At 68.6% G+C, this 56,726-nt stretch carries 51 protein-coding genes (1 of these 51 running past the window's edge); 14 read left to right on the top strand and 37 right to left on the bottom strand.

The annotated features are described in order from the left end of the window. The 6 genes from BEP68_RS12685 to BEP68_RS12660 form a co-directional block, all read right to left on the bottom strand. Window positions 1-321 carry the beginning of an FAD-dependent monooxygenase gene (locus BEP68_RS12685; protein ID WP_187250200.1) on the bottom strand. Its footprint begins 816 nt before the window's first position, so only the first 321 of its 1,137 coding nucleotides appear in the window; it begins with the start codon at window positions 319-321; the stop codon falls past the left edge of the window. A 45-nt stretch (window positions 322-366) separates the two neighbouring features. Then, a complete protein-coding gene (locus BEP68_RS12680; RefSeq protein WP_222839405.1) occupies window positions 367-1,365 on the bottom strand; it encodes a cyclase family protein in 999 nt (332 codons plus the stop codon). After that, the gene (locus tag BEP68_RS12675) at window positions 1,365-2,342 is read right to left on the bottom strand and encodes a fumarylacetoacetate hydrolase family protein (protein ID WP_187250198.1); all 978 of its coding nucleotides are present in this window, start codon (window positions 2,340-2,342) and stop codon (window positions 1,365-1,367) included. Before BEP68_RS12675 ends, BEP68_RS12680 begins: the two co-directional genes overlap by 1 nt. A 79-nt stretch (window positions 2,343-2,421) precedes the next feature. Then, window positions 2,422-3,438, bottom strand: coding sequence for a VOC family protein (locus BEP68_RS12670; RefSeq protein WP_187250197.1), 1,017 nt, complete (start codon window positions 3,436-3,438; stop codon window positions 2,422-2,424). A 95-nt stretch (window positions 3,439-3,533) separates the two neighbouring features. Then, entirely contained in the window at window positions 3,534-4,307 is a 774-nt protein-coding gene (locus BEP68_RS12665) for a hypothetical protein (protein WP_187250196.1), read from the bottom strand. Further along, entirely contained in the window at window positions 4,304-5,344 is a 1,041-nt protein-coding gene (locus tag BEP68_RS12660; protein WP_187250195.1) for a Gfo/Idh/MocA family protein, read from the bottom strand. Before BEP68_RS12660 ends, BEP68_RS12665 begins: the two co-directional genes overlap by 4 nt. A 130-nt stretch (window positions 5,345-5,474) precedes the next feature. On the opposite strand from BEP68_RS12660, the gene BEP68_RS12655 reads away from it, so the two are divergent. The 3 genes from BEP68_RS12655 to BEP68_RS12645 all read left to right on the top strand — a co-directional run bounded on the left by BEP68_RS12655 (window position 5,475) and on the right by BEP68_RS12645 (window position 8,315). Then, a complete protein-coding gene (locus BEP68_RS12655; RefSeq protein WP_187250194.1) occupies window positions 5,475-6,746 on the top strand; it encodes an ROK family protein in 1,272 nt (423 codons plus the stop codon). 139 nt (window positions 6,747-6,885) lie between these two features. Next, entirely contained in the window at window positions 6,886-7,296 is a 411-nt protein-coding gene (locus tag BEP68_RS12650) for a hypothetical protein (RefSeq protein ID WP_315985309.1), read from the top strand. Between the two features lie 14 nt (window positions 7,297-7,310). After that, window positions 7,311-8,315 carry a restriction endonuclease subunit R gene (locus BEP68_RS12645; protein ID WP_187250193.1) on the top strand — a complete coding sequence of 335 codons (1,005 nt, stop codon included), beginning with the start codon at window positions 7,311-7,313 and terminating at the stop codon, window positions 8,313-8,315. 96 nt (window positions 8,316-8,411) lie between these two features. On the opposite strand, the gene BEP68_RS12640 is transcribed toward BEP68_RS12645, so the two are convergent. The 12 genes from BEP68_RS12640 to BEP68_RS12585 form a co-directional block, all read right to left on the bottom strand. Beyond that, window positions 8,412-9,281: a ThuA domain-containing protein gene (locus BEP68_RS12640; protein WP_187250192.1), complete on the bottom strand. Its 870-nt coding sequence runs from the start codon at window positions 9,279-9,281 to the stop codon at window positions 8,412-8,414. Then, window positions 9,281-10,297 carry a sugar phosphate isomerase/epimerase family protein gene (locus BEP68_RS12635; protein ID WP_187250191.1) on the bottom strand — a complete coding sequence of 339 codons (1,017 nt, stop codon included), beginning with the start codon at window positions 10,295-10,297 and terminating at the stop codon, window positions 9,281-9,283. Before BEP68_RS12635 ends, BEP68_RS12640 begins: the two co-directional genes overlap by 1 nt. Before the next feature lie 54 nt (window positions 10,298-10,351). Then, on the bottom strand, window positions 10,352-11,560 hold the full coding sequence (locus BEP68_RS12630) for a Gfo/Idh/MocA family protein (protein WP_261987844.1): 1,209 nt from the start codon (window positions 11,558-11,560) through the stop codon (window positions 10,352-10,354). Further along, entirely contained in the window at window positions 11,557-11,973 is a 417-nt protein-coding gene (locus BEP68_RS12625) for a DUF6379 domain-containing protein (RefSeq protein WP_187250190.1), read from the bottom strand. Before BEP68_RS12625 ends, BEP68_RS12630 begins: the two co-directional genes overlap by 4 nt. A gap of 13 nt (window positions 11,974-11,986) precedes the next feature. Then, a complete protein-coding gene (locus tag BEP68_RS12620) occupies window positions 11,987-13,012 on the bottom strand; it encodes a sugar phosphate isomerase/epimerase family protein (RefSeq protein ID WP_120493742.1) in 1,026 nt (341 codons plus the stop codon). Continuing rightward, the gene (locus BEP68_RS12615) at window positions 13,009-14,121 is read right to left on the bottom strand and encodes a sugar phosphate isomerase/epimerase family protein (RefSeq protein ID WP_187250189.1); all 1,113 of its coding nucleotides are present in this window, start codon (window positions 14,119-14,121) and stop codon (window positions 13,009-13,011) included. Before BEP68_RS12615 ends, BEP68_RS12620 begins: the two co-directional genes overlap by 4 nt. Further along, entirely contained in the window at window positions 14,118-14,528 is a 411-nt protein-coding gene (locus tag BEP68_RS12610; RefSeq protein ID WP_187250188.1) for a DUF6379 domain-containing protein, read from the bottom strand. The genes BEP68_RS12615 and BEP68_RS12610 overlap by 4 nt, the downstream gene beginning before the upstream one ends. Window positions 14,529-14,595: 67 nt before the next feature. Continuing rightward, entirely contained in the window at window positions 14,596-16,116 is a 1,521-nt protein-coding gene (locus BEP68_RS12605) for a GMC oxidoreductase (RefSeq protein WP_187250187.1), read from the bottom strand. Beyond that, the gene (locus tag BEP68_RS12600) at window positions 16,113-16,907 is read right to left on the bottom strand and encodes a TIM barrel protein (protein WP_187250186.1); all 795 of its coding nucleotides are present in this window, start codon (window positions 16,905-16,907) and stop codon (window positions 16,113-16,115) included. Before BEP68_RS12600 ends, BEP68_RS12605 begins: the two co-directional genes overlap by 4 nt. 89 nt (window positions 16,908-16,996) lie before the next feature. Continuing rightward, entirely contained in the window at window positions 16,997-17,833 is an 837-nt protein-coding gene (locus BEP68_RS12595) for a carbohydrate ABC transporter permease (protein WP_187250185.1), read from the bottom strand. Between the two features lies 1 nt (window position 17,834). Then, entirely contained in the window at window positions 17,835-18,794 is a 960-nt protein-coding gene (locus BEP68_RS12590) for a carbohydrate ABC transporter permease (RefSeq protein ID WP_187250184.1), read from the bottom strand. A gap of 84 nt (window positions 18,795-18,878) precedes the next feature. Continuing rightward, window positions 18,879-20,180 carry an ABC transporter substrate-binding protein gene (locus tag BEP68_RS12585; protein WP_187250183.1) on the bottom strand — a complete coding sequence of 434 codons (1,302 nt, stop codon included), beginning with the start codon at window positions 20,178-20,180 and terminating at the stop codon, window positions 18,879-18,881. A 230-nt stretch (window positions 20,181-20,410) separates the two neighbouring features. Between BEP68_RS12585 and BEP68_RS12580 the strand changes: the two genes are divergently transcribed. Then, entirely contained in the window at window positions 20,411-21,352 is a 942-nt protein-coding gene (locus BEP68_RS12580) for a LysR family transcriptional regulator (protein WP_187250182.1), read from the top strand. A 16-nt stretch (window positions 21,353-21,368) separates the two neighbouring features. Here BEP68_RS12580 and BEP68_RS12575 read toward each other — a convergent pair whose 3' ends face one another. The 10 genes from BEP68_RS12575 to pcaH form a co-directional block, all read right to left on the bottom strand. Continuing rightward, on the bottom strand, window positions 21,369-22,847 hold the full coding sequence (locus tag BEP68_RS12575; protein ID WP_187250181.1) for a DUF6379 domain-containing protein: 1,479 nt from the start codon (window positions 22,845-22,847) through the stop codon (window positions 21,369-21,371). Window positions 22,848-22,867: 20 nt separating this feature from the next. Continuing rightward, the gene (locus tag BEP68_RS12570) at window positions 22,868-24,175 is read right to left on the bottom strand and encodes a DUF6379 domain-containing protein (RefSeq protein WP_187250180.1); all 1,308 of its coding nucleotides are present in this window, start codon (window positions 24,173-24,175) and stop codon (window positions 22,868-22,870) included. Between the two features lie 117 nt (window positions 24,176-24,292). Then, entirely contained in the window at window positions 24,293-25,462 is a 1,170-nt protein-coding gene (locus tag BEP68_RS12565; protein WP_187250179.1) for a thiolase family protein, read from the bottom strand. Beyond that, window positions 25,459-26,094 (bottom strand): 3-oxoacid CoA-transferase subunit B, encoded by a 636-nt coding sequence (locus BEP68_RS12560; protein WP_187250178.1) that lies wholly within the window; start codon window positions 26,092-26,094, stop codon window positions 25,459-25,461. The genes BEP68_RS12565 and BEP68_RS12560 overlap by 4 nt, the downstream gene beginning before the upstream one ends. Continuing rightward, entirely contained in the window at window positions 26,091-26,858 is a 768-nt protein-coding gene (locus BEP68_RS12555; protein WP_187250177.1) for a 3-oxoacid CoA-transferase subunit A, read from the bottom strand. Before BEP68_RS12555 ends, BEP68_RS12560 begins: the two co-directional genes overlap by 4 nt. Next, window positions 26,855-27,247, bottom strand: coding sequence for a 4-carboxymuconolactone decarboxylase (pcaC, locus tag BEP68_RS12550; RefSeq protein WP_187250176.1), 393 nt, complete (start codon window positions 27,245-27,247; stop codon window positions 26,855-26,857). Before pcaC ends, BEP68_RS12555 begins: the two co-directional genes overlap by 4 nt. Then, window positions 27,244-28,020 (bottom strand): alpha/beta fold hydrolase, encoded by a 777-nt coding sequence (locus BEP68_RS12545; protein ID WP_187250175.1) that lies wholly within the window; start codon window positions 28,018-28,020, stop codon window positions 27,244-27,246. Before BEP68_RS12545 ends, pcaC begins: the two co-directional genes overlap by 4 nt. Then, window positions 28,017-29,324, bottom strand: a complete 1,308-nt coding sequence (locus BEP68_RS12540) for a lyase family protein (protein WP_187250174.1) — start codon at window positions 29,322-29,324, stop codon at window positions 28,017-28,019. Before BEP68_RS12540 ends, BEP68_RS12545 begins: the two co-directional genes overlap by 4 nt. Before the next feature lie 44 nt (window positions 29,325-29,368). After that, entirely contained in the window at window positions 29,369-29,929 is a 561-nt protein-coding gene (pcaG, locus tag BEP68_RS12535; protein ID WP_187250173.1) for a protocatechuate 3,4-dioxygenase subunit alpha, read from the bottom strand. Between the two features lie 2 nt (window positions 29,930-29,931). Further along, entirely contained in the window at window positions 29,932-30,750 is an 819-nt protein-coding gene (pcaH, locus tag BEP68_RS12530) for a protocatechuate 3,4-dioxygenase subunit beta (protein WP_187250172.1), read from the bottom strand. A 118-nt stretch (window positions 30,751-30,868) separates the two neighbouring features. Between pcaH and BEP68_RS12525 the strand changes: the two genes are divergently transcribed. Next, window positions 30,869-31,621, top strand: a complete 753-nt coding sequence (locus BEP68_RS12525; RefSeq protein WP_187250171.1) for an IclR family transcriptional regulator — start codon at window positions 30,869-30,871, stop codon at window positions 31,619-31,621. 88 nt (window positions 31,622-31,709) lie between these two features. Beyond that, a complete protein-coding gene (locus BEP68_RS12520) occupies window positions 31,710-32,891 on the top strand; it encodes a 4-hydroxybenzoate 3-monooxygenase (RefSeq protein WP_187250170.1) in 1,182 nt (393 codons plus the stop codon). 29 nt (window positions 32,892-32,920) lie between these two features. Here the strand turns inward: BEP68_RS12520 and BEP68_RS12515 are convergent, their stop codons facing one another. From BEP68_RS12515 to BEP68_RS12495, 5 genes are all read right to left on the bottom strand, one after another. Next, window positions 32,921-33,931 carry an alpha/beta fold hydrolase gene (locus tag BEP68_RS12515; protein ID WP_187250169.1) on the bottom strand — a complete coding sequence of 337 codons (1,011 nt, stop codon included), beginning with the start codon at window positions 33,929-33,931 and terminating at the stop codon, window positions 32,921-32,923. 72 nt (window positions 33,932-34,003) lie between these two features. Further along, window positions 34,004-35,878: an alkyl/aryl-sulfatase gene (locus BEP68_RS12510; protein WP_187250168.1), complete on the bottom strand. Its 1,875-nt coding sequence runs from the start codon at window positions 35,876-35,878 to the stop codon at window positions 34,004-34,006. 86 nt (window positions 35,879-35,964) lie between these two features. After that, window positions 35,965-44,967 (bottom strand): DUF5979 domain-containing protein, encoded by a 9,003-nt coding sequence (locus BEP68_RS12505; RefSeq protein ID WP_187250167.1) that lies wholly within the window; start codon window positions 44,965-44,967, stop codon window positions 35,965-35,967. 136 nt (window positions 44,968-45,103) lie between these two features. After that, complete coding sequence (locus BEP68_RS12500; RefSeq protein WP_187250166.1) at window positions 45,104-45,577, bottom strand: BLUF domain-containing protein; 474 nt, start codon at window positions 45,575-45,577, stop codon at window positions 45,104-45,106. Continuing rightward, window positions 45,570-45,830, bottom strand: coding sequence for a hypothetical protein (locus BEP68_RS12495; protein WP_053097671.1), 261 nt, complete (start codon window positions 45,828-45,830; stop codon window positions 45,570-45,572). Before BEP68_RS12495 ends, BEP68_RS12500 begins: the two co-directional genes overlap by 8 nt. A 99-nt stretch (window positions 45,831-45,929) precedes the next feature. Between BEP68_RS12495 and BEP68_RS12490 the strand changes: the two genes are divergently transcribed. Both BEP68_RS12490 and BEP68_RS12485 read left to right on the top strand, forming a co-directional pair. After that, window positions 45,930-46,247: an NIPSNAP family protein gene (locus tag BEP68_RS12490; RefSeq protein ID WP_187250165.1), complete on the top strand. Its 318-nt coding sequence runs from the start codon at window positions 45,930-45,932 to the stop codon at window positions 46,245-46,247. A gap of 67 nt (window positions 46,248-46,314) precedes the next feature. Continuing rightward, window positions 46,315-46,668 (top strand): hypothetical protein, encoded by a 354-nt coding sequence (locus BEP68_RS12485; protein ID WP_187250164.1) that lies wholly within the window; start codon window positions 46,315-46,317, stop codon window positions 46,666-46,668. Between the two features lie 17 nt (window positions 46,669-46,685). Here the strand turns inward: BEP68_RS12485 and BEP68_RS12480 are convergent, their stop codons facing one another. The 3 genes from BEP68_RS12480 to BEP68_RS12470 form a co-directional block, all read right to left on the bottom strand. Beyond that, a complete protein-coding gene (locus BEP68_RS12480; RefSeq protein ID WP_187250163.1) occupies window positions 46,686-47,198 on the bottom strand; it encodes a GNAT family N-acetyltransferase in 513 nt (170 codons plus the stop codon). Window positions 47,199-47,246: 48 nt separating this feature from the next. Then, complete coding sequence (locus tag BEP68_RS12475) at window positions 47,247-48,089, bottom strand: CPBP family intramembrane glutamic endopeptidase (RefSeq protein ID WP_072591810.1); 843 nt, start codon at window positions 48,087-48,089, stop codon at window positions 47,247-47,249. Between the two features lie 130 nt (window positions 48,090-48,219). After that, window positions 48,220-48,870, bottom strand: a complete 651-nt coding sequence (locus BEP68_RS12470) for a hypothetical protein (protein ID WP_053097678.1) — start codon at window positions 48,868-48,870, stop codon at window positions 48,220-48,222. 141 nt (window positions 48,871-49,011) lie between these two features. Here BEP68_RS12470 and BEP68_RS12465 point away from each other — a divergent pair, with 141 nt between their 5' ends. The 3 genes from BEP68_RS12465 to BEP68_RS12455 all read left to right on the top strand — a co-directional run bounded on the left by BEP68_RS12465 (window position 49,012) and on the right by BEP68_RS12455 (window position 52,935). Next, a complete protein-coding gene (locus BEP68_RS12465) occupies window positions 49,012-50,379 on the top strand; it encodes a D-alanyl-D-alanine carboxypeptidase family protein (protein ID WP_187250162.1) in 1,368 nt (455 codons plus the stop codon). A 163-nt stretch (window positions 50,380-50,542) separates the two neighbouring features. Continuing rightward, on the top strand, window positions 50,543-52,171 hold the full coding sequence (locus BEP68_RS12460; RefSeq protein WP_187250161.1) for an MFS transporter: 1,629 nt from the start codon (window positions 50,543-50,545) through the stop codon (window positions 52,169-52,171). 107 nt (window positions 52,172-52,278) lie between these two features. Then, window positions 52,279-52,935 carry a hypothetical protein gene (locus BEP68_RS12455; RefSeq protein WP_187250160.1) on the top strand — a complete coding sequence of 219 codons (657 nt, stop codon included), beginning with the start codon at window positions 52,279-52,281 and terminating at the stop codon, window positions 52,933-52,935. A 95-nt stretch (window positions 52,936-53,030) separates the two neighbouring features. Here BEP68_RS12455 and BEP68_RS12450 read toward each other — a convergent pair whose 3' ends face one another. Beyond that, window positions 53,031-53,558 (bottom strand): GNAT family N-acetyltransferase, encoded by a 528-nt coding sequence (locus tag BEP68_RS12450; RefSeq protein ID WP_187250159.1) that lies wholly within the window; start codon window positions 53,556-53,558, stop codon window positions 53,031-53,033. Between the two features lie 648 nt (window positions 53,559-54,206). On the opposite strand from BEP68_RS12450, the gene BEP68_RS12445 reads away from it, so the two are divergent. The 3 genes from BEP68_RS12445 to BEP68_RS12435 form a co-directional block, all read left to right on the top strand. After that, window positions 54,207-55,448, top strand: coding sequence for a Fic family protein (locus BEP68_RS12445; protein ID WP_187250158.1), 1,242 nt, complete (start codon window positions 54,207-54,209; stop codon window positions 55,446-55,448). A gap of 176 nt (window positions 55,449-55,624) precedes the next feature. After that, on the top strand, window positions 55,625-56,200 hold the full coding sequence (locus BEP68_RS12440) for a helix-turn-helix domain-containing protein (RefSeq protein WP_222839403.1): 576 nt from the start codon (window positions 55,625-55,627) through the stop codon (window positions 56,198-56,200). After that, a partial coding sequence (locus BEP68_RS12435) for a DUF6036 family nucleotidyltransferase (protein ID WP_187250156.1) occupies window positions 56,200-56,726 on the top strand: 527 nt, incomplete at its 3' end. The genes BEP68_RS12440 and BEP68_RS12435, both read left to right, overlap by 1 nt.

The raw sequence follows: 56,726 nt of genomic DNA, 5'->3' as shown, positions 1-56,726 counted from the left end.
GGGCATGCCCATAGCGGCCGGGTAGTCGGGGCCTCCGGTCTTGACGTCCGGCAGCGCCGCCACGATCGGGGCGCCGGGACCGGGTGCGCGCAGATTCAGTCCCTCGAACGGGAATCCCGCCGCGCGGATGTCGTCCCACGCGCCGAGCGCATCGAACACGCGCAGGGCGTTGCCCTGCAGTGAGATGCCGGACCCGAGGGTGGACGGCGCGTCCTTCGCCTCGAAGACGTCGACCTCGACGCCGGCTTTGGCGAGCTGGATGGCGGCGGCGAGTCCGGCGACGCCGGTGCCGGCGATCGCGACCTTGCGAACTGCGGTCATGAGCAGAACCTCTCTGTTCTGGGTGATCGTGCGGGTGTGAGTGGGCTAGAGGATGGCGACGGGGTTGACCGGCGAGCCGACGGCCCCCGTGATCGGGAGCGGCGGCGCCGACAGGAGGAAGTCCCACCGGCCGCGCTCGGCACAGGCCTCGGCGAGCTCGTCGAGGTTCCACATCTCGCCGATCGTCAGGCCGAGGTTCGGGATGACGACCTGGTGCAGCGGCTGGAAGGCCGGCACGTCGAACTCGTTCGGACGCACCTCGAACCCCCAGGTGTCGGTCGCGATGGCCGCGATCTCCGTGCGATGCAGCCACCCCGCGGTGGTCAGCGACAGTCCGGGCGCCGGTCCCCCGGCATAGTCACCCCAGCCCTCGCGGCGGGTGCGTGCGTACTGTCCGGTGCGGACCACGACGATGTCGCCGCGCCCCACGACGCTGGAAGCGCCCTGCGCGGCGATCGTCGCCTCGATATCCGCGACCGTGATGGCGTGACCGTCCGGCAGCTCACCGGTCTCGGGGAACAGGTGTCGGCCGACGTCCAGCAGCACCCCGCGCGAGACGATGACGGATGCCGCGTGCTCGATGCCCGTGACGAGGTCGCCCTCGCTGGTCACGACGTCGCCCGCCCGTCGCCCGTTCCAGGCGTTGCCGTGGTCGAAGATGTGGCCGAGGCCGTCCCACTGCGTCGAGCACTGCAGGGGCATCGCGATCACGTCGTCCGCCCCGCCGATGCCGTGCGGGAAACCCTGGTTGCCGCGCTCGGCGTCGACACCGGTGTCGGTCATGGTGTGCACCGGGTTGGTACGCCTGCGCCACCCCTTTTGCGGGCCGTCGGTGTCGAAGCGCTGCGAGAGCGAGACCACCCGGCCGGAGGACACGAGCGACGCGGCCTTCACCCGAACGGCGTCGTCGATGAAGTTGAGGGTGCCGAGCACGTCGTCGCTCCCCCAGCGCCCCCAGTTGCGATACGCCGTCGCCCGGGCCGCGATCTCGGACTCGGGGTCGGCGCGGTCGAGATCGGCCGGAGTCTCGGAGGGCATCCCCATCACGAGGCCCCGTCCGTCTTCTGGGCCACGCAGCGCACGACCTGGGTGCCGAGGTTGGCGATCGTGCCGGTCATGACGTCTCCGTCGCGGAGGAACCGCCGCCAGTGCTGGCCGTTGCCGGCAGGGCTGCCCGTCAGCAGCAGGTCACCGGGGTACAGCGGGTGGGTCTGCGACGCGGCCGAGAGCAGCGCCGGGATGTCGAACAGCAGATCGCTGGTCGATGCGTCCTGCATCGTCTGCCCGTTGAGGTCGAGGCGCACCGCCGCGTCACTCGCCGAGACGAACGGTGCCGGTACGAGGAACGGACCGGTCGGCAGGAATCCGGGTGCGTTCTTGGCCCGATACCAGTCGGTGCCGATCTCCTTCATGTCCTTGCGGAAGACCAGATCGCGGGTCGTCACGTCGTTCACGATCGTGTAGCCGGCGATGTGCTCCCAGGCGTCCTCGCGCGAGACCTGGAAGGCCTCCTTGCCGATCACGAGGGCGAGCTCGAGCTCCCAGTCGTGCACCTCGCTGTACGCGGGCAGCACGAGGGGGACGTCGTCCCCGACGACCGCGGCGGGCAGGCCGATGAAGAAGTAGGGCTCGCCGTTCGCCTTGCGGTCGTCCATCATGGTGGCGGCGAACTCCCGCGCCTCATCGGGCGTGCGATCGGAGTTCTGGGTCAGGCCGGCTGCGACGAGCTCGATGACGTGCTCGCGGTAGTTCGCGCCGGTCTGCAGCACCTGACGCGGCTCGACGGGAGCGGTGAGGGTGACCTCCGCGAGCGGGATCCACGGCCCGTCGCTCCGGGCGATCGCGTGCAGTCTGTCCCAGTCGGGGGCCGCGAGGAACTGGTTGAGCCCGTCGGCTCCGAGCTCCTCGGATGAGAGCGGGCGGATGCGCTCGCCGACCGCGAGGCCGAGACGCACGCGCCCGTCGTCGCGATAGCGCGCCAGTGCGAAGGGTGCGTCGGGTGCTGTTGTCGTCGTCGTCATCGTCGGTCGATCCTCTGTCGTTCAGTATGGCGTCACGGAGGTTCCGGGGCGGACGTCGACGTCCGCCCCGGACGGGCGCTCAGCCCTGGCCGTGCTTGGCGTACGGGTTGAAGAGCGCTTCCTTGATCTCGTCGGGCACGCCCTCCTCGGTGGCGGAGGGGCCGTCCGCCGGCGGGAACGACTCCGTCATCGACATCGGCATCGCGCCGTTGCGGTAGAAGTTGTTCGAGCCGAGCGAGGGCTTCCAGGTGTTCGCCTCCCAGTCCGGGACGTAGTTGCGGTAGCCGCCCGTGTTCAGCTCGATGCGCAGCGTCGACGGCTCGCGGTAGTAGAGGAACGTCTGCTCCCCGATGCCGTGGATGTTGGGGCCGTATTCGATCGGGATGCCGTTCTCCATCAGGGTGTCGGCGGCGATCAGCAGCTCTTCGCGGGTGTCGACCCAGAACGCGTAGTGGTTGACCCGACCGGCGCGCGTGGATCCGTCGAGCACGACGCCGAGGTCGTGCGACTTCTCGTTGGTCGTGAGCACCGAGAACACCGAGATCGGCGCCTCGTCGAGCACGGTGCGCGCCATGAAGCGGAAGCCGAGCACGTCGACGTACCAGGCGACGAAGGCGTCGACATCGCTCGTCGCCACCGTGACGTGGTCGAGCTGACGCGGTGCGCCGGCGATCTTGCTGCGCTTCTCGGGACGGTCGGGGTAGATCGAGGCGGCGTCCGTCGTCGACTGGTGGCGCTCGACGTCCCAGTGGAGGGTCATGTCGTGGCCGAAGGGACCGGTGAAGCGGTAGGCACGGCCGATCTTGAATCCGTCGATCCACTCGCCCTGGATCCCCGCGGCCTCGATGCGCTTCGCGGCTTCTTCGAGCGCCTCGGCGCTGGACGTGCGCCAGGCCATGGTCTCGAGAGACGGCTCGTCTCCGGGGACGACGACCACCGAGTAGGCGTAGTAGTCACCCCAGCAGCGCAGGTAGACGCGACCGTCGTCGCGGGCCACCTCGGTGAGACCGACCTGGGTCTTGTAGAACTCCACCGATGCCTCGACGTCCGGCGACGTGATCGCCACGTAGGACAGGTGGGAAAGCAGCTTGATCATCTTCGATCCTTTCGTGGGGGCTCTGGGACCTGCCCCGCGATCTACTTTTGTCGGATATCGGCTATTCAGGAATCCCGATGTGGCTATGCGCGGAATCAGCCTCGTTTATCCGTTCCCCACATCCCCTCAGCGAGCTGCACGTCGTGCCGGAACTCCCGGACATCCGCCGGAAGCGTGCCCTGCAGCGCTGCGTGGATCGCTCGACGGAGTGCGAGCCGCTCACCCGACTCATGCCGCCGAGGCAGGCGCAGCACGCCGTCGGCGCTGCTCGACTCCACGCTTCTCACATCGGTCGCCGCGTCGAGATCGACCTCGATGCGCGTCTCTCCGACGGCGAGTGCCCGGAGCCGCGGTCGCCCTCGGCCGACCAGCGCCGAGACCGTCAGCGCGGCCGCCGTTCCCGACGTCGGTTCCTCGAGCAGGGCGATCAGCCCGTGCGGCAGCGCCGCTGCCGTCCGCAGCACGAGATCGCCTCCGCCGAGCACCCGCAGCCAGCCGACCGCATCCCTCGTCAGTTCGCCCATCGCTGGCGCCGCTCCGGCTGCATCGACGGTCAGCTGACGCGCCGGGACGGCGACCGCCGCGTCGGCGACGACGTCGGCCCGCAGCCACGGACGGTCCAGCACCACCGGTGCGCCCTCGGCGACAGCCTCGAGATCGCCGATCTCCGCCGGATCCGTCGAGACCGGATTCCCGACGAGCACCGCGGCCGCGCCCCGGCGCACGGCCTCGACCGCCCGCCCCGGCCACCCCGAGGCGCCGTCGACCACGACGACCGCGCCGGAGGCCGTGGAGGTCGCACGCACTCGCAGCGGCAGCTCGGCGAGTGCCGCCGCATATCCGGCCGTCGCTCCGGTGACCCCGATCATCGCGTCATCCCCTCGCGCACGGCGGTGGCTGCGGCATCCGCCAGGTCGATCGCGTAGTGCGCATCGGCGAGCATCTCGTCGTACTCGACCGCGTCGGCGCCCGCGGCGAGCGACGCCATCGCCCGCCACTCGGCCAGATAGCCGTCATCGGGCAGCGGCGGGTACTCCGACACCCGGCCGTCGACATGGCGCACTCGTGCTCGCGCGCTGCCGTCGTGCACGAAAGCCGGAGGGAACTCGATGTCGATCAGATCGCGTCCGGTCGCGACCGAGAAGCGCCAGAGCGCCTCCGCCCCCTCGCGCAGCATCACCGCGGTGAGGCGGACGAGCACGTCGCCGGCGATGACTCCCACGCAGTACCCGATGGGGGCGACGGGACGCGCGAACACCACCCGATCGACACGCGGCGCGAGGTCTCGCAGCAGGGGGAGATCGTGGATGCCGAGGCCGAGGATCAGCTGCCGGACCACGGCCGAGGAGAACCCCGGATCCTTCCAGTCCGGCGCGGGTCGGGCAGGTGCGGCACCCGGCAGTGACTCCGTGACGACGTCGTGGTATCGGCCGTTCGGCGGCAGCGCGACGGTGATCGAGACCGCGCGCACCGGAGCCTGCTCGGCGGCGATGTGATGCCGAGCCCTGCCCCATGCCGGATCGAAGAGGTGATTCGTCCCGACGACGAGCGCCGTGCCGGCTCGACGGCATGCGTCCATCACGGCATCCGCGTCGTCTCTGGTGAGCGCGATGGGTTTCTCGCACAGGATCGCGCGCACGCCGGCGGCCACCGCATCGAGTATCTGAGCCGCATGCTGCTCAGGGGGCGAGCAGATCGCGACCACCTCGACCTCGGGATCGGCGAGAAGCGCCGCCGTGCCCGCTGAGTACCGCGCTCCTGTGCGCTCGGCGAGGGCCTCGGCTCGTCCGCTGCCGCCGTCGGCGATGTGCACGACGCGGAACAGCTCCGGGAGGCGATCGAGGGTGGGCAGATGCAGGGCCGACACCCCCGGGCCCGCTCCGATGACTCCGACGCCTCTCGTCATGGGATCGTTCCTCTCGGGAAGCATCAGGCCTCCATCGGCTTATGTTGAAACTGTACCTAAGTCTGTCCGCGCACGACAATAGATGACGCGATGAACGCGGAATCCGGCAGACCCTGTGTGAAAATCGGGTATGGCTAGTGAGTCCACCCTCCGATTCGGCGCGCAGACCGATGAGATGACGAGTCTCCTGCGCATCGTCAACCTCGTTCGCACGGGCGAGGCGGTGACCAGACCCGAGATCGGTCGCCTGACCGGACTGGGGCGAGGCGTCGTCGCCCAGCGGGTCGACCACGCGATCGAAGTCGGGTTCCTGCAGGACGGGGAGTTCGCGCCGTCGTCCGGCGGCAGAGCGCCACGCACGCTGCGCTTCCGGGCCGAACGCGGGCGAGTGATCGTCTGCGCGCTCGGAGCCCTGCACATCCACGTGGGTCTCGCCGACCTCGACGGCGCGATCCTCGCCGACTCGCATCGCGCCTGGGACATCGCCCGGGGACCCGAGGAGACCCTCGACGAGGCGATGTCGATGATCGACCGCCTGGTCGCGGAGGACGCCGCGCCCGGCACGCCCGTCTGGGCCATCACCGTCGGCGTTCCGGGCCCCGTGGACTTCACCTCCGGCCGCCCGGTCGCGCCGCCCATCATGCCCGGCTGGAACGGCTTCGACATCCGCACCCGGTTCGAGGAGCGCTTCGACGCCCCGACATGGGTCGACAACGACGTGAACATCCTCGCCTTCAGTGAGCGCGAGCGTCGCGAGAACGACAGCATCGACCTCATCTACTGCAAGATCGGCTCGGGAATCGGCGCCGGGCTCCTCTCTCGTGGGCGCGTGCATCGCGGCGCGAACGGCGCGGCCGGTGACATCGGTCACGTGCGCGTCCTCGACTCCGAAGAGCTGTGCCGGTGTGGCAAGGTCGGCTGCCTCGAGGCCGTGGCCGGGGGCTGGGCGCTCGTGCGCGACGCTCAGCGGGCGCTCGACGAGGGCGGCGGTGGAGCTCTGGCGAAGCGGGTCGCCGACGGAGAGGCAATCACGCCGGAGTCGATCTCCCGCGCCGCCGAGGGCGGCGACGCCCTCGCGATCTCCCTGATCCGCAAGTCCGCGCGGGTGGCGGGCGAATCGATCGCGACCCTGGTCAACGTGTTCAACCCGAGCATCATCGTGATCGGCGGCGCCGTGGCCGCCGCGGGCGAGCTCTTCCTGGCGGAGGTGCGGCAGCGGGTCTACGAGCTCTCCCTGCCTCTCGCGACGCGCGACCTGTCGATCGTGAACTCGCTCAACGACCAGCGCGAGCCCCTGCGCGGTGGCGCCGCGCTCGCTCGGGAAGAGCTGTTCGACGAGACCTTCCCCCGGTGGTTCGCCGACGGGGCGCCGACGGTCGCGCGCATCCACTCGGTGGACTGAGTCCCTCACTCTCGCACTTCTTCCTATTTCAGACATAAGCAGGTATGTTCTGAACTGAAGTCGAACGAGAGGCGTCGAAGATGATGCATGCCATGCCGGGCGAGTGCTCGGACGCCGCCGCAGACCACAGAGGCGCACCGTGCTCGACGCGCTGACGGCGAGTTCACTCGTCGAGGATGCGACCGGCGCTGTCCTCAGGCTCGCACTGCCGTGGATCCGGGCGCTGCCCCTCGCCGCCGTGCGAGACGTCGAGGTGCACATCGACGGCGTGCCGGTTCCGCACCTCCGTGTCGTTCTCGGTCAGCGCGACATCGCACCCGCCGACCTCGCGCACGAGGACGGCTGGTGGTTCGTGCAGGACCGGCTCGCGCTGCGGCTCGGACGGCGTCTCTCCGCGGGCACGCACTCGGTGCGGGTCTCCTTCCGTCTGGCCGTCCCCTACCTGCAGACGGGCCCGGACGGTCCTCTGATCCTTCCCTTCCACTTCGCCCGCGACCTCGACACCGTGACCCCGGGCGCCAGCGCCGATGCGGCACGCGACGTCGCCTGACCCGGAGACCGCACATGACGACCGCACTCCCCTCCGACTGGACGCTCTCTGCGAGCGCCTTCAACTGGTCCTCCGAGATCGTGCGTGCAGAGCGCACCGCTCCGGACATCGCGATCGGAATCGTGGCGGAGGGCATCGCCTCGGTCATCGAGGTCGAGCTGGGCCAGCTGTGGCGCTCCTATCCGGTGCCGACCGACGCCGAGGCCGAAGCGCTGCGCGAGTCGCTCGCCGCAGTGGGCGGTCGGGTGAGCATCGTCGGCGCGAGCATCGACGACTGGGACCTGCCTGCCCGACGGCGCAGCGACGCCGAGAGACTCGCGTTCCTGCTGCCTCAGCTGCGGGCCGCGCATCGACTGGGCGCCTCGGGACTCCGTCTGCCGATCGGACAGGCGGGTCCCGCGCTGCTGGCCGACCTGCTGCCGCACCTCCATGAGCTCGACCTCGTGCTGTTCGAAGAAGCGCAGGGCCGCCAGACCCCGTCGGCCCACACTGCGGACTACGACACCGTCGCGGCGATCGACGACTCTCGCGTTCGGCTGCTGATCGACATCAGCATGCTCATGCCGGCGCTGCCCACGACCTACCTCGAGCGCCTGAGCTCGGGCGGGATCCCGCTCGAGCTGATCTCCCGGCTCACCCACGACTGGCGCGAGGCCGAGACGCATGACGCCGTGATGGATCTGCTGCGGTCGGGCGGCGTGCCCGGTCCGGTGCACACGCTCTACATGGACATGCTCGTGCGCTTCGGGCGTTCGGATGCCGCGGAGCTGCGCGGCATCCTTCCCCTCGTCGGCGCCTTCCATCTGAAGTTCTGGGATCTGGACGACGCGGATCACCGCATCTCCGCGCCGATCCAGGCTCTGGGCGCCGAGCTGGCGGGGCGCGACTTCCGCGGCACCTTCACGAGCGAGTGGGGCGGGCTCGAATGGCTCGACGACGACGCGGCCGGGATGACCCGCGCACACCTGGCACTGGCCCGCACGGCGCTCGGGATCGGCGTCTCGTCGGCACGCGTCTGACCGGCGCACGAACACGGGCGCACGAACACGGCGCACGAACACGGCCTCGAGCCTCCTGATCGGAGGCTCGAGGCCGTCGCCTGTTCGAGGTCGCGGTCAGCCCTCGCGGTTGTAGTACGGCCAAGGCAGGAATCGACGGTCGCCGCGCCGATCCGGCCCCTCGAGGCTCACCTCGCCCGTGGCCGCCCACTCGACGCCGCGCGGGAACATCCTGATGAACTCGATGCGCCGGAACGTGTCGATGTCGTGACCGATGGTGATCGTGAAGCTGCGGCCCGAGCCGTAGTCGTTGATCCAGGCGATCGGCTGATCGGTGTTCATCCCGGGCAGCGCTGCGATGCCCTCCGCGGGAATCGCGACGGGATAGTGCGACATCGGCCAGACGGGCGCCTTCTCGTACGACTCGAGATCGTCGAAGGTCGTCAGCAGAACCTGCGCACCCTCATACAGCTCGACCCCGACGAGGATGTCGTCGCCCGTCACGGTCCACGTCTCAGTGATGCCGTCGGTGATCGCGTGACGTGGCTCCGTCGTGCGCAGCAGCGCCTCACCCCACGGACGGGGACGGATGCCGGTCGGCACGCTGAGCTTCGCACCGCGCATGACGTTGTACTCCTCCGGGTAGCCCCAGTCATCCTCCTGCACCGCCGAGCCGTGGAACCACACGATGCCCTTGCCCCGGTCGTGCACGAATCGCAGCAGCGCGGCATCCGTCTCCGGCCCGAAGCCGACGGCCCTGTCGTGGTAGCCGTCCCGCCCCTCGAAGACGACGATGATCACGTCGTATTTGTCGATGATCTCGGCGCCGAGGCCGCGCGGATCTTCGATCACGCGCACGCGGAAGCGCCCGGTGTCTTCGAGCAGCGTCGTCAGCCACTGATTGTGGGTGCGGAAGCTGCGGTGCTCGTTGTCGTGCTCGATCGTCATGTGCCCCGAGAGGATGAGCACGTTCAGAACGTCGGCCATCAGGCGGTCTCGTCGACCTTCGAGGAGAACGCCGAGTCGAAGGCGGCATCCGGAGGCGTGATCGCGGCGAGCCCGCGAACGAACGCGAGCGCCTCCGGTGCGCCGTGCAGGCGGTCCATGCCGGCGTCCTCCCACTCCACGCTCGTCGGGCCGGTGTAGCCGATCGCGTTGAGCGCACGGAACAGCGGCTCCCACTTCACGGCCCCGTGGCCGGTCGACACGAACGTCCAGCCGCGGCGCGGGTTGGCCCACGCGAGGTGCGAGCCCAGCACGCCGTTACGGCCGTCGAGGTTGGTGATCGACTCCTTCACGTGGACGTGGAAGATGTGCTCGGCGAAGTCGAGCACGAACGCGACGGAGTCCAGCTGCTGCCAGACGAAGTGCGAAGGATCGAAGTTGAACCCGAAGCTCTTGCGATGCCCGATCGCGTCGAGGGTCGCCTTCGCGGTCCAGTAGTCGTAGGCGATCTCCGAGGGGTGCACCTCGAGAGCGAAGCGCACCCCGACCTCCTCGAACACATCGAGGATCGGATTCCAGCGGTCGGCGAAGTCGCGGTATCCGGCGGCGATGAACTCGTCGGATGCCGGGGGGAACATCGCCACGGCCTTCCAGATGCTCGATCCCGTGAAGCCGTTCACCGTGGCGACGCCGAGCTTCGCCGCGAACCGGGCGGTGTCCTTCAGATCCTCCGCGGCCCGCTGACGCACGCCCTCGGGGTCTCCGTCACCCCAGACCCGGTCCGACAGGATGTCGCGGTGGCGCACGTCGATCGGATCGTCGCACACCGCCTGCCCGGTGAGATGGTTCGAGATCGCCCATACCCCGAGGCCGTTGCGCTCGAGGATGTCGCGACGACTCTGCACATAGGCGTCGTCGTCCCAGCGGGAGACATCGATGTGATCACCCCAGCAGGCGATCTCGAGTCCGTCGTACCCCCACTCCCCCGCCAGGCGCGCGACCTCCTCGAACGGGAGGTCGGCCCACTGACCGGTGAACAGCGTGATCGGACGTGCCATGAACGACTCCTTCGTAGAACGGATGGCGATGTGTGACTGCGGTGGGTGGAGGACTCAGCGGATGCCGACCGGCGCCTCGGTGCGCACGCGCACCCAGGCCGCATCGTCTGCCGCGCTGCGCTCGACCGCATCGAGCACCCGCTGGACTCCGAGGCCCTCCTCGAAGCTCGGATGCGGCGCGGTGCCGTCGTGGATCCCGCGCACCAGATCGACCACCTGATGCGTGAAGCCGTGCTCGTAGCCGAGCATGTGGCCCGCGGGCCACCACGCGGCGACGTAGGGGTGCGCCGCCTCGGTGACGATGATCTTCGTGAAGCCCTGTCGGTCGTCGGGAAGGGTGCGGTCGTAGAACTGCAGACTGTTGAGGTCCTCCAGGTCGAACGCCAGTGCGCCCCGGTCTCCCGACACCTCGATCGTCAGCGCGTTCTTGCGGCCGGTCGCGAAGCGCGTGGCCTCGAAAGAGGCCAGCGCCCCTCCCGAGAGCCGGCCGGTGAACAGCGCGAGATCGTCGACGGTGACGTCGCCGTAGCCCGCCCCGGCAGTGCCGGACAGCCCGGATCCCCCCGCGCTCAGCGGACGTCGAGACACGATCGTCTCGGTGACGCCGGTCACGGCCTCCACCGTCTGCCCCGTGACGAACTGCGTGAGGTCGATGATGTGGGCGCCGATGTCTCCCAGCGCCCCGGAACCCGCGTGCTCCTTCTGCAGACGCCAGGCGAGCGGCATCTCGGGGTCGACGAGCCAGTCCTGCCGGTAGGCGGCCCGCACCTGCTGCACGCGCCCGATCACCCCCTCCGCGATCAGATCGCGCAGGAAGGTGGCAGCGGGGACGCGCCGATAGGTGAAGCCGACCATCGAGACCACGCCGTGCTCGGCCGCGCGTGCGGCGGCATCCGTCATCGCCTCAGCCTCCTCGACCGTGTTGGCGAGGGGCTTCTCGCAGAGCACGTGCTTGCCCGCATCGAGCGCGGCGATCGCGATCTCGGCGTGCGAGTCACCGGGCGTGACGATGTCGACGATGTCGATGTCGGGCCGGGCGATGACCTCGCGCCAGTCCGTCGACGTCTCGGCCCACCCCCACTGCTCGGCGGCTCGCTGCACGGAGTCGGCCGTGCGACCGACGAGAACCGCCATCTCCACGTCATCAGGCAGGTCGAACATCCGCGGCGCCTGACGCCAACCCACCGAGTGGGCCGCGCCCATGAAGCCGTGGCCGATCATCGCGACACGCAGCGCGCGGCCGGTCGCCGGCTCTCGGGTCATGCGAGCACGACCTCGCGCTGCACCGGGACGCGGTTGGTGACGTAGCGCCCGGGGCCGCCGTCGACGCCCGGCACGATCTGCATGTAGAGCAGACGCATGGTCAGCACGACCTCGACGGTGAGGGCGTCGCCCGCCTGCGGCACCGGGTCGAGGTCGATGAGGACCTCAGGGCGCTCGGCGACGAACCACAGCGTCTCGTGCTGCTCGGGCAGCTCATCGACGCGGTAGGTGCGCCCCTCGAGCTCGAACCGCAGCGACTCGGTCGGGATATCGACGCCGTTCACACGGGCGGCGACGCCGTCGACGGCCGACAGCCAGAGGCTGCGGTACCAGGGCAGCTGCACCGCGACGGCGATGCCGGTGTCGGTGCGGCGGACGTCCTTCTCGGAGAACAGGGAGTTGTGAGTGGCCATGAGTGTCTCCGATTCAGACCGCGACTGCGGTCTCTTCGATCGCACGACGCATGAGGTCGTGCTGCTTCTTGACGAGGTCGATGGGGTCGCTCTCGCCGAGGTCCGAGAACGCGTGACCCTCCCACTCGCTCGAGAGGTACCCCTGGTATCCGCCCTCGACGAACTGGCGCACGATGCGGGGGATGTCCATCGCGGGCTCCTCCCCGTCGGGGCCGATGTCGTAGAACTTGGCGTGCACGTGGAAGATCTGCGGCATGATGTCGAGCCATTCCTCCGGCGGCACAAGGCCGTGCATGTTGAACGCCAGGCGCGTGAAGGGTCCGAGGCGCGCGAAGTCGAAGTTCTCCGACGTCAGGAAGTCCTCGAACTTCTGATTGCGCACGTGCATGGGCGTCGGCTCATGCCAGATCTCGTCCATGACGGCGAAGTACTCCTCGGGCATGCCCATCTGCCGCATGGTGCGCAGAAGGGTGGGCGAGAGCGAGTGCATGGTCGACGAGAAGTCGGCGGTGAAGCCCAGTCGATCGGACTGCAGCTCGTCGTACATCTCGCGCATCTGCAGCACCTGCGGGTTGTTCGGACCCGACGGCGCATGGATCTCGTAGCCGAGCTTCTGGTCGTACTTCTCCGCCAACGGCAGCAGACTGCGCAGCAGCTCCTTGCCGTGCGAGCGGATGACGACCTTCTTGAAGCCGAGCGTGTGCGCGGTCTTGAGCTGTCGGGCCAGGAAGTCGTGCTCCTCGTCGGGGGTCATGTCGCGATCCTTGCGGCGGCCCATGTCGAGGTTCGTGCCGATCGCACTCGGCTCGAACCCGTAGCGGTCCATGCTGTCGCGCCAGAGCCGCACGAAGTCGTCGTCGACATCGGGGTAGGTGCGCAGCATCTGCGCGATGTTGAACTCGATCCCGGGGCCCAGGCCGTGGTCTGCGGCGGCCTTGATGAGCGTCTCGGGGGTGTAGAGCCCCGCGGCGAACTCGGAGGTGAGCGAGTAGAGCGTGATGCCCAGCTTGATGCCGGTGCCGGCGATTCCGTCGGTCATGCGCGGAGTCCCTTCGTGAGAGCGTGCGGGAGGTGGGCGGCGAGCGCGCGGTGCGCCTCGGCCGCGTCGGTGATCATGCGGCTGCCGGCGTTCTCGGCCGCGGAGCGCTGAACGGCCTGCTCGCCGGCGATGATCTCGAACGGGCTCTGCCAGTGGTTCCAGTGCCAGCCCTCGTATTCGCTCGACACGGCACCGGAGTAGCCGTTCTCTAAGAGCAGCGTGATGAGGTCGCGCACCGGCACCGACGGCTCTTCGCCGTTCTCGTCGATTCCGAAGAACTTGCCGTGCACGTGCTTCACCCACGGCATGATCTCGAGCCAGTCGTCGACGCGCGCGGGTCCGAACAGGCCGGTGCCGTTGATGCCGAAGTCGATGCCGAGGTCGGGTCGACCGTTCTGGGCGGCGAGTCCGATGAAGGATCCGAAGCGCTGCCCGTGCACCGCCTGATCCGCCGGCGGGCCCTGCTCGTAGTAGGTGTTCCACAGGTCGACGACCTTGCCCAGCAGCTCCTCCGACGCACCACGCCGGCGGTAGGCCTCGATGAGCGAGGGCGCGAAGCCCGAGACCGTGGCGCCCCAGTCCATGGTGAATCCGAGGAAGGGCGATCCGACCTTCTCGTAGCGGTCGCGGAGCGCCAGGATGCGCGGATGCGAGGCGTACTGATCGGCATGCACCTCGAGGGCGAGCGTCACCCCGTGCTCCTCGGCGATCGGCGCGAGCGCCTCCATCGAGTCCGGGGTGATCGAGATCTGCACGCGGGCGATCGGGAAGCCGAGCTTCGCCGCCGCCTTGATCTGCAGGGTCATGTAGTCGATGAGCTCGTCCTGCGTCAGCAGACGATCGCGATGGATGCCGATGTCGGCGTTCACGGCGAGCGAGGTGGTGACCAGGCCGACCTCGTCGATCAGGTCGCGGAACCACCCGGCGAAGGAGTCCTCGATGTGCGGGAAGCCGCGGAAGCTTGAGAAGCCGATGATCTCGAGACCGGGCCCGTAGCCCTCGTCCGCCACCTTGCGGATCAGCTGCTCGAGGTCGTATTCGCGACCGTGGAAGGCGCGGGTGAAGCTGTACAGTGTGACGCCCTGGATGGGTGTGCCCTGAGCGGTCATGCCGCCACCTCCTGTGCCTGACGCGCGGTCATGGTCTTGGTGTCGTGCTCTTCGATGTGCAGCGTCTCGGTGTCCGAGATGATGATGTAGGGGATGTACAGCGTCAGGTCGACCCGCACCTCGTGCTCGTCGTCCGCCGTGATCGGCAGGTCGCCCGAGAGCACCGCCGAGTCGACGGGGAACCACCACTCCCCCGTCTCATCGAGGAGCTCGTCGAAGCGGAACTCCCGACCGTTCATGCGCCAGCGCAGCGAGTCGGACGGCGCCTCGACGCCGTCGATGGTGAGCGTCGCTCCGGCGATGCAGCTGCCGGGCAGAGCGCGGTACCAGGGGAGGCGCACCTCCACCGACGCGCGTGTGCCGTCGACGGCGAGCGTGCCTTGTTCGATGATGCGATCGGGGATCACGTGCTTCTCCTTGACTACTTTGTCTTGATTTAAACAGACTAATGTCGTTTTCCTGCATAAGCAAGAGTCAGCGCAGAGATCCGGCGATCTTCCTCGCTCCGCGCACGGCGAGAGCGACCGAGGTCAGCGTCGGATTGCAGGCCGTCGACGTGGGGATCACGTTGTTCCCCGCGACGAAGAGGCCGGGGATGCCCCACACCTCGCTGTCCGGCGAGCAGACGCTGCGACCATCGTCGGTCTGGCCCATGCGCGTGCTGCCCTGATAGTGCAGCGAGGCCCCGGCCGGCATCGTGAACGGACGCTCGTCGAGAGGGTCCCCCACAGCGCGACCCAGGCGCACGATCTCCTCACGGGCACGATCCATCACCGCGTGATCGTGCGGCGTGAGCGTGTAGTGGATGGTCATGGCCGGCATCCCGTAGCCGTCGACGACATCGTCCGAGAACTCGACGCGGTCGTCCCACTGCAGGTCCTTGGCACAGAACAGGCCAAGACCGACGATCGAGCCGGGGACGATCGGATCGTCCTCTGCGAGCGGCACCGGCGAGGCGTCGAGCTGCATGATCTGGCCGTGGAACGGCATCGCATCGGTGAACGGCACCCAGGTGACGCCGCTCTGCTCGCTCAACGCGCCCGACGCTGCGACAGCATCCTCGGACCCGGCGTGCACGTCACGCAGACGCGCGGCGAACACGACCTGCGTCTGGTCGTTCAGCATGCGCCCGAGTGCTTCCGGACGGATTCCCGACGCCCACAGCACCTGCGGGGTGCGCAGTCCGTCGGCGGCGACGACCACGCACCGGGCGGCGACCGACTGCAGCGTTCCGCTGCGCAGATCACGGACCTCGACCCCCGACGCGGCGCCGCCCTCGGTCAGCACGCGTGTGACAAGCGACTCGTCGTAGAGGGTGAAGCGCGGATTCGTCCGCGTCGCGTCACCGAACACGACGTCCGACCCCGACCACACCAGGCGACCGTCGTCGCGGCGATGCACGGCCAGCGGCATCCGCTGCGCCCGATGGGCGTGGTCGCGGTCCGCGTCGACCGCGGCGGAGAGCCGTTCCCGCACGATGGTCGCGAAGGGCGACGAGTCGAACGCGTCGGTCGTCACCCCCAGCAGTCTCTCCGCCTCGGCGAGCAGCTCGTCGAGATCGGGCAGGAAGTCGATGCGCTCGCTGTCGTTGGGCCGAGGGCACGCGGCGGTCCAGTGCGCGCCCATGCCGCCGACGTTGCTCGAGAAGGCGGCGACGGGCATGCCGTCCTCGCCCTCGACGCGATAGCCGTCGGGCAGCAGGTAGGTTCCGGCACGTCCGCGGCGCTGCCCCGACTTGGCCGCACCGGGATCGGAGATCGTCGCCGCGCGCTCGCCCGGCCCCTCAGACCGCGCCTGGGCGAGAGCCCGCTGCTCGGCATCCTCGATGTTCTTCACGTGGGATCCAGGGGGATCCGACACGGTCGGCCCGACCTCGAACATCGCTATCGAGACGTCCGGTGCCAGCTCGCTCAGGATGCGCGCGTAGGCGGCGCCGTTGGGCCCGCTGCCGACGATGACGACGTCGACCGATGCGGGGTAGTCACGCGGGTTCATGCTGCCGCCGCGACCTCTCGGATGAGTCGGACCGACTCCTCGGAGGCGGTCTGCGGGTAGTACTCCAGGCCGATCGGCCCGTCGTATCCGGAGGCCCGGAGGATGCCGAAGCGCTCCGCCCAGTCGAGCGACCCGGTGCCGGGCTCCCCCCGACCGGGCGCGTCGGCGAGCTGCACGTACTTGATGACGTCGCCCGCGTTCTCCAGCTCGGCGGCCATGTCCTCCCCCTCGACCGCCGAGTGGTAGATGTCGTAGAGCACCCCGAAATCGGGCGAGTCGACGCCTCGGGCGACGTAGACGGCCTCGGCCGTCCGATCGAGCAGCGAGCCCGGGTGGTCGACGCGCACGTTCACCGGCTCCAGCACGAGGGTGACCCCCGACCCGTCGATCTGCGCGATCGCCTTCTGATAGATCTCGATCAGCTTGTCGAGCTGCACCTGGCGCTTCCAGCCGCCGAAACCGGTGCCGCTGCCCACCACGAGGCGCGGCGTGCCCAGCTCCCTGGCGATGTCGACGCCCTCGTCGAGCTTGCGGAAGAACTCGGTGTGGTCCCACGGCGGGATCATGAACTGCGTGCGGGGCTCGGCCAGCTGAGCGGTCAGCTGCACGCCGGTCTCTTCGAGCGCTGCCTTGAGTGCGGGGATGTCCTTCGGGGTGGCGGGGGCGTCGACTCCGGTCGGCCCCCACATCTCGACGGCGGTGAATCCCGCGGCTGCGGCGGCCCTCACCCGGTCGTGGTAGTCGCCGGCCTCGGTGAAGAGGAGCTCGATATTGGGCGCAAGAAGGTACATGATGCTCGTTTCTCGACGGGACGTCGGTGCACAGGAGGCGGTGAGAGGGGTCGGTGGAGGACGGCGAGTGCCGGAGCACCGCCGAGCGGTCAGCCTTTGAGTCCGCCCGCGAAGCCCTGGATGAAGCGCTTCTGGGCGAAGAGGTAGAACACGAGGATCGGGATCATCGACACGATGACGATCGCGAAGATCTTGTTCCACGACGAGACGAGCGAGCCGATGTAGTAGTACATCGCGACCGGGAGGGTCTGGTTCGCGGAGCCGCCGAGGAAGATCAGCGAGGTGAAGAAGTCGTTCCAGACGATCAGCCCCGCGAGGATCGCGACCGTTCCCGTGGCCGGCGACATCAGCGGCAGCACGATGCGGAAGAAGATCTGCGTGCGCGACGCTCCGTCGATCGTCGCGGCCTCCTCGTACTCGGTGCCGAGACTGCGGAAGAAGCCGGCGTAGAGGAAGATCGACAGCGGCAGCAGCATCCCGGTGTAGAGGATGACCATCCCCCAGAGCGATCCGGTGAGGCCGAGCGTGCGGGCGCCGATGTACAGGGGCACGGTGCCGAGCTGGGTCGGCAGCACGATCGCGATGAGGAACAGCATGTAGGCGGTGCGGCTCCATCGGCGGGTGCTGCGGGAGATCACGTAGCCGGTGATCGCTCCGAGCAGCACGAGGCACAGGATGCTCCCCGCGGTGATGATGATGCTGTTCACCAGCCCGAGCACGACGTTCGAGTTTCCCTGAGCGGTCAGCACCTCGACGAAGTTGCCGAGGTCGGGGCTGGTCGGAGGCGCGAGGTTCGACGAGGTGATGACCTCCTGGTCGGACTTCAGCGCCGTGGTGATCAGGAAGTAGAAGGGGGCCAGGAAGACGATCGCGATGATCCAGATGAGGACCTCGCGCAGCGCGGTGAATTTCGTGTAGCGGAACATGTCAGTCCTCCTCGGGGCGACCGTTGGTCAGACGCTGCTGGATGATGGCGAACACCAGGATGATCACGGTGAGCAGCAGCGCGAGCGCGGCACCGTATCCGAAGTTGCCGAGGGCGAACGACTCCTTGTAGACCTGCGTCGCGAGCGTCTCGGTCGCGCCCGCGGGTCCCCCGCCGGTCATCGCCATGATCTGGTCGAAGATGCGGAGCCCGTTGACGAGACCGAGTGTCGTCGCGATCGCGACGGCGGGGCGGATCGACGGCAGCGTGACGTGCCAGAAGCGCTGCCACAGGTTGGCGCCGTCGATCGCGGCGGCCTCTTCGATCTCGACGGGCACCGCGGCGAGGCCCGCCATGTAGATGACCATCGCGAAGCCGATGTTCTGCCAGACGACCACCACGAGGATCGTCCAGATCGCCCACATCGGGTCGGCGACCCAGGCACGGGCGAACTCGTCGAGTCCCAGTGCCCGGAGGAACGCGTTGATCGGCCCGTTGTAGTCGAAGATGAACTTCCACACATAGGCGACCGCGAGCGGGCTGAGCACGACCGGCATGAAGAAGAGCACGCGGAGCGCGTAGCGGGTCTTCAGGCCTCGGTTCAGCCCCAGAGCCAGCGCGAGGCCGGCGATGTTGCTGAGGATCACCGACACGAACGCGAGGAAGAGCGTGTTGCCGAGGGAGCCGATCTGCGTCGGATCGCCGAAGATCTTCACGAAGTTGTCGAACCCGATCCAGGCGAACGTGCCGATTCCCGACCAGTCCGTGAAGGCGAAGAAGCCGCCGATCGTCGTGGCCACGTAGTGCACCGCGAGCACGAGGATGATCCCGGGAAGCGCCCACCACCAGTGGCCGAACTTCAGCAGACCGGGCCTGCGCGGAGCGGGCGGGCGGCGGCGTCCGTTCTGCGAGCTCTTCGGCACGATCACCAGCTCGGTCTCGGACTCTGTCCTCAGGCTCATGATTCCCTCATGTTCGTACGTCGTCGTGCGAGTTATGGGAGCGGCCGTCCGGGTGCGCGTGCGCGACCCGGACGGCCCTCGTCGTCAGTCGCCCCAGGCGTTGTCCATGTCCTGGAGCACCTGGTCGATCGTCTTCTGCCCGGTGAGCAGTCCCTGGACGCCGACCTGCAGCGCCTCGTAGACCGACGGGTTGGGCCAGATGTTGTTCGGCAGCGTGGCGTACGAGCCGTCTGCGATGAGGTCGACCACCGGCGAGTAGATGGTGTCCGAGAGGTCGAGGTTCTCGTAGCCCGAGATGGGCAGCAGGCCGGACTTCTCGTAGTACAGCTCCTGAGCCTCGTCTGTGGCGAGCCACTCGACGAACTCCTCCGCCGCGGGCTTCATCTTCGACGCCGCGTTGATCGAGATCGTGTAGTTCGAGCTGGCGAGGATGTACGGGTCTCCGCCATCCGCGGCCGGGAAGGGCTGCACCTTGAAGTCGGCCTCCGCCGGAGCGGCCGTCGCGATCTCGACCGCCGACCCCGAGGGGATGAAGCTGCCGACCGAGGTGCCCTGGGCGAGACCGTTGGTGATGGCGTCGAAGCCGCCGCCCTCGGCGCCGGGCTGGAAGCAGCCGCCGTCCTTCAGATCGATGAGGGTCTGGAGGGTGTCCTTCCACCCGTCGGACTCGGCGAACGTCGTGTCGCCGTCGGCGCGCTTGGTGTTCCAGTCGGGGTCTTCGGCGTAGACGCGCGTGGCCGCGATGCCCTGGGCGGTGAGTCCCGCGTTCGGTCCGGCGGCACCCGCGAGGGCCAGCAGCGACTTGCCGTCGGCCGAGAGGGCGTCGCAGGCCGCGTAGAGCGACTCCTCGTCGGTCGGGAACTCGTCCAGTCCGTTCATCGCGGCCGTGCCCATGCTGGCGACGACCGCCGCGATGGTGAAGTCCATCGGCTGGCCGTAGGTCTCGCCGTCGATCTCGAAGATCGGCTCGCTTCCCGCCGGCACGAGGCCCGTTGCGGTGTCGCCCAGCGGCTCGAGGAATCCTGCCTCGGCCAGCGGGATGAGACCGCGCGCATCGCCCGAGCCGGGAGTCGTCTGGATGACGTCCGAGGCGTTGCCGGCCTGCAGCTGGGTGCGGATGGTCTCGCCGTACTTGTCGTTCGGCGTCGGGTTGAGCGTGATCTTCACGTCGGGGTTCGCGTCCATGTACGCCTTGGCGAGGGACTCGTACGGGCTCTCGAGGTTGTTCGAGGTCGCGAAGGTGAAGCTGAATGCCTGGTCTCCGTCGGAGTCGCCGGTGCCGCCTGCGGGGGCGGATCCGGAGCATCCGGCGAGGATGACGATGCCCGCTGTCGCCGCGGCGAGAACGCCTGTGCGGAGGACGCGAGATCGAGAGTGCTGTGACATGTCCAGCCTTTCTGACTACGTTGTCGGGGACTCAGGGGCCTGAGTCCTGTGCTGTTCTGCCAGTATCGACCCGATTGGTCAGAAACACACATAAGTACTTTGGATGCATCGCATAAGTCCGCCTGAACGGGGCCGGGAACCCATCCAGCGCACCGATGGTCGCCCCCGGCCGGATAGATTCGGTCGATAGGATGGGGCAACGCAACCCGATGCCGAAGGATCACACTGTGGTGACCGACCATGCCCTGCTGTCCCGACTCGACCTCAATCTGCTCGTGTCGCTCGACGCTCTGCTCACCGAGCGCAGCGTCACTAGGGCGGCGGAACGGCTGCACCTCAGCCAGCCCGCTCTGAGCGCCTCGCTGTCACGCCTGCGGACCCACTTCAACGACCAGATCCTCGCTCGACGCGGCAACACGTACGAGCTGACGCCGTTCGCCCTGCGTCTGGCCGAGCACACCACGACCGCCCTCGAAGCCGCCAGACGCGTGTTCGAGAGCCAGGCGACCTGGACCCCCGCCGAGTCGACGCGTGAGTTCTCGATCTACGGGTCCGACTACGGCTTCGCCACCATCGGCGCCGTGGTCTCGCGTTTGGCCGCCGAGCGCGGGCTCGGGGTGCGCTTCCGGTTCATGCTGCACAATCCCACCGTGGTCGAGGACGCACCGAATCGGCTGCGTTCCGTGGACGGGATGATCATCCCCCACGGGTTCCTCTCGGACCTGGCCTACGCCGACCTCTGGCGCGACGAATGGGTGGCCCTCGTCGCCGACGGCGAGCACGGCATCGACGGCGACTTGACGATGGAGCACCTCGCCGAACGCCCCTACGTGATGACCTACCAGTCGCGCACCGCGTTCACCTCGGCGAGCCGGCAGATCCAGCAGCTCGGCGTCGAACCGCGCGTCGACGCCGTCGTCGAGAGCTTCCTCGCCCTCCCCCTCTACGTGGCGGGCACGCGTCGCATCGGCCTGATCCAGCGGGCGCTCGCGCCCCTCGCCGCACGGCTCGGCGGCGTGCGGATCGTCGAGCTCCCCTTCGAGCCCACTCCGCTCGTGCACGCGCTGTGGTGGCATCCGGTGCATGCTCGCGACCCCGAGCACGCATGGATGGTGGAGCTCTTCCAGGAGGCGGGACGCATCGTGGAGTCCGGCGCTCACGCCGACGACTGACCGCGCCCGCAGCGCGTCAGACGACGGCCGTGACGCTGCGCATGCTCTCCCGGATCAGGTCGTGCTGGCGACGCACGAGGATGAGCGGATCCACCTCACCGAGCTCGGCGAAGGCATGGCCCTCCCACTCGCTCGACCAGTAGCCCCGGTAGCCGCCCTCGACGAACACCCGCACGAGCTCGGGATAGTCGATCGCCGGCTCCTGTCCCTGCTCGTCGATGTCATAGAACTTCGCATGCACATGGGTGATCTGCGGCATGATGTCGGCCCATTCGGACGGCGCGACGTGTCCGTGCATGTTGAAGGCGAGGTGCGCGAAGGATCCCAGCCGACCCGGGTCGAAGTCGCGTCCGCGGAGGTAGCCGATGAACTCCTCCTGGCGCTCGCGCATCGTGGCGTCGGTCGCCCAGATCTCCTGCAGTCGTCCGACCGCCTCGTCATCGAGACCCGCTCGTCGCACCGCTCGGAGCAGGGTCGGAGACATCGAGTGCATGGTCGACGAGAAGTCGGCCACGAACCCGAGCAGCGGGGAGTCGAGCTCGGCATACGTCTCGCGCACGCGGAGGATCGATTCGGAGTTCGGACCCATCGGCGCATGGATCTCGTACGCGAGCTGGAGCTCGAGCCGCTCGGCCACCGGAAGCAGCCGCCGCAGCAGCTCGGGCTTCGCGCTCTGGATGCGCACGAGCGGGAAGCCGAGCTTCTTGGCCCCCTCGAACAGGAGCTCGCTGAACTCGAACTCCTCGTCGGGCGTCATGTCGCGATCGCGCCGGCGGCCCATGTCGAGGTTGGCGCCGAACGAGCTCGCGTCGAACCCGTGGCGATCGAACGCCGCACGCCAGGTGCGCAGGAAGTCGTCGGAGACCACGGGATACGTGGGCACCATCTGCGACGCGACGATCTCGATGCCGGGGCCGATGCCCAGCTCTGCGACGCGATCGAGAAGGCCGTCGAAGTCGAACCAGCCGGCGCGGAACTCCGCACTGGCGGAGTACAGCGTCAGCCCGAGGCGGAAGGGGTCGGACTCGGTGGCCGGCGGTGGTGGCGCGGCCTCGGAGACGAGCGCGGGCGCGGCATCCGGCCCCTGCCTGACGGTCAGGTCGAGCGACTGCCGCACGACGTTGGGCACGTACATCCCCGGGCCGCCGTCCGCGCCGGGCGCGATCTGCATGTACGGCAGCCGCAGGTCGCCGGCGATGCCGATGCGATGCGCCTCGCCGAGGGCGAGCGGCCGGTCACGACGCACCACGAGCAGCGGATGCTGCTGCAGGAACCAGAGCGTCTCACTCTGCTCCGGCAGCTCGTCGATCCGATAGGTGCGACCGTCGAGTTCGACGCGCAGATCCTCAGGGGGCACCTCCTCTCCGTCCACCGTGACGGAGATCGTGCTGACCGACGACAGCCAGAGGCTGCGGTACCAGGGCAGGGTGAGGGCGAGGGCGACGCCGTCGGGGTGCGCGCGCAGGCTGTCCTGCTGGATGAGTCCGTTGGGCATGATGCGTCCTTCGTGAGATGTCAGTCGAGCCCTGCGACGACACGTCGCAGAAGGGAGTGCTGGCGGCGGATCTGCTCGATCGAGCGCCAGGGGTCACGGACGCCCTCGTACTCGCTGGAGAGGTAGCCCGTGTACCCGGAGTCCTTCAGCGCCCGCAGCACCGGCTCCCACGGGATCTGCTGATCGTCGAGGTTCTCGTCGATGTCGTGGAACTTCGCCTGGATGAACACGACGTACTTAGCGATGTCGGCGATGTCGGCGGGGTCGACGGCGATGCCGTCCATGAAGGCGGGACGCTGGCCCGGCAGCTCACCGGGGCGCAGCGCGATCGGTCGGTCCTGGAAGATGCCGGTGTCGAGCAGCAGGCCGAAGTGCGCCGTTCCCGTGCGCTCGATGAGGTCGATGTAGTCGTCGACGACCTCATGCTTGATGGGCGTGGGCGAGTGGATCTCGGGACAGATGATCACGTCGAGCTCGGCCGCGAGGTCGAGCGATCGTTCCACCGATTCGGTCCATGCCGGATGCGGCACCAGATCGCTCGACACGACGCCGATCTTCGGGCGCACGAATCGGAAGCCGAGCTGCTTCGCGAGTCGCAGGTCTCGCTGCAGGATCTCGGCGCCCTCCGCACCGGTCAGGTCACGGGCGTTGCGGCCGCTCGAGTGCAGTCGCGTGTCGATCCAGGATCCGTAGTTCGTCGGCTCGAGGCGATACGTGTCGAGCAGCTCGAACCAGCGATCGAGCCAGGCCGTCGAGGGGGTCGGGTAGCCGGCGACGTGCCCTTCGCCGAGGATCTCGATGCCCGTGGCGCCGACGTCGGCGACGTGGCGGAAGGCGGTCTCGAGGTCGAGCACGGTGCCGAAGTCGGTCATGTAGCTGTAGAGCGAGACGCCGTACTGGAACGGGCCGCCGTCTCTGTCGGAGGTGAGGGTGATGTGCCGCGTCTCGCGGTAGGTCGACGGCTGGTGCTCGATCGGGATGTACGACATCCGCAGACGCAGTTCGATCGACACCTCGTGGATGCCGTCCGGAAGCCCGCCGGCGAGCGGCACGGTCACGACCGCGGCCTCCTCGAGCGGCCAGCGCACCCCGTCGCCGTCCCACAGCTGCTGCAGCGTGTACGTCGCACCGCCGAGCGTCCACAGTGGCACCTCGGCAGGGACATCGACGACATCGCCCACCCGCACGGCGACCCCGTCGATCAACGACGCGGACATGCCGCGATACGACGGCATGCGGAGCCTGATCTGGAATCCGGTCGTCGCTCCGCTCTCATCGCTGACGTTGCGGAAGCCGGTGGCCTGGAGGATGTCTCGTTCGAGCAGCATCGGAACTGGGTCTCCTTGTCGTGCCGCGTCGTCGCGACAGGACGAATCTATCCTCTTATGCGTTCTTTCGTCATAAGTAGTACTGATACGCGCATAAGCAACGACAGCGGCCCGTGCTCATCGCTCCAGGACGAGCGCGAGCCCCTGGCCGACGCCGATGCACAGCGCCACCACCGCAACGCCTCCGCCACGGCGCACGAGCTCGTGCGCCGCTCGCGCCACGACCCTGCCCCCGGATGCACCGAGCGGATGACCGATCGCGATGGCGCCTCCGTGCACGTTGAGTCGGTCGGGGTCGAGGTCCGGCCATCCGGCCAGACACGCGAGCGACTGCGAGGCGAACGCCTCGTTGAGTTCGACGAGGTCGACCTCGTCCCATGTGCGCCCGGCCCGCGTGAGCGCGCGATTCGCGGCTTCCACCGGCGCGATGCCGAACACATCGGGGTCGTTGCCGAAGACTCCTCGCCCGGCGATGCGTGCGAGCGGCTCGCCGTCGATCACGCCCTCGGCCCCGAGCAGGACCGCAGAGGCGCCGTCGTTGATCGGCGAGGAGTTGCCAGCCGTGACGGTGCCGTCGGCGGCGAACAGCGCTCGCAGGCCCGCGAGCTTCTCGAGGGTCGTGTCGTCGCGGATGCCTTCGTCCCGCGCGAGATCGATGCCGGGCACAGCGACGATCTCGCCGTCGAAGACGCCGTCCACCCACGCCTGGGCGGAGCGCCGATGACTGCGCAGCGCGAAGGCATCCTGCGCGTCGCGCGTGATCCCGAACACCGTGGCGAGCTTCTCAGCCGATTCGCCGTTCGAGATCGTCCAGTCCTTCGGCAGGGCCGGGTTCGTCATCCGCCACCCGATCGCGGTGTTCCACATCGTCGGGTTGCCGACCGCCGGCCACGGCTTCGGCGACTTCTCGACGACATACGGTGCGCGACTCATCGACTCGACCCCGCCGGCCAGCACGATGTCGGCGTCGCCCGTCTCGATCGCCCGGGAGCCCTGGATGACCGCTTCGAGACTCGACCCGCACAGGCGGTTCACCGTCGCCCCGGGCACCGTCGTCGGGAAGCCGGCGAGCAGGGCGGCGAAGCGGGCGACGTCGCGGTTGTCCTCCCCCGCCTGATTCGCATCACCCAGGAGCACGTCGTCGATGCGGGCGGGGTCGATTCCCGTGCGCTCGACGACGGCGGCGAGCACCACAGCCGCGAGATCGTCGGGCCGGACGCCCGCCAGCGCCCCTCCCGCTCGACCGAACGGCGTGCGGACCGCGTCGTAGATGAAGGAGGCGGTCATGAGAGCTCCAGTCCGGTCAGTGCGCGCAGCGTCTCCACGGTGTTGTCGCCGAAGGCCTCCTGCACGACGAAACGACCGTCGACGACGTCGAAGACCGCATGGTCGGTGTAGACGCGGGTCACGCAGCCGACCCCGGTGAGAGGGTAAATGCATTCGGTCACGAGCTTCGACGAGCCGTCCTTCGCCAGCAGGTCGGTCATGACGAACACCTGCTTCGCGCCGATCGCGAGATCCATGGCCCCGCCGACGGCCGGGATCGCACCCGGTGCACCTGTCGACCAGTTCGCGAGGTCCCCGTTCTGGGCGACCTGGAAGGCACCGAGCACGCAGACGTCGAGGTGCCCGCCGCGCATCATCGCGAAGGAGTCGGCGTGGTGGAAGTAGGCGGCCCCGGGGAGCGCAGTGACCGGCTGCTTGCCCGCGTTGATGAGGTCGGGGTCGATCCGGTCCGCGACCGGCGCAGGCCCCATGCCGAGGAGGCCGTTCTCGGTGTGCAGGATGATCTCGAGGTCGGCCGGCAGGAAGTTCGCGACCAGGGTCGGGGCCCCGATGCCGAGGTTGACCACGGCGCCCTCGGGGATGTCGGCGGCGATCCGTGCCGCGAGCTCGTCACGCGTGACGCGGGTGGTCATCGCACGCCTCCTTCGCCGGCGGTGCCGGTGGCGGCGGCATCCAGCGGCCGACCCTCGATGTCGACACCGCCGATGAACCCCGCGTCGCCGAGCCAGGCACGACGCCCGACGGCGACGACACGATCGACGAAGAGACCGGGGGTGACGACGGTCTCGGGATCGATGGACCCGAGGGGCACGATCTCGTCGACCTGGACGATCGTCGTAGCTGCCGCCGATGCCATGACCGGACCGAAGTTCCTGGCGGTCTCGCGATAGACGAGGTTGCCCCATCGATCGGCGGCGCGGGCGCTGACCAGCGCGACATCCGCCGCGATCGGGTACTCGAGCACGTAGCGCCGACCCTCGATCGACCGCTCCTCCTTGCCCTCGGCGAGCTGGGTGCCGACGCCGGTCGGAGAGAAGAAGGCCCCGATGCCCGCGCCGGCTGCCCGGATGCGCTCGGCGAGATTGCCCTGGGGCACGATCTCGAGTTCGATCTCACCTGCGCGGTAGAGGCCGTCGAACACCCAGGAGTCGTGCTGCCGTGGGAACGAGCACATGATCTTGCGCACCCGCCGCTCGGCGAGCAGCGCTGCGAGCCCGGTGTCGCCGTTGCCCGCATTGTTGGCGACGATCGTCAGGTCCCCCGCACCCTGCGCGATGAGGGCGTCGATCAGTTCGACCGGCTGCCCCGCGCGCCCGAAGCCGCCGATCATCACCGTGGCACCGTCGGTGATTCCGGCGACTGCCGTCGCGGCATCCGGCACGGTCTTGTCGATCACGATGCCCCCTCGGCGGCGAAGACCTCGCCCGCGATGCGGAACGCGGTGTTGGCCGCGGGGACCCCCGAGTAGACCGCGGACTGCAGGATCACCTCGCGGATCTCGGCGACGGTCAGACCGTTGCGCAGAGCCGCGCGCAGATGCATCGCGAGCTCTTCGTGATGACCGTGCGCGATGAGCGACGAGAGCACGGCGATCGACCGCGAGCGACGATCCAACCCTGGACGCGACCAGACCTCGCCCCAGGCGACGCGCGTGATGAAGTCCTGGAAGTCGGCGGTCAGGTCGGTCGTGGCGGCGATCGCACGGTCGACGTGCTCATCCGAGAGCACCGCTCGCCGCACCGCGAACCCCTGGGTCCGACGTTCGTCATCGCTGAGACCGGTCATCGCCGGCTCCTCTCGTTCAGGAAGTCATCGAGCAGGGCGGAGATCTCGGCGGGGGCGTCGACCGGTGCGAGGTGCGACGCGGACGCGACACCGGCAGTCCGGCCGTCGCGCACGCCGTCGGCGATCTCTCGCGCGGAGCTCTCAGGCGTCACCTGGTCGCGCTCGCCCCAGATCGCGAGCACCGGGGCGTCGATCTCGTGCAGTCGCGCGCGCACGTCGTACTCGGCCAGCGCCTCGCAGCATCGTGCGTAGCTCTCGTCGTCCGCGTCCTGCAGCGCGTGCAGCAGTCGTCCGGTGAGATCAGGATGCGCGGCGACGGAGCCGGGCGCGAACCAGCGCTGCGCCGAGGCGATGATCAGGGCCGACGTGGACTCGGCACGCACTCTCGCGGCGCGCTCGCGCCAGGCCGCGGCCTCGCCGATCACCGCGCCCGAGCAGAGGATCGCGCCTCTCTCGACGAGAGTCGGATGCCGCAGCAGCAGCTCCAGGCCGACTGCTCCGCCGAGCGAGACGCCGGCGTAGCGGACGCTGTCGGCTCCCCGATCCCGAACCGCGGCGGCGACCGCATCCGCGAGGTCGGACACCGAGAACGGCACGGTCGCGGGAGTCGAGGCTCCGTGCCCCGGAAGGTCCCAGGCGACGACACGGTGCGACGTCGCGAGCGTCGGGGCGACCGACTCCCAGAGGATCGTCGAAGTGCCCAGCGACGGGCCGAGGATGAGCAGCGGGGCGCCGGATGGTCCGATCGGTTCGGTGAACGCGAGCTCGATCATCGGCCATCCTCCGATCCGTCGGCGCCCGTGTAGGACGTCGGGTCGAGCAGGCCCTCGAGGTCGAGATCCGCGGCTTCGGGCAGCGCCCGCACGAGCCCTCCGAGATCGGCGCCCTCGGCGGCCGACGCGATGAGCTCGTCGAATCTCGCCCGCCCGATCAGGGGCACGAGCACGATCGCGAGCCGCTCGCTGACGATCAGGGCGCCGGTGAGCGCGAGGTTCCGCGATGCCGCACTCGGATCGACGCGCAGGCTCCGGGCGAGCGAGGACGCGTGCGCCGAGGCGCCGAGCGCGAGTCGGAGGAGTTCGCGCAGCGTCGGCCATTCGGCGTGCCATGCGCCATCGGGCCGCTCGTCGACGGCCAGCGCTGCGACGAGGTGCAGTGTCGCTCCCAGGTGCGGCGCCCGCAGGGCGGCGGAGCGGATCAGCGTCGATGCGACGGGATTCTGCTTCTGCGGCATCGCCGACGACCCGCCGCCGCGTCCCTCGCTCAGCTCGCCGATCTCGGTGCGGCTCAACGTCGCCACGTCGCTCGCGATCTTGCCGAGCGCGTCGATGGTCTGCACCAGGGCGTCGCCGAGCTCGGTGATAGGCCAGCGTGTGACCTGCCACGACTCGGCGGGAGTCTCGAGCCGAGCGTGCCGCGCGAACCATTCCACGAGCGACTCGGCTCTGTCGACGGAGCCCGTGATCTCGACGAACGACGCGCGGGTGCCCGCCGCTCCCGCGAGCTGCGCCGGGAACTCCAGCGCAGCGAGTCGGGTGATCGCCCGGTCGACGCCTCGCACCCAGGTCGCGACCCGGGCTCCCAAGGTGATCGGCAGAGCGTGCTGGGTCAGCGTGCGCGCCGCGACGACATCGCGGCCGTGCCGCTCGGCGACTCCGCGCAACCCGTCGACGACCCCGGTCAGAGACTCGCGCACACGCTCGACCGCGGCGAGGGCGATGATCATCATCGCGGTGTCGACGATGTCCTGGCTCGTCGCGCCGCGGTGGACCCAGGGACGCAGAGGCTCCGGCACGCGGTCCTTCAGCTGCGCGACGAGGGGGATGACCGGATTCCCTCCGTCGACCGACGCCGCGACGAGGGCGGGCAGATCGACCGCATCGGTCGCGGAGGCATCCCCGCGCAACGCGCGCACGATCACCTCATGCTCGCTCTCGGGCAGCATCCCGATCTCGCGATAGGCCGTGACCAGCGCCTGCTCGGCACAGACCAGCGCCTCGAGCACGGCCGCATCGCTCACCGCCTCGTCGTGCCCGGCCGTCACCGGCGAGAGCAGCCCCTCATCGAATGCCGTCATGACTCGCCTCCTCCTGCTCGACGCGCGCGACGCCGCCGATCGCCTCAGTAGACAAGGAACACCGTCTCCCCGTCGCCCTGCAGGCGGATGTCGTGTGTCAGCCAGCCGTCGGGGGTGCGCGTCGCGATCAGGGTCGCACGCTCCTCCGTCGACAGCGAGGCGAGCAGTGGATCGGCATCGAGAGCTGCCGAGTCCTCAGGCAGGTAGATGCGCGTGTGCAGCTTGTCGGGCAGGCCTCGGGCGTAGACGATCGCCGCGAAGAACGGTGCGCGCGCGCCTGCTGGGCCCGGGTTGCGCGTCCAGAACTCGTAGCGGCCCTCGTCGTTCGTGAAGGCACGGCCGAATCCCGTGAACGTGTGGTCGTCGCGGCGGAACGATCCGCGGGCGCGGGGCACGGTGCCGTCGGCATCCGCTCCAAAGATCTCGATGAACGCATCCGGGATCGGGTGGCCCGCTCCGTCGCGCACGGTGCCGGCGAGCAGGATGGCGCCTGGTGAGTGCGGCGAGGCGATCTCGTGCATCTTGGGGTACTCGACCCCGTACGCGAAGAACGGACCGACGGTCTGTCCGGGCGTCGGTCGGCGGGTCCTGGTCGGAACGGACATGCTCACGCCTCCTCCTGCTCGAACCACGTGGCGTCGGGGCCGTCGACGACGATGTCGAAGCGGTAGCCCGTCGACCACTCCGGCGATGTCAGATCGTGGTCGTAGACGCCGATGAGGGCGTCGCGGTCCTTCTGCCGCCAGATCGTGTTGTAGATGGGGTCCAGGGCGAAGAGCGGATCGCCCGGGAAGTACATCTGCGTCACCAGCCGCTGGGTGAACGACGAGCCGAAAACCGAGAAGTGGATGTGCGCGGGCCGCCAGGCGTTCGCGTGGTTCTTCCACGGATAGGGCCCCGGTTTGATCGTGGTGAAGCGGTACTCGCCGTCGGCGTCGGTGATCGCGCGACCGGCGCCGGTGAAGTTCGGATCGAGCGGGGCCGGATGCTGATCGCGCTGGTGGATGTACCGGCCCGACGAGTTCGCCTGCCACAGCTCGATGAGCTGGTCGGCGATCGGACGGCCCCAGGAGTCGAGCAGCCGCCCGCGCACGGTCATCCGCTCGCCGAGGGGCTCCCCCGCATGCTGGATGGTCAGGTCGGACTCGATCGCCGCGACATCGCGCTGTCCGAACGCGGGCGACAGCAGCTCGATGGTCTCGGGGTCGACGAGGCGTGGGTTCTTCGTCGGATGCCGCAGCAGGCTCGAGCGATACGGCGCGAAGTCGTGCATCGTCGCGGGGAGCACCTCACCCGCGGCCTCCCGGCGCTCGAGTGACGCGTGCAGGTCGACGATCTCCTGCGTGATCTCGGCCTGACTGACCTGAACGGGCGATGCGAGCAGCGACTCGGGCGCGGCGGCGATCGTTCCGGATGAGGCGGTCATGGGTGTCTCCTTCGACACGGCGGGCTGCGTTCACAGCATCCTGATCCCCGGGGCGGACGAATGGTGTCCGATTCCCATCCAATGAGACACGAGGCGCGCTGCGTGCGATCATCGACGCATGGCCAACTCCTCCTCGGGCGACTCCGTCACCGAACGACTGATCCGCGTGCTCGAGACGTTCACGCCCGCGCGCACCGTGCAGAGCGCCGCCGAGATCGGCCGCAGGGCCGGGCTGCCCGCGTCCTCGGCGCATCGCATCGTGGGCGAGCTCGTCGATGCCGGAATGCTCGAACGCGACGACGACCGGAGGATCCGCATCGGGATGCGTCTGTGGGAGCTCGCCACGCGGTCGTCCCATGCCCTGCGTCTTCGTCAGGCGGCGCTGCCCTTCATGGAGCGAGTGCAGTCGCGGGTGCGCGAGCACACCCAGCTGGCGATCCTGGAGCAGGACGAAGCACTGTTCCTGGAACGCCTCAGCAGCCCGGAATCCGGCTCGAACGTCACTCGGGTGGCGGGGCGTCTTCCCCTGCATGCGTCGTCATCGGGGCTCATCCTGCTGGCATACGCCGACCGGGCGGTGCAGGAGCGCGTCCTCGCCGGTCCGCTGCCCGCGGTCTCCGCTGAGACCATCACCGACCCGGCCGCGCTGCGTCGCAAGCTCGCCGAGGTCAGGGCCGTCGGGCATGCAGCGGCACCCGGATACATCGAGGCCGTATCCACGGGTGTCGCCGTGCCCGTGCACGATGAGACCGGGAGCGTCGCGGCGGCGCTCTCGGTCGTGCTGCGCCGCGAGGCTCCGATCGAGCCGGCACTGCGCGAACTGCTCGCGGCGGCGCGGGACATCGAGCGCGCACTGGGCGGGCGCCGCTGAGGCGGAATCCCATTCAACGGTAGAAGGCGCTGGGTGCCGCGCCCACGCGCCCACAATGGCTGGCGACACATCCGTCGAAGGAGACGCCATGACCATCACCGTCCGCACCCGCGTCGCCATCGTCGGCGCCGGCCCCGCCGGGCTCCTGCTCTCGCACCTGCTGGCCGATGCCGGCATCGAGTCAATCATCCTCGACAGACGCGGCCGCGACGAGATCGAGTCCACGATCCGCGCCGGCATCCTCGAGCAGGAGACCGTCCGGGTGCTCAGCGAGACCGGGGCGAGCGACCGGGTGCTGACGGTCGGCAACCGGCACGACGGCATCGAGCTTCACTTCGAGGGCGAAGGTCATCGCATCGACTTCCCCTCCCTCACCGGCCGCAGCGTCTGGCTGTATCCGCAGCACGAGGCTCTGAAGGATCTGATCGCCGCGCGGCTCGCCGCAGGTCAGGATCTCCGATTCGAGACCGAGGCCACTGCCGTCGGCGACGTCGAGAGCGATCACCCCTGGGTGACCGCGACCTCAGCGGACGGCACCGATCTGCGCATTAAGGCCGAGTTCGTGGTCGGAGCCGACGGCTCGCGCAGCGTCGTGCGCCCCGCTGTCACAGGCTCCTCCTCCGGCGGATACTTCCGGGAGTACCCGTTCGCGTGGTTCGGCATCCTGTGCGAAGCGCCGCCGAGCTCCGACGAGCTGATCTACAGCAACTCCCCCGACGGATTCGCGCTGATCAGTCAGCGCAGCGCGACCGTGCAGCGCATGTACTTCCAGTGCGACCCCGAAGCCGACCCGCATGCCGTCTCCGAAGCCGAGATCTGGGACACCCTGCAGGCGCGCGTTCCCGGGACGGCCCTGACCGAGGGTCCCATCTTCCAGAGGGACGTTCTGCGCTTCCGCAGCTTCGTCGCGCACGAGCTGCGCCACGGACGCGCCGTGCTCGTCGGCGACGCCGCGCACACCGTGCCCCCGACCGGCGCCAAGGGCATGAACCTCGCCGTCGCCGATGTCGTGCTGCTCGACCGGGCCCTGCGGGCCCTGCTGCTCGAAACCGACACGCGTCTCATCGATGCGTTCGCCGACACCGCACTGCGCCGCATCTGGAAGGCCCAGCACTTCTCGTGGTGGATGACGAGCATGCTGCACACCGCGTCGGATGCATCCGCGTTCGATCAGCGTCGACAGGTCGGGGAGCTGCGCTCGGTCGTCGAGTCGGAGGCAGGTCGCACCTTCCTCGCAGAGGCATACACCGGATGGCCGCACGGGGTCTGATCATTCCGCGGCGAGCGCCGCCCGCCGGATCAGGCGGTGTCCGCGTGCGGCAGTGCCAGCTCCACGAGGCTCACGACGAACTTCCCCGGCTCCTCGAGCATGCAGAGGTGGGCGGAGTTCTCGAACCAGACGACGTGCGTCGACGGAGTGGACACGCGTTCGATCCACCGTTCGACGGGTGGCGTGGGAGTCGTCCAGTCATGGCGTCCGAGGAACTGGAGCATCGGCACGTCGAACGCGGTCCTGTCGCTCGCGTCGAACGACAGCAGAGCGGGCAGCACCTGCGGCATGGTCACCTGCTGCCCGACGCTGATGAGTTCCACCTCGTCCTCCGTGTAGTACGGCGAGAGTGCTTCGGAGTCCGTGAAGTACGCGGACTCCGACCGATAGGCAGACAGCCCGCCGTAGTGCTGCGCCCACCTCCTGCACGTCACGATGCGCTCCAGCGTGAGCGGCTGCGCTCCGGGATACTCGCCGAGCGACTCGAGTTCGGCGACGGCGTCGTCGTTCTGATCGGCGATCGCACTGCGCATCGCGAACGCGAAGCTCTCGGCCTCGTTCTCGGGGCCGGAGATCACCTGCCCGACCCCGATGTAGGCCCAGAGCAGATCGGGTCGCCGCTCAGCCACCGTGATGCCGATGATCGTCCCCCAGCTATGGCCGAGGACCCCCACCCTGCGCACGCCCAGTTCGCGCTGGAGCCACGTGATCAGCTCCACGAGATCGGCGACGTACCGCTCGACGCTCAGGTCCATCCCGTCATGCGCGCCGACCGCAGACCTGCCGCTGGCGCGCTGGTCGTAGTTGACGACGGTGAAGTAGTCCTCGACAGCGCGCTGCCAGATCCACGATGACGGCAGAGCGGGAAGCGCCGGTCCGCCGTGGCAGACGACGAGGACCGGGTTGCGGGCATCCCGACCTCGGATCGAGACGAACTGCGCGACACCTCCCAGCTCGACGTACGCGGTGCGATCGATCGCGTCGGGGTTGGGGATGCGGCACAGATCCGCGATGACGGCTCGGCCTGTGTCGTCGGTCATGGCAGCCAGAGCAGCCGCGGGACACGGCGATCCGACGTCGCCCGACCTCGAGATGCGAACGGCACCACGACCTCAGGGAGTGACGATGTCGAATGCCGGATCGCCGGCCGTGAGCACCGAGGTGAGCGTGGCGAACGCCGAGGCATCGCCGGTGATCTTCACGCCAGGGCTGTCCGTGTCCCCGGCGACGAGGGCGAGCAGCCGAGGCTTGGTCAGAGACAGTGACGCCTGAGCCGTGTCGGAGTCCGCGGCCTTCTCGATGTAGACGAGCACCCCGTTGCGGAGCGTGACACGGAAGTTGCGCGCCTCGTCGGTGAGGGTGAAGTCGAGCGCGACGTCGAAGTCCCACGCACGCGGTCCGTCGACCGAGATGGCGACGGAGTCGAACAGCTGCTCGGCGGTGAGCTGGGCGACGATCTCCGGGGCGTTCGTGGTCGTCGGAGTACCGAAGTTGCCGGTGCGCAGCTCCGTCGCCCCCGACATGTAGAAGTTCCGCCAGGTGCCGTTCTCGGCTCCGTAGGCGAGCTGCTCGAGGGTGGCCGCGTAGAGCTCTCTGACGGACGGGTTCTGCGGTTCGGTGAAGATCGCGTGATCGAGCAGCGTCGCCGCCCACCGGAAGTCGCCCTGGTCATACGCCGCCTGCGCCGCGTCGACGATACGGTCGATCCCGCCGGCCAGAGCCACGTACCGCTCGCCCAGCGCCTTCGGCGGGTGGGGCCACAGGCGCGCGGGATTGCCGTCGAACCACCCCATGTAGCGCTGGTAGATCGCTTTCACGTTATGGCTGACGCTGCCGTAGTAGCCCCGGGCATGCCACGAGTTCTCCAGAATCGGCGGCAGCTGGATCTCTTCCGCGATCTCCGCGCCGGTCATGCCCTGGTTCGTCATCCGCAGAGTCTGGTCGTGGAGGTACGAATAGAGGTCGCGCTGGAGACCGAGGAATTCGAGGATCTCAGCATTGCCCCAGGTCGGCCAGTGGTGCGAGGTGAAGACCACGTCGGCCTGATCTCCGTAGCGTTCGATCGCCTCGGTCAGGTAGCGCGACCAGACGTGCGGATCGCGGACGAGCGCCCCGCGAAGGGTCAGCAGGTTGTGCAGGGTGTGCGTCGCGTTCTCCGCCATGCACAGGGCCCGATACTTCGGGAACAGGAAGTGCATCTCGGCCGGTGCCTCGGTGCCGGGCGCCATCTGGAATTCGATGACCAGGCCGTCGACCGTGTGGGACTCACCGGTCTCAGAGACCTCGGTCGTGGGCGGGATGATTCCAGCGTGGCCGGTGGAAGTGGTCTGCCCCAGGCCCGCGCCGAGCGCCCCCTTCGCGCTGCGCTCGAGAGCGGCGCCGTACATGTATCCGGCCCGCCGCCCCATCGCGGTGCCCGCGTAGACGTTCTCCGCCACCGCTTCGGCCACCGTGCCCTCGGGGGCGATGATCTGCACCCGACCCGACTCGACGTCCTCCTTCGACACGATGCCGAAGATCCCGCCGAAATGGTCGATGTGACTGTGCGTGAAGATGACGGCGACCACAGCGCGGTCGCCGCGATGCTCGCGGTACAGCGACAGCGCCGCTTCGGCCGTCTCCTTCGAGATGAGCGGGTCGACGACGATCACGCCGGTGTCCGACTCGATGAAGCTCACGTTCGACAGGTCGAATCCCCGCACCTGATAGACGCCCTCGACGACCTCGAACAGCCCGTGCTTGGAGACGAGAGTCGACTGACGCCACAGGCTCGGATTCACCGTGTCGGGGGCATCGCCGGTGATGAAGTCGTAGCTGTCGGCATCCCACACCACATTGCCCTCGTCGTCGTGCACCACGGCGGGGCTGATGGTGCCGAGGAAACCGCGGTCCGCCGCATCGAAGTCACGGGTGTCGTCGAACGGCAGCGCCGCCTTCAGCGCCTCCTGCTGCTTCGTGATCGCCGCCGTCGCATCGTTCTGCACCATCGTCTCCTCCTGGGATAGCGACCGCGTCACCGCGGTGGTCGTGCGACTCAGCCTCGCGTCTGCGGACCGGCGGTGCAATCGGCGCTTCACCCATCAGAGGTGAGCCCCGGCGCGCTCCCAGCACGCTGCCATCCGAGCCGTCGCCTTCTCGCCCGGACGAGGAGCAGAACCCCGCCCCCGAGCACGGCGATGCCCACGCCGATCGCGAGCCATGCGTCCCGCGCGTCGAGTCCGGTGGAGGGAAGAGGTGCGATGAACGTGTTCGTGAAGACGAGGCCGATGTTCTGATCGGAGACCGTGACCGTGGTCGATGTTCCGGGAACCTCTTCACCGTCGACCGTGATCCTCGTCTCGGTCGCCCCGCCCGTGTCCGTCTCGGTGACCACGCACTCGCTGCCCGAGGGCACCCCCTCGATCTGCGCCGTCGCTCGGTCCGGTCCGCCGATCTCGTACGACGAGTCGAGGACGACGAGGCCGGGGTCCGGGTGGGACGAATCGATGAGCACGCATGTCACCTGCACCGGGAAGAGCCGGGAGACGGTGTCCGCACCCGATCCGTCGACGATCTTCGTGATGCGGAGATCACCGGTGGTGAACACGTTGGTGATCGCCACAGACGTCTGATCCGCGGAGTCCACATCCGGGAGCGGTGCGAGCTCCGCTGCGGTTCCCGCGACGGTGTCGCCTGCCTGTCCGCCCTCGGTCACGACCAGGGTGGTGTAGTCGGCATCCGCCGGATCGGTCTCCGTGACCTCGCATTCGGCGCCCTGCGGAAGCTCGGTCCACGTGATCGTCTCTCCATCGGCGATCGTCCGGGTCATGGGCTCCAGCGCCTGCACCTGCTGCTCGTCCCAGACGCATTCGAGGGTCACCTCGAAGGGTCCGTATGCGACGGGTTCGCCGTCCGCGGCCACGGCTCCGCCACCATCGACCGTCTTCGACACAGAGACCTGTGCGAGGTCGAAGGTGTTCTGCACGTCCAGTCCCGGCTGTGGCTGGTCGTCGACGCTCAGGATCGACGGGTCCGTCTGCACCGTGAACGCGTAGCTCTCGCCATCACCGGCGACGACCTCTCCTGCGGAGTTCAGGATCGCCGTCGAGCTGGCACCGCCGTCATCGACCTCGGTGAGGCGGCAGGCGGACCCGGTCGGAAGCTCCTCCCACAGTGCCGTCGGCGAGTCGGCGCTGACGACCCGCACTGCCCCGTCGGGGATGCCGACGACCTCTCCGTCACGAACGCACGTGAGCCGCAGCTCGTACGCGGCGTTGCCGAACTTCTCGACGCCGTCGCCCGCGAACGTCTTCGTCACCTCGAGCGAGCCGGTGAGATACCAGTTCGTCGCGGTCACGGTGACGAGGCCGCCGGTCACCGGCACCACGCCGATGCCGACAGAGGTGTCCGCACCGTCGTTGGGCTCGATCACCACGGCATCCGCCCCGTTGAGGTCGTCCTCGGTGACGGTGCACTCGGATCCCGGAACGACATCCGTGAGCGGCGTCGACCATCCGTTCGCCGCATTCAGCTCGACAGAGGTCGACAGCACCGTCTCGCCGGCGAGCACGCAGACGACGGTGAAGGTGAAGGTCTCGTCGGATCCGAACTGCTCGGCACCCGCACCCTCGAGATCCTTCACCAGCAGCAGCGCCGTTGCGTCGTACAGGTTCGTGTAGGTGACGGTGTTGACGGTGGTGTCGGTGCCCGGCTGCAGCTCGGGGATCACCACCGTGCGGCTCTCCTGGTCGATCTGCGGTGCCAGCTCGCCGTCTGCTCCGACGACCTCGGCCGCGGTGATCGTGTCGTCGGCCCCCCGGTCGTCCGTCTCGGTGACGGTGCACTCCGAGCGTGCGGGGATGGGCGAGATCACCTCGGTCTGGCCCGCATCGAGCGTGAACGTGTCGTCCACCACGACCTCTCCGCGGAAGGTGCACACGACGTCGAACTCGAAACCGGTGGGCACGAACGGGCTGTCGGATTCGACGATCTTGCCGACCTCGAGCGCCGCCCACTCGTAGGAGTTCTCGACGGTGAGCGCGAACACCTGATCCGCTGCCGTCACGGTGACGGCCTCGGGAGTGACGACGGCGGCCGTCTGGCCGGCGTCGTCTTCGGCGACCGTGCAGACCGAGCCGACCGGAACGTCGGGGATGACGACCGGGGCTGCGCCCGGAACGAGCGTGACGACCCCGTCATCGACCAGCGGCACCTCGGCGCCGAACCAGTCGCACGACACCGTCGCGGTGTATTCCGCAGGCACGGGGAACCCGTCGGGAGCATCCACGGTCTTCTCGACCGACACCGAGCCGTTGTCGAACTCGTTCGTGACGGACACCTCCACGGGCGTCACGTCGTCGCCGATGATGACCGGCTGGGCCGGACTGATCGTCGTGCCGGTCGCGTGCCCCGCCTCGGGCTCCGAGACCGTGCATGCGGCTCCGGTCGGCAGGCCCTGATAGAACGCGCTGCCCGCGCCGACGATGATGCGGGTGGGTCCACCGGGAATCTCGATGTCGGTGATGACGCCGTTGACGTCCCGTGTGCAGGCGAGGCTGATCAGGTACTCGTCCTGGATCGCCGGATCCAGCTCCGCGGCCGGCGCGCCGACGAGCTCCTTCTGCACCTGGAGGGCGCCGACCGTGAACGTGTTGGTCACATCTGCCTCGACGGGAGTCGCCGGGTCGTCCCCGACCACGACGGTGACGGGACCCGTGCTCGAATTGGCGCCGCCGTCAGCCGTCTCCGTCACCGTGCACTCGGCACCGGTGGGAAGATCCTCGACCAGCCAGGTGGGGTCGTCTCGACTGAGAGTGGCGGAGTCCGAGTACACCGGATCCGGGGTCGCACCCTCGAGCGTGCACACCATCTCGACGGTGAAGGTCGCACCGCCCCACTCGTCTCCCCCGGCGCCCGCGATCGACTTCGTGACCTCGACGGCACCGGTGGTGAACGCGTTCTCGACGCCGACGACGGTCAGCGCCGCCGACGACCCGTCCGCATACGGGAGGATCGTGAAGGAGGTCTCGTCGGTGACGACCTCATCGCCCACCACTCCGTCCTCCGTGACGACGATGGTGGTCTGCGCCGCGCCGCCCGCGTCGGTCTCGGAGACCGAGCACTCGGATCCGGCAGGGAGGTCGGAGAAGGTCCGGATGTCGCCGTCCTGCAGCGTGAACTGCCGGTCGGCCTCGGGGATCGCCTCCTGCCCGAGATAGCTGCAGGTCGCCTCGAAGGAATACGTGCGCGTGTAGGCGACGGGCTCACCGTTCTCGTCGGAGGCACCGCCGTTGTCGACGCTCTTCGCGACGGAGAACCAACCGGCGGCGAAGTCGTTGATGACGGTGATCGCCGCCTGCTCGGGGTCACCGCTGTAGGGGTCCCAGATCGACGGCTCTTCACTCCAGTCCCGATCGGCGGTCACTCCGGTCTCGGGATCCACGGTCACCGTCACCCCCGGGAGCACCGGGTCTTCGGCCACGGTGCAGGTCGAGAAGAGGGGCAGGTTCACGGGTCCGGTCTCGCTGTTGTACTGGAGCACGGTGCCGTCGGCGTCGACCGACGGACGGCTCGCGTCGCTGCCGTCTGCACGCAGCAGGGTGACGGCCTCGCCGCCGGAGGTGCAGGTCACGAGAAGCGGGTAGCTCGCCGGCAGCTCGATGTCGGTGGAGAACTCCGGCGCCTGCACGTCCTTGGCGAGGAGCAGCTGGCCGGTGGCCGCCGCGACGCCCACCTTCTGCGGTTCGACCACGAGAGAGGGCCGCTCGGGCTGCGAGACGGTGGCGTTGGAGCGGGATGCGGTGGCGAAGGAGTTGTAGGCGACGGGAAGACCCGACGGCACGGCCGACGCCGCCGGCAGCACGAACGGCGTCTGCGTCTCGTAGGTGAGTCGCAGCGTCTCGCCCGGACGAAGTCCTGGTGCCGGCGAGAGGGCGTCGGGGTTGTCGTACTCGAGCACGAGGAGCACGCTCCGCGCGGCGGCCAGCGTCTCGGGTGGCGTGGCATCGCTCGCCAGCTCCCATTGGAAGTCGCAGGCGGGGTCGACGGCGGCATCCTCGGTGAACACCTTGATCGCGTTGTCGTTGCAGGACTGGCTGAGCTGAGCCGGAGAGAGATAGATGCCGTACGTGGCATACGCGCTGTCCTGGAGGGAGGCGAAGTTCGCGGCGAGGGTGCCCGACAGCGTCACCGGGAACTGAGACCCGCGGTCCGCCGCGACGATCACGCCCTGGTCGCCGACCGTGGGCAGCGTGTCGACCGCCGCCACCACTCTGGCACTCGTGTTGCCGTTGTTGGTGAAGTCGATGCGCCACGACTCCTCGCCTCCCGGGCGGGTGACAGGGGCGCACGGGAACGAGTGGTAGCCGTCGTCCACGACGCCCGGCAGCGTCGGGTCGCACGCCGCCGCGTCGCCGCTGACGTTGAGCACGCCCAGATCGTCGTCGGCTGTGGCGGGGTCGCCCGCGCCCGTTCCCTTGACGTACTTCTTCGCCGAGATCGCCGCACTGGCGAGCGGCGTGACCTCCGTGTCGGCCGCGCAGGTCGCGACACCGGACTCGGGACTCTTCGGCGCGAGATCGGTACCGTCGATCACCGTCGTGCCCTGGCAGGTCTCGAAGAGGCGGTCGGAGCTGACGGTCACCGTGTTGCCGACGGTCGTGTCCGGGGTGAGGTCGTCGCGGAACCGCAGCGGCGCGGTCACCGTCAGCGTCCAGCCGGCCTCGAACACGAAGTCGTCGGGCGCAGTGATGGTGAGCAGACCGGTGGCCTCATCCAGCTCGGCGCTGAAGCCCGGGTCCTCGGTGGGGGCACCGGAGCCGCTGAGCGCGAAGGCATACGCCGGCGGAGTGGGTTCGACGAGCAGCGAGCCCTCGGCATCCGTCTCGATCTGGTCGACCACCTCGAAGCCGGTCATGTCCCACTGCCCGGTGTTGGCGACGGTGATGACATAGGGGATCGTGCCGGAGGCGCTCACGAGCGCCGACGATCCGCGGGTCTTCGTGACCTCGACCGCGTTCGGTCGATGCAGCACCACGGTCGAATCGGATGCCTCGCCCTCCTGCTCGAAGACCTGATCGGGACCGAACTGCGCCGTGCTGTACGACTGCACGTCGTCGCTGATCACGCCCAGCTCCGTCTCGCCGGGGTTCGGCTGCAGATCGGGTCGGGTGGTCGAGACGAGGACATCGGGGTCGCTGCGCAGGAAATCCCGACGCTCGGTGGTCACTGCGAACGTGAGCTGCGGGTTGAAGGGACGCTCCCACTGCAGGATCTCGCCGTCCGCGTCCACCTGACGCGCGCTGAAGCGCACGCCCACGATCGTGTCCGCGTCGACACCCGCCGGTGGGTCGAGCTGAACGGTCGACGGCGTGGGCGATGCGATCCACTCGCCGGCCTCCCAGCACGGCGAGGCGTCCGTCACCGGTGCGCCGTTGAAGGTGGCGACGAGATCGCCGGCGACCTCGTCGTACTCGACGTCGCGCCCGGCGTCGTCATCGACGAGCACATCCATCGCCACTTCGTTCACCGGGGCGGGGACCGCGATCTGCGCGCCCACGAAGTCCATCGTGTTCCAGAACGTCGGCGTGCTGTCGGTGAGCTCGAAGGACGTGGTGCGCGCGGTCCCGTTCGGTCGTCCGCCGAGCTCGGTGACGTACGTGGTCGATTCGTCCTCATAGACGGATTCGGGACTGATCGTCTTGGTCGTCTCGATCGCATAGCTCGCCGCGACGATCGCGAACTCGTCAGCGGCATCCGCGATGCCCGTGCCGCACTGGTTGTCGGCGCATCCCTCCAGCACCGGGCTCTCGAGCTGCACATGGGCGTCGTTGACGATCGATTCGCCCGCGGGGGTCACGGTGACGGGTTGTGCCGGGTCCGACCTCAGCACGTCTCGCAGCTGCCAGGTGAGCAGGACTCGTCCCGACGCGCCGGTCGGGATCGCCGGGGTCCCGTCGTCCGAGCGGAACGCGACGGAGAGTCCCGTCACGTCGGCGAGGTCGGTGGAGTCGAGCTCGAGGGCCTCGGCATACGAGTACTCCGTCGAACCCGCACCGCGGGCGAGAGTGACCACGGTCTCTTCTTCGGAGATGCCCGCGGGCAGCTCGATCGCGTCGATGTCATGAAGATCGAGGGTGTCGAACGCGGTGTCCGCGAGCGCCTCCCCTGCGGTCGGGTCGTCGATGACCATGCCGGACACCCGGGCGGCAGAGATGTTCGTGGCCACGAGGGTCGCGCTGATGAGCGGATAGTCGGACGGGTCCGCAGGCGGATCCACGGCCGGCAGCCCCAGCTGATCCTGATCGAAGGTCTTGGTGAGCGTGGCGTTGATGGGCTGATCGACGATCAGGATCGTGTCGTCCGCGCCGTCGAGGCTGTCGACTCCTGTCGCTGCGTTGACGCCGCGGGCGCTGGCGGTGTTGTCGACGAGTCCCGGCTCACCCGTGTTGTACGTGTAGTCGTGGAAGTTGCCCAGCACCGCCTGCGAGGGGACGCTCCGCAGCGTGTCGCGCACCTGGAACTGCAGATCCAGGGGACGGCGTTCGTACGACGACCCGACGCCCTCGCCGTCCGTCCCCTCCGAGATCACGATCCGGACCGCGAGAGCGTCGGCGCTCTGCGCCTCGGTGAGCGTGTAGCCACCGAACTCCCCGTCGCATCCTGCCGCGCATGCCTGCGCGGTGATGTCGGTCCATCCCGCCCCGTCCAGGTACAGCGCGACCTCGGAGACGACGTCTCCCGCGATCAGGGGGTCGGTCGTCGTCGTGATCGGATCGATGGCGACGAGGTTCCACGCGTCGTAGACCGATCCCGCCGTATCGGCCGGGTCCGCCGTCTCGGAGATGTCGGTGAGGGTCATGCTGCTGATGTTCAGCCCCTCCGTCGACCAGAGGAGCCGGGCGGTGCGGCGTTCGCCCGACAGCGCGGGAACGTCGTCCTGCAGCCACTGCTTGTCGAGGAAGTCCGGTCCGACCCCGCCGTCGATGGGCAGCACGTCGACGTCATCCGATGCGTCCGCGGTCTTCTCCCCCCCGGCATCGGGGTTGTCGACGAGCGACTGCGCTGTGTTGGCGAAGGTCGCCTCCTCGTCCTGCGCGTCGGTCAGGTCGACGCCGATGTGCGTGGCGACCGTGAACCCGGGCGGGAGCAGAACAGGACAGCCGTCCGCATCCAGCGGCAGGTATTCGAGCTGGATGCCGCCGATGTCGTCCTGGAGATCCGCGGGGATCTCGTACGACCACAGCGACTCCGGGCCCGGCACCTCCGTCGCGTCCGGGAAGTCGGTCCACGGCCCGTCCGGTTCCTGCCAGTAGCGGACGGTGAGAGTCGTGCATGCCGGGATGTCCGTGTTCGTGATCTCCGTGGCCGTGAAGGCATCCCAGAACGCCGTGTCGGCCTGCGGGTCCGCCGGGTCGGAGATGACGAGGCGCTCGGATCCCGTCGTGGATTCCGGCGTGACGTTGCCCGTCAGCGTGACATCCGCGTCGGTTCCCGGCACTCCCCAGATCGTGTCCGGAGCGATGGACTTGGTCACGGAGGTGTCGAGCGTGAGGGGGTCGATCGTGAACGGGGCCGACGCGTCATCGATGCCGATCTGGCCGGCGCTGTTCTCGGCGGCGGTGTCTACCGCGTTGGTGCTCGCCACCGCGTCGTCGGTCGGCAGCGCCGTGATGTCGATGGGGATCGCCGCGTAGGAACCGGCGACGATCGCATCCCCCTCGGCCGAGTAGACGATGGTGAATCCCTCGACCGTGCAGCCGTCGGTGGGCTCGGGCAGCGTATCGGGAGTGGTCGTCGATTCCGTGCTGGCTGCGCAGTCGCTGTACTGATAGGTGATCTCGGCAGCGGTCGCGGCGACGGGCCATTCCACATCGCCGAATCCGTCGAACCGCAGCCCCTGCTCGGTGAAGGTCGCGGCGCCCGCAGTCGGCTCGGTGACGGTGAGCGTCTGGACGTTCTGGGATCCGACGGTGGCGACGATGCCGGCGGTGGCGCTCTGGCCACTGACGAGCGTGTTGTCGCTGAACGACTTCTCGATCGTGACGTCGGGGAGGCGCTGGGCGATCACGACGGACGCCGAGTCCGTCGTGGGGTCGCTGGATTCTCCGGCGCGGGCGACCGTCGACGACGCATCGTTGACGACCGTCACGTCGGTGTCATCCGGAATCGATGTGACGGCGTCGTTCGTGACCGTGTGGACGACGACCTCTCCCGTGGCCCCGGGCGCGAAGGTTCCGGTGAAGGTCACACGGACACCGCCGGACTCGCTGATCGGATCCGGGGCTGTCGTCGTCCAGGTGCCGTCGACGAAGTACTCCGTCGTCGTCGACTCCGTTCCGTCCGGAGGCGTGATGTCGTAGCCGGTCACATCGAGGTAGCCGCCGAACTCTCCCGGGGGCGTCACCGGGTCCTGGATGACGATCGTGTCGACGTTCTGGTTCGAGGCGTTCCCGGGAGTGACCGTCCAGTCGACCACCTCACCGGGTACCGCCGGAAGGGTGCTCGTCGGCGCGACCGTCTTGTCGATGCTCGACTCGAGCGTCGTGTCCACGGCGAGCACGACGTCCGCGGTCGCCGGCGTGGCCGGCGCGTTGTCGGCGACCGCCGTGGCCGTGTTCGTCACCGTCGCACCGTCCCACGTGCCATCGGCCGCAGGGTCGACGATCGCGTTGACGGTCACCGTCATGCTGTATCCCGCGGGCCAGATGACCGGGTCTGCGGTGAGATCCAGCCCAGGGGTGATGGCGAAGCTGTTCTCCGCCGTGTCCACGTCGAGGTCGTAGTCGCCGGCGGGCTGTCCGGCTGGCGGGTTGATCTGCACCGTGACCGGATTCGCGATCGCCGGGTTGAACAGGAGCGGATCCGGGAGCTCGTCGCTGATGACGGTGTTGAGGCAGCCGGGGTCGTTCACCGACGAGCAGTTGACGGTGATCTGATAGGTCACCGTGTCGCCGGGTCCGAAGGGGCCCGCCTCGACTGCGGACTTCTGGATCGAGAACGCCGCCACCGCGAAGGCCGGCGCCGCTCCGAAGACCAAGGATGCCGCGGCGAGCGCGAGCACGGTGAGTCCTGCGAGAAACCGTCGTCGCCGTTCCATGTCGATGACCCCCCTGAGCCTGCGTGGATCAGGCCAGCGTAGGAAGGTCCCGAAGAGACCGACAGGACGCCCTCACCCGGCCGGGGTGACACCGGGTGGTGGCGCGGCGAGCGTGCCCATCCGCCTCAGATGACGGCTAGCGCGACCGGGCTTCGCTCTCGACGGGCTGCCGGCTGGCCGACTCACGCACTCGGAACCACAGCGTCAGCTCCATGATCGCGCGACCGATCATGTCGTGATCGCCCATGCGGAGATCGTCGAACGAGTCGCGATATCCCGAGGCCGTTCCAGGCTCGGGAGCGACGAGGGACTGATATCCCATCGTCCAGTCCCGGAAGCGCCGTTCGTGCAGCGGTTCTTCGATCAGCACGCGGACATCCGTGTGGCGCGGGTCGCGGCCGATCCTCTCCATCAACGCCTCGACGTCAGCCCTGGGCCCTTCGAGGATCTGCACGAACTCTCCGCCGCGGTAGAGCAGCATGCCGGTGATGTCACGGTCGCTGTTGCGGGCGCGACTCACTTCCAGCAGTTCACCGAGCTCGTGTTCGCCGAACGGCTGCGTGGCGCTGCTGCAGTAGACGAGCGAGACGAGCGGATTCTGTTCAGTCATTCCGCACCCCGTCCCCGCCGTGGTGAGCCGACCGATGCGCGCCGACCTCGACGGTGGCCGTCACCGCCGCCATCGCTCGATGGTGGTCCGCGAAGTCGCCGATGGAGCGCGAGGCCGCGTCGAATGCGCGCCAGACGCCGTCGGACAGACGGTCGACGTAGCCGAGGAAGGAGCCGTCCTGGCTGCCCACGTAGAAGCCGTCTGCCACGCTCGCCCAGAGCGGGCGAACAGGCGTCGGCGATTGATCACCCATGCCCTCAGCGTACCTTCGAGATTCCGGGCGGGCTCCGGATCATCCTCCAGGCGGAGTGACGATCGGAACGCGCGGTCCGGCTCTGGCAGGATCAAGGACATGATCACGGTTCACCTGCGCTACGAGATCGACCCCGACAAGCTCGACGACTTCACCGAGTACGGCAGGGCATGGATCCGTCTGGTGGCGAAGCACGGCGGGACCCACCACGGCTACTTCATGCCGAGCGAAGGCGACAGCGATGAGGCGTTCGCGCTGTTCACGTTCCCCTCGTTGGCCGAATACGAGGTCTACCGCACGGCATCGAAGACCGACCCCGAGTGCATCGAGGCCTTCGAGTTCGCACGCAAAACCCAATGCATCCGCCGCTACGAGCGCCGCTTCCTCAGCCCCGTCTTCTCGGCCGACGCCGACTGAGGGGGATGCTCCCGCCCGGTGCGTCAAGGGGGTTCGACGGTGCCGCTCTCCGTCCTAGCGTCTGCGCATGGCTATCGAACTGAATCACCCCGCCCTCGAACACGCCCGCTCGCTGGTCCGCGACGGCAAGGTCGTCCGCGACGAGCGCGACGACTGGTCGGAGGCCGCGCCCAGCGCTGACGACGAGAACCGCTTCATCGAGCAGCACGGATGGACCGAGTTCTCCCACTGGCACCTGGGCATCGACAAGAGCGAGAACCCCGAGACGAAGAAGGCGTACTCCTTCCCCTTCGGGGATCTCCGCTCGGTACGCCGCTCGGGAGTCATCTCCGGTGAGAGCCGTGCCGGGCAGTACGACCACACCGAGATCCGCGACGAGCTGCGCAAACTCCTCGAGCTGATCGACGCCGACCGCGACTAGCTCGGACTCCGGATACCTCAGTCCGAAGGCGACCGTTTGCCGGGATGTTCGGCCCCGGCCGTGGCCACGGGCCGCGACATCATGATCTCGATCCGTCCGTCCGGGAGCGTCTCGCTCGTCCCATCGGGCGCGAATCCCAGGCGCGTATACGCCGCGATCCCCCGGGGGTTGCTCTCCATCACACCGAGATGGATCGTGTCCGCTCCGCGGGAGGAGACATAGTCCGCGCAGGCGACCATCAGCGCGTCGACGGCTCCCTGACCCCGGTGAACCGGTGCGACCCAGACCCCGTTGACCACCCAGCGGCCACTCATGTCGTAGACGCCGCCGATGCCGACGTCCTCGCCATCGATGCTCGCGATGAATGCTCCGGGATGAGTCGAACGGCTCCGCCAGACATCGTCGCCGAACGCGGACTCCCGCTGCAGCGTCGACCCGAACATCTCCGGGGACTCTGCGAGCGCGGCCAGCCGAAGGTCTCGGTAGCGTTCCCACGTCGCAGAGGGCGCCGGAGTGATCGTCACATGCATGCCAGAAGCCTGCCAGAGCGCGGGACGCGACGTGAGATCCGTCGCTGCCTAGACCCCCGTGCCGTCGCTGAGCGCGTTGCGCTTGTCGCGTCGGCTCTCCCGAATGACGCTGATGACGCTGATCGCCAGCAGGATCAGAAGCAGGCTCTCCACGTACCCGAGCGCTCCGGTCCCCGAGTCGTCCGCAGGCGAATGCTGCACGGGGACCGATGCGGACGGAAGCCCGACGTCGGACCCGACGTAGAGGACCCAGTCGGTGAGAGCGTGAATGAGCATGGCGACCCAGATGCGTCCGGTGACGCGACGGATCCAGTAGTAGGTGGCGCCGGCTGACATCAGGGCGATCACATTGAAGGCGATGATGAAGAGCGGCAGACCGCTGAACAGGTAACCCGGAATATGGGCGAGCGCGAACACGAAGCACGTGAGGAGGAACACGGCGAACTCGCCGAAGCGCGCGCGGACCGCTGTGAGCAAGACGCCCCGGATCACCAGCTCCTCACCGAAGCCGACCATCAGCGTTCCCAGCGCCACGACGGCCAGGAAGCCGAGCGAGCGCTCAGCCCAGGGCACGTCGAACAGCTCGACCACCGGCACGGCGAACGCGAGCACGGGAATCGAGATCAGCCACCACCGGCGAGGGGTGAGGGTCGGGGTCGGTCGCTCCCTCCACACCTCGGCACCCCAGCCTGCCCACCGCAGGAACAGCAGAACGCCGCCGATGCCCACGGCGAGGGGGATGAAGTGACCGAGGGAGAAGTCCGCCAACGAGCCGTCGTCGCCGACCAGCCCGCTGAGGAGGTTGCCGAGCCCCCACGCGCAGAGAACGTAGAAGACCACGACCCCGAGTGCGAGCCAGATGCTGCGGGGACGTCCGATTGCGGTCTTCATCCTGAGGCTCCCCTGATCCGGCGGGCGGCGCCCCGTCGACGCCGCATGAGAGCGAGCTTCCGGTCTCCTTGGCAATCCTAGGGTTCCGGAACCTCCGCTCGTCGTTCGCCGACTGACGCAGAGAGGTCGCTCACCCCTTCGGAGCGAACGAGCCCAGAGCCGACCGATACTGCGCGCTGTCGCTGCGCACCTCATCGGTGACCAACAGCGCGTGAGGGCCGATCTGTCGCACGTGCAACTCGCGGCACGGGATGGTCACGACCTTCAGTAGGCCGCGACGCCAGGCATCCGCGAGCGCCTCGACGTCTCGATGCTCGGGACTCTCGGCGAGCGTCGTCGGTCGTGTCTCGACGTGAGAATCGAAGCCGCGCCGCTCCCAGTCCCGATATGCCTCATCGTCGAAGACATCGCCGCCGAAGTCGTCTCGCCATGCTGGCCCGACGAGCTCGCGCAGAAGGCGCTCCCGCTCCGTCGAGCTCAGGTCTGAGCTGAACACCGCATCGAGCAGACCTCGGTCGGGTTCGACGGCGGCGTGCGCGAGCACGTCCTCCCAGATCCGCGACCAGGCTGCCGACCAGCGGTCGCGGGTGACGGCATCCACCGGGTTCGCCGCAGCCGCGGGCATCTCGATCAGCCTCGGCGGCAGCGTCTCGCCGACGGGACGCAGATCGTGCGCCTCTCGAATCCAGAGCAACTCGAGCAGGAGCTGTGGCCTGTCCTCCACGGTGATGGACATGTCGTGCGGCCAGGGGTTGCCCGGCATCGGAGTCGTCGATCGCATCCCGTCAGTCCATCGGATCGCCGTGCGGCTTTCAACCGGTTGCTGTCCCCCGAACGGCGGATACCGGAGGATGCCGGCATACGAGAGGATGGCCTTTTCTGCGGAATGCGAGCGACGGGTGGACGCGATGAGGGGCTCTCGATGACGGCACCCGGGCAGCCGGTGGATGGGCTGTCCGATTTCGCGGAGCTCATGGCGCATGAGCAGGAGTTCAGCGGTGATCGGGTCGACCCCGCGGTGCGCAGAAGACGCCGGCGACGAGGACTCATCATCACCGCCGTCTGCGTGGTCCTGCTGCTGGCCGTGACCGGAGGGTACGTCGGGTGGGCGCTCACGGCTCCGGTGGATCCGCCGGCCGTGACCGCACGCGCACCGCAGGTCCCGGTCGGCGACGCGGCTGCCGTCGCCACGCATACGGCTGCGGCATCGGCGATCAGCGTGTCCGGCGCCGACGCGTACCTGGGCGAGGGGGCGAGCGGCACGTGGTCGGCGACGGGGACGGGCGAGCCGCTCCCGATCGCGAGCATCACCAAGCTCATCACCGCCCTCGTCATCCTCGACGCGTCACCGCTCGCCTCCGCAGACGACCCCGGACCGACCATCACGTTCGGCAAGGCCGATCACGACCTCTACGACCAGTACTACGTGCAGGGTGCGACCATCGCTCCGATGCCCACCGGCACCTCGATGTCGTTGCACGATGCCCTGGCCGTCATGCTCATCCCCTCCGCGAGCAACTACGCCGACGCGCTGTCCTCCCGGATCTTCGGGTCGCAGAGCGCTTTCCTCAGTGCGACGCGCGCCTGGCTCGCAACCCAGGGCCTCACCGGAACGACGGTCACCGAGCCCACTGGCATCAGTCCGAGCAACACGAGCACGCCCGCCGATCTGCTGGCCATCGCGAAGCTCGCCGCCGCGCATCCGGCGATCGCTCGGATCGTCGCGACCCCCTCGGTCTCGATCCCCGGCGCCGGTCAGCTGATCAACACGAACGCCCTCCTCGGCACCGCCGGGATCACGGGACTGAAGACCGGCAACCTCGGCGAGGGCACGCACAGCCTGCTGTACACGGCGACGCTCGACGTGGGCGCGCCCGATCCGCTCGCGATCACCGGCGTCGTCCTCGGCGGATCATCGCGCGAGTCGGTGAATGCCACCGTGATCGCCGAGCTCGAGAGCATCCGCTCCGGCTTCCATCAGGTGCCCGTCGCGAGCGAGGGCCAGGAGATCGGAACGATCTCGACACCCTGGGGGTCCACCGCCACCCTGGTCATCGGCGAGGACGCATCGATCTTCACCTGGTCGGACACGCCGATCGAGCTGACGATGGACATCGACACCCCTCCCACCTACCGCGACGGCACGGCCGTGGGGACCGTCACCTGGACTGCCGGACCGAACACCGTCACTGCCCCGGTGACCATCGCAGGGACCATCGATCCGCCCACCGAGTGGTGGCGGCTCACCCACCCGTCCGAGCTCGGCTCCGCGACGGATGCCGAGGGCTGAGGCCGCTCGACCGCGCATCGGAACGCTGCGTGCCGACCTTCGGACGAAAGTCGAAAGATCGACCGATCGACCTCCGCCTGCGTTCTCCGGCTATACGATCTGCATCGAGGCGCCAGGCTCGATGTGCTCTGCGGAAGGACAGCCGGATATGTCAGCGGACCCGATGACCTCTCGACCTGTGGCACCGAGATCCGCCGCCGTCTCCGCCTGGGCGCCGCTGGCCATCCCGGCATTCCGGGTGCTGTGGTTCGCGCAACTGGGCAGCAACATCGGCACCTGGATGCAGACCGTCGGCGCACAGTGGTACCTCGTCGACGCCGCGGCCAGCGCGACCATCATCGCCCTCGTGCAGACGGCGAGTCTGGCCCCGGCCGTGCTGTTCTCCCTCCCCGCGGGCGTGCTCGCCGATTCCCTCGACCGCCGCAGACTGCTGATCTGGGGGTCGGTGGCGAGCGCCGTGATCGCCGCGGCGCTGACCGTCATCGCCGCCCTGAACGAGCTCACTCCGTGGACGATCCTCGGCTTCACGTTCCTGCTCGGTATCACCTCCACGCTGACGTCCCCGGCCTGGCAGGCGATCCAACCGGAACTCGTGCCCCGCCCGCTCATCGGCGCGTCCTCCGCGCTCGGCGGCGTCACGGTGAACGGTGCCCGCGCCGTCGGCCCCGCGCTCGCTGGCGTGCTGCTGTCGCTGTTCGGCGCGCCCGTCGTCTTCGGCATCAACGCGCTCAGCTTCATCGGAGCAGTCGTCGCCCTTCTGTGGTGGCGACGGCCGCCGCAGAGCGGACTCGACGACAGGGAACCGTTCACGGCCGCGCTGCGCGCAGGAGTCCGGTACGTCTCATCCGCCCACCTCGTGCGCCGCATCCTTCTGAGGTCCGCTCTCTTCGCCCTGCCCGCCAGCGCACTGTGGGCGCTGCTTCCCGTGACCGCCAAACGGCTCGACCTCACAGCGAGCGGATACGGCCTCCTTCTCGGCGCCCTCGGTGCCGGCGCCGTGCTCGGCATCTTCGTTCTGCCCATCGCCCGGAAGAGGTTCTCGGACAACGCGGTGATCGCGGTGAGCGCTCTGCTGTTCGCAGCCGGCACGCTCGCCGCGGCATGGCTGCCGTTCGTCCCCCTGCTGCTGCTGCTCGTTCTCGCCGGAGTCGCCTGGATCGGCACGCTCACCGTGCTGAACGCCGCACTGCAACTGACCCTCCCGCAGTGGGTGCGATCGCGAGGAGCATCGATCTACATCCTCGTCTTCATGGGAACGATGGCCGTCGGGTCGTTCGGCTGGGGCGCCCTGGCCGGAGCAGTCGGCACCGCGACATCGCTAACCGTGGCCGCGGCGCTGCTCGTCGTCATCGCAGCCAGTGTGATGTGGCTGCCGCTTCTGCCGGGCACCAGCACCGTCGACCGGACCGTCTCGATGTCATGGCCCACCCCGACCCTCGTCCTCGACCCCCAGCCGACAGACGGCCCCGTTCTCGTGCAGATCACCTACACCGTGCGACCCGACAGCATCGACGCGTTCCGAGAATCCATGCGACTGGTGGAGAGTTCGCGGCGGCGAACCGGCGGGTACCGATGGACTCTCCTCCGCAGCGGCGAAGAGCAGGACCTGCTGCTCGAGTCCTTCATGGTCCCCTCCTGGGGAGAGTACCGACGACAGCAGACCCAGAGACTGACCGGTCGCGACCGTGAGATCCAGGCGACCGCGCGGGCGCACACCGACGGCGAGCCCACAGAGGTGCACTACTTTCCCGAGCCCACGCCGCCCCGCAGGAGACCCGGACCTCAGCGCTGAACGGCCTCAGGGGGACAGAAGAAGGCATCCGCCTTCGGATGCCGGGGCATCTGGGAATCCCGTGAGAATCGACGGGCTGGTCACGACCGCGCCGATAGCGTCGAAGCATGGATATCGACACCAGACGACCCCAGGTTCGCCGTGCACGCATCCTCTCGCCCCTGTTCGGGATGGCGGTCACGGCTGCGCTGCTGGCCGGATGCGCAGCCCCCGCGTCCCCCACCCCGACGGTCACGCAGACGGTGACGGCATCCGCTGATCCTGCGCCGAGTCCGTCGCCCAGCGCATCCTCCACGCCGGCCGCGGGCGTCAGCCCATCGGGCATCGGAGACGTGGAACTCGGCGCGCCCTACGACGAAGCCGTGGCGGCGGCGGGTGCCGCTCCGGTTGACGCCTGCCCGTGGCTCGCGTCCACGGAGGCCGACGGATACATGCTCACCGTTCAGCGCCCCGAGGTCTCGGAACAGGACCCCGCGGTGGTCGACCTCGTGCAGGTGTCCGCCTCACCCGTCGACCTCGAAGGCAAGCCGGCCGTCGGCCCGCTGACCGCTGAGGGGATCGGTCTCGGTTCCCGGCTCGACCAGGCGCTGGCCGTCTACCCCGACGCGGTCGAAGTCGAGAGCGTCGGCGATCGCCGCTATCTCGCGATCGAGTCGGAAGCCGGCACCGGTTCGGTCTTCCTGACTTACACCGCCGGAACCGACATCATCTGGGGAGTGACGGCGACGACCCTCGACGAGCCGCCGTACGAATCCTGCGCGTGAGCGGGGGCGTGAGGCGGGCGTGAGCGCGGGCGCGAGGCGGGAGCATCCGGAGTCGAGCGTCAGGCGAAGGGTGAGTCGGCCCTGTCTCGTACTCCTCACGCTCGGGTGCGAGAGTAGCGACTGACCCAGAGGCCGGGAATCGGCTCGGCATCCGACTGGTGCACGAAGCCGAGGGACTCGTACAACGCTCGAGCTGGCGCATTGTCGCGCCCGGTCGCGACGACCGTCTGGGGCGCGAGCGACACGACCTGCCCCACCAACGCGGCGCCCAGGCCTTTCCGGTGATGGGTGGGGTCGATCATGAGGCGGTCGAGGTCGACGACGTCGTTCTCGATCACGTATCCCACCGCGCCGGCGATCTGGTGATTCTCGTCGACGCAGACCAGCCACTCCAAGCCAGCCGAAAGCAGGTCGGACGCCGTCTCATGGAGCGGCGGAATGCGGTCGTCACCGATCAGCCGAGCCTCGACAGCGTACGCCTCGTGCTGAAGCTCAAGGAGGCGCGGCGCGTGACTGCGCACTTCATCTGCGGCCAATCTTCGCGTCAGCACAGTCCGCCGCCCCTTCACCCGATCGAGCCGGTAGACCCGGCCTTGGCCTTTGTGTCGCCACAGAGACCACATCAGTGTGGCGCGACGACGGAGAGTCGGGGGCCGGCCCCAGCTTTTCTTCGATCATGCGCCGCCTCTCGACCCGTGGCGCTGTTCGACGGTGCGATCTGGGTGCGGCGACAGCTCAGCGATCCGCTGGCTTCGTCGACACACGGCATCACCGCTGTGACCTCCCGGGCCTCTCGTCGCGGAGGACGGATGCGGGACGCCTCGCGCGAGGGAGGAACGCTGATGCGAGGCGCCCCGAGTGAGGCCGATGCCCGCCGGAGTCACTCCGGCCAGATGATCGCCCCCGGCGCCATCCGGCAGAGTCAGGATCCCCGCTCGAATCCATTCCCACAAGACTCAACTAGACATCGAGTGACGAGGTACTCCGCGTTACCGCGCATCGCAGGCTTGTACCGCTCGAGGTCATCGACAGGCACCATGATCGACCCACCAGACCAGGCGCGTCTCGCACGTCTCCAGGAGATCCGACAGGGCATGGAGGAGCTTCGGATCGAGGCTCTCGCCGAACGTCGAGGTAGAACCTTCACGACCGAAGAGACGCTCGCGTTCATCCGGCGACATGATCTCGACGCAGACAGCCCCTCGCGCCAGACGCGGGTTGATTCACACCCTGCCAACACCTAGGTACATAAGTGTTGGTATGATGATGTGATGTCCACGTCTTCGCCCAGCACACGCATCCCCATCGATGCCGTCTCGAGCGAGACCCTCGACTGGGCGCCGCGCGCACCGGAGATGTTCTCACGGGCCGAGGTTGTGCGTCAGACCGGGCCGTACGAGGCGACGGTCACAGCACCGATCGCCGAGTGGAGCCCGCAGGTTCCCAGCGAAGACGCCGCTGATGTCGAAGACGCCACGCGCCAGCTGGTCGCGTTCGACGAGCATGCGCGGCGCACGTTGGGCACCGACAATCCGGCCCTGGGCCCGATGACCGCGATCCTGCTGCGCACAGAGTCCGCGTCCAGCTCACAGATCGAGCAGCTGACGACGTCGGCGAAGCAGCTCGCTCTCGCCGAGATCGATGAAGGCGACAAGGCCAACGCGCTCACGGTGATCGGGAACGTCCGCGCCATGGAGGCAGCCCTCGCGCTCTCGGACGAGATCTCCGAGGATTCCATCCTGCAGATGCACCACGCTCTGCTGCGCCACCAATCAGGCCTCGAGCACGAAGCAGGTCTCTACCGCCAAGAACAGGTCTGGATCGGCCCCGGCAACGCCGGCCCCCGCCAGGCGGAGTTCATAGCTCCCCACCACGACCGGATTCCCGGTGCGATCGGTGACCTGGTCAGATTCGTGAAGCGCCAGGACATCTCCGTGCTTGTTCAGGTCGCTGTCGCGCACGCCCAGTTCGAGACCATCCACCCATTCGTCGACGGCAACGGCCGCACCGGCCGCGCGCTCGCGCAGTCGATCCTGCGCAACAAGGGTCTCGTCGGCTCCACCGCCGTACCGATCTCTGCAGGACTGCTCGTGAACACCGGGCGCTACTTCCAGGCGCTGACCGCTTTCCGAGCCGGCGACGCTGCCCCGATCATCCGCGAGTTCGCCATGGCGAGTCGCATCGCCGCGTCCACGGGGACGCAGCTGGTCGACGATCTCGTCGCGCAGCTGGACGAGTCCCGCGCTCTACTCCAGGGCGTCCGCTCCGACGCTGCGGTCTGGAAGGTCCTTCCCGCGCTCGTGGGCCAGCCGGCTGTGAACACGAAGTACCTCATGAGCGCGCTCGGACTCGGCGAGATGGCGGCGCTGCGCGCGCTGGACACACTCACCGATCGCGGGGTGCTCACCGAGACGACCGGCCAAGGACGCAACCGCGTCTGGCAGCACCGCGGGATCTTCGACGTCCTCGACGGATACGCCGAGCAGATCCGCCGGATGACCGCTCGAGGCTAGCCGCGCTCCTGTGCGCTCGGGCAGACGGCTTCTGTGGAGGGAAAGTCGGTCACTCACCGACGCCCGCATACTGTTGGTCGCCAGACCCCTCAGGATGCCGCGCCACTGCGTCGGTCCCGCTCGGCCTCGAAACCCGATAGAATATGGCTCTGAAACCATTTCTGAGAGGAGGCGACATGACGAACGCATCAGTTCTCTTGCGCGCCGCTCGAAAGAGCCGCGGCCTCACACAGAAGGATCTCGCCCAACGGACCAACGTCGACCAGGGCCGAGTCTCGCGATTCGAAAGCGGTCGCGAGGCCGAGTTCAGCACCGTCGAGCGCTTCCTCAGCGGCACCGGCCACCGACTGTATTCCGCACCCACGCGGCGGGACGACGCGGCGACCATCGCCGCAGCGATCCGTAGGTACCTGCGTGCGGGCGACAAGTACAGTGCTCTTCGCGAGCTCATCCAGTTGAGTGACAACCTCGACTCCGAACACGGCCTTGTACGCGGGGTCCTCGGCCTCGCCGAGCCGGAGCCGACTGGCGACCGCGCGTGGGATGCGGCCCTTGCAGCACTCGTGGATCTTCGCCTCGGCGAGGAGGGACTCCCCTCTCCCGCATGGGTTGACGCTCCGAACAGACAGCTCCGGGCGCCTCGAACCCTGGACGTCGATCCTGCGGACCCGATCCCAGCCCCCGAGGACGTCCCCGCCGAGTTCCTCGAGCGTGGCGTCCTTGTCTGGCGAGACACTCTGGCGAGCGTCTGATGGGCGACTCGCTCGATCGCGACGACATCATCTCCGGCCTCCGTGACCTCGTCGGTGAGCTCCACACGGCCGGTGAAGTCGCGGGCATACGCCTCGTCGGCGGTGCCGCGCTCGTCATCAGGTACTTCGACCGGCGCACCACTGGAGACCTCGATTCTCTTCACATTCACCCCGGAAGCGATGACGCCGTCCTCGCCGCAGCCGAGCGTGTGGCGGATCGACGAGGATGGAGCGCCGGCTGGTTCAACTTCGCGGTGGAGAACGCAGACTCGGTGCCCACGTTCGGGCGGCGACCCGTCGAGTGGGAGACGATCTACGACCGCGACAGCGTTGTCGTCCAAGTCGCCTCGAAAGAGGCGCTCCTCGCCATGAAGCTCCGCGCCAATCGCCCGGGGCGCGACGTGGACGACATCCGCCAACTGCTCGCCCTGTGCAGCCTCACCACGCTGGCGGACGTCGAGGAGCACTACGAGGACTTCTATCCCGGTGACGGCCTCACCGACCGCGCTATCGGCATGGTCGAGCG

Source organism: Microbacterium sp. 4-7 (assembly GCF_014332665.1).
GTDB lineage: Bacteria > Actinomycetota > Actinomycetes > Actinomycetales > Microbacteriaceae > Microbacterium.
The sequence above is the reverse complement of the archived record's forward strand: the minus strand, read 5'-3'. Positions and strand labels throughout refer to the sequence as shown.

What these genes read in the sequence shown, in the direction of transcription:
- BEP68_RS12490 (WP_187250165.1), top strand. Translation starts at nt 45,930, where the DNA reads ATGATCACGGTTCACCTGCGCTACGAGATCGACCCCGACAAGCTCGAC.
- BEP68_RS12505 (WP_187250167.1), bottom strand. Translation starts at nt 44,967, where the DNA reads ATGGAACGGCGACGACGGTTTCTCGCAGGACTCACCGTGCTCGCGCTC.
- BEP68_RS12515 (WP_187250169.1), bottom strand. Translation starts at nt 33,931, where the DNA reads ATGACCGACGACACAGGCCGAGCCGTCATCGCGGATCTGTGCCGCATC.
- BEP68_RS12605 (WP_187250187.1), bottom strand. Translation starts at nt 16,116, where the DNA reads ATGAACCCGCGTGACTACCCCGCATCGGTCGACGTCGTCATCGTCGGC.
- BEP68_RS12645 (WP_187250193.1), top strand. Translation starts at nt 7,311, where the DNA reads ATGACGACCGCACTCCCCTCCGACTGGACGCTCTCTGCGAGCGCCTTC.
- BEP68_RS12640 (WP_187250192.1), bottom strand. Translation starts at nt 9,281, where the DNA reads ATGGCCGACGTTCTGAACGTGCTCATCCTCTCGGGGCACATGACGATC.
- BEP68_RS12590 (WP_187250184.1), bottom strand. Translation starts at nt 18,794, where the DNA reads ATGAGCCTGAGGACAGAGTCCGAGACCGAGCTGGTGATCGTGCCGAAG.
- BEP68_RS12440 (WP_222839403.1), top strand. Translation starts at nt 55,625, where the DNA reads ATGACGAACGCATCAGTTCTCTTGCGCGCCGCTCGAAAGAGCCGCGGC.
- BEP68_RS12465 (WP_187250162.1), top strand. Translation starts at nt 49,012, where the DNA reads ATGACGGCACCCGGGCAGCCGGTGGATGGGCTGTCCGATTTCGCGGAG.
- BEP68_RS12575 (WP_187250181.1), bottom strand. Translation starts at nt 22,847, where the DNA reads ATGCCCAACGGACTCATCCAGCAGGACAGCCTGCGCGCGCACCCCGAC.
- BEP68_RS12495 (WP_053097671.1), bottom strand. Translation starts at nt 45,830, where the DNA reads ATGGGTGATCAATCGCCGACGCCTGTTCGCCCGCTCTGGGCGAGCGTG.
- BEP68_RS12625 (WP_187250190.1), bottom strand. Translation starts at nt 11,973, where the DNA reads ATGGCCACTCACAACTCCCTGTTCTCCGAGAAGGACGTCCGCCGCACC.
- pcaH (WP_187250172.1), bottom strand. Translation starts at nt 30,750, where the DNA reads ATGACCGCCTCATCCGGAACGATCGCCGCCGCGCCCGAGTCGCTGCTC.
- BEP68_RS12600 (WP_187250186.1), bottom strand. Translation starts at nt 16,907, where the DNA reads ATGTACCTTCTTGCGCCCAATATCGAGCTCCTCTTCACCGAGGCCGGC.
- BEP68_RS12670 (WP_187250197.1), bottom strand. Translation starts at nt 3,438, where the DNA reads ATGATCAAGCTGCTTTCCCACCTGTCCTACGTGGCGATCACGTCGCCG.
- BEP68_RS12675 (WP_187250198.1), bottom strand. Translation starts at nt 2,342, where the DNA reads ATGACGACGACGACAACAGCACCCGACGCACCCTTCGCACTGGCGCGC.
- BEP68_RS12545 (WP_187250175.1), bottom strand. Translation starts at nt 28,020, where the DNA reads ATGATCGAGCTCGCGTTCACCGAACCGATCGGACCATCCGGCGCCCCG.
- BEP68_RS12485 (WP_187250164.1), top strand. Translation starts at nt 46,315, where the DNA reads ATGGCTATCGAACTGAATCACCCCGCCCTCGAACACGCCCGCTCGCTG.
- BEP68_RS12635 (WP_187250191.1), bottom strand. Translation starts at nt 10,297, where the DNA reads ATGGCACGTCCGATCACGCTGTTCACCGGTCAGTGGGCCGACCTCCCG.
- BEP68_RS12655 (WP_187250194.1), top strand. Translation starts at nt 5,475, where the DNA reads ATGGCTAGTGAGTCCACCCTCCGATTCGGCGCGCAGACCGATGAGATG.
- BEP68_RS12520 (WP_187250170.1), top strand. Translation starts at nt 31,710, where the DNA reads ATGACCATCACCGTCCGCACCCGCGTCGCCATCGTCGGCGCCGGCCCC.
- BEP68_RS12615 (WP_187250189.1), bottom strand. Translation starts at nt 14,121, where the DNA reads ATGACCGCTCAGGGCACACCCATCCAGGGCGTCACACTGTACAGCTTC.
- BEP68_RS12585 (WP_187250183.1), bottom strand. Translation starts at nt 20,180, where the DNA reads ATGTCACAGCACTCTCGATCTCGCGTCCTCCGCACAGGCGTTCTCGCC.
- BEP68_RS12525 (WP_187250171.1), top strand. Translation starts at nt 30,869, where the DNA reads ATGGCCAACTCCTCCTCGGGCGACTCCGTCACCGAACGACTGATCCGC.
- BEP68_RS12620 (WP_120493742.1), bottom strand. Translation starts at nt 13,012, where the DNA reads ATGACCGACGGAATCGCCGGCACCGGCATCAAGCTGGGCATCACGCTC.
- BEP68_RS12595 (WP_187250185.1), bottom strand. Translation starts at nt 17,833, where the DNA reads ATGTTCCGCTACACGAAATTCACCGCGCTGCGCGAGGTCCTCATCTGG.
- pcaC (WP_187250176.1), bottom strand. Translation starts at nt 27,247, where the DNA reads ATGACCGGTCTCAGCGATGACGAACGTCGGACCCAGGGGTTCGCGGTG.
- BEP68_RS12665 (WP_187250196.1), bottom strand. Translation starts at nt 4,307, where the DNA reads ATGATCGGGGTCACCGGAGCGACGGCCGGATATGCGGCGGCACTCGCC.
- BEP68_RS12500 (WP_187250166.1), bottom strand. Translation starts at nt 45,577, where the DNA reads ATGACTGAACAGAATCCGCTCGTCTCGCTCGTCTACTGCAGCAGCGCC.
- pcaG (WP_187250173.1), bottom strand. Translation starts at nt 29,929, where the DNA reads ATGTCCGTTCCGACCAGGACCCGCCGACCGACGCCCGGACAGACCGTC.
- BEP68_RS12475 (WP_072591810.1), bottom strand. Translation starts at nt 48,089, where the DNA reads ATGAAGACCGCAATCGGACGTCCCCGCAGCATCTGGCTCGCACTCGGG.
- BEP68_RS12660 (WP_187250195.1), bottom strand. Translation starts at nt 5,344, where the DNA reads ATGACGAGAGGCGTCGGAGTCATCGGAGCGGGCCCGGGGGTGTCGGCC.
- BEP68_RS12480 (WP_187250163.1), bottom strand. Translation starts at nt 47,198, where the DNA reads ATGCATGTGACGATCACTCCGGCGCCCTCTGCGACGTGGGAACGCTAC.
- BEP68_RS12470 (WP_053097678.1), bottom strand. Translation starts at nt 48,870, where the DNA reads ATGCGATCGACGACTCCGATGCCGGGCAACCCCTGGCCGCACGACATG.
- BEP68_RS12450 (WP_187250159.1), bottom strand. Translation starts at nt 53,558, where the DNA reads ATGTGGTCTCTGTGGCGACACAAAGGCCAAGGCCGGGTCTACCGGCTC.
- BEP68_RS12445 (WP_187250158.1), top strand. Translation starts at nt 54,207, where the DNA reads ATGTCCACGTCTTCGCCCAGCACACGCATCCCCATCGATGCCGTCTCG.
- BEP68_RS12510 (WP_187250168.1), bottom strand. Translation starts at nt 35,878, where the DNA reads ATGGTGCAGAACGATGCGACGGCGGCGATCACGAAGCAGCAGGAGGCG.
- BEP68_RS12455 (WP_187250160.1), top strand. Translation starts at nt 52,279, where the DNA reads ATGGATATCGACACCAGACGACCCCAGGTTCGCCGTGCACGCATCCTC.
- BEP68_RS12570 (WP_187250180.1), bottom strand. Translation starts at nt 24,175, where the DNA reads ATGCTGCTCGAACGAGACATCCTCCAGGCCACCGGCTTCCGCAACGTC.
- BEP68_RS12560 (WP_187250178.1), bottom strand. Translation starts at nt 26,094, where the DNA reads ATGACCACCCGCGTCACGCGTGACGAGCTCGCGGCACGGATCGCCGCC.
- BEP68_RS12630 (WP_261987844.1), bottom strand. Translation starts at nt 11,560, where the DNA reads ATGACCCGAGAGCCGGCGACCGGCCGCGCGCTGCGTGTCGCGATGATC.
- BEP68_RS12680 (WP_222839405.1), bottom strand. Translation starts at nt 1,365, where the DNA reads ATGGGGATGCCCTCCGAGACTCCGGCCGATCTCGACCGCGCCGACCCC.
- BEP68_RS12540 (WP_187250174.1), bottom strand. Translation starts at nt 29,324, where the DNA reads ATGACGGCATTCGATGAGGGGCTGCTCTCGCCGGTGACGGCCGGGCAC.
- BEP68_RS12460 (WP_187250161.1), top strand. Translation starts at nt 50,543, where the DNA reads ATGACCTCTCGACCTGTGGCACCGAGATCCGCCGCCGTCTCCGCCTGG.
- BEP68_RS12565 (WP_187250179.1), bottom strand. Translation starts at nt 25,462, where the DNA reads ATGACCGCCTCCTTCATCTACGACGCGGTCCGCACGCCGTTCGGTCGA.